A 57,671-nucleotide genomic window follows, 5' to 3' on the forward strand; every position below is an offset into this window, starting at 1 on the left:
CCCAGGGGTATTGCTGCGGCCCGGTCATCAGGTTACCGCCTGGGCCGCTGCCGGCCTGCACAGAATAGTTCAGGCGATTCAGTTGCTGCAGGATAATGTGACTATCCGGATCGACATCAAGGACCGGTCGAACAAAACGTTGTTGACTGATATTTTCAGCATAGAATTCAACTCGTTCAACACGCCTAACCTGCCCTGCAATGGACACAAATGCAGGGCTTTGCACGAGCTGGCTGATGGTCCATTGGCCCTGATCGGTTTGAGGGAGCAGAACATGGTTGGCAAGCCATTGTGCATCAGCAACCCAGGCTAATTTATTGGCGGGTGATATGGCTTTGGCAGCGGACCTGTCGCGTCGATTGGCTTGACGTTTTAGTGCCTGGCCAACCCCGTCTAGAACCTCGCCGTAGACCTGACTCACCTTACCGTCATCTGATAAGCGCACAGCAAGGATTGCAGCGGAAACGTCCACTCCGGCGAATACCTGCTGCAAATGGACAATATCTGGTGAAGTATAGGAGGGGGTTATGTTGCGAAACTGTACGTTTGAATCTACCCCAAGAATGTGGCGTACTTCTTGATGGAGAGTTATTTCTCCTAGAACGTCTCGGTCCGATGGGTAAATAGCTTCCGGATGGTTTTGGTATGGGCCAGTCTGATGGATCGGATTAAGGTTGGACCCGACCGTTATTGATACGAATACGAAATAAAGGACAAAGAGAAATATCCAGGGCCTTAAGTCAATAACATCGATAGATAGAAGACAGTTTTTGCCAGCAATAGGTTCCATCCTTTTTGTCCTTGATTTTCCATAATCAGTTCAATAAGAATATCTATCACTAAAATCAGATACTTTTTTGCTGGTCTTTGTGTTTTTTATAATTGTGAAATAATTCTAATACCAAGGGTTGTGAAAAAACGTGAAGTATATCTAAATATTTATTATTCTTTGGACACCCCTGCTCCAACCTAATATAGTTTATCCTTTTCCTTAAAACAGAATCAACTTAAAACGCGACAGTATAGGTGCAAAATAGGGTGAATAATTTTGCGTCGCGTTGATGCCCAACTTCTTCCGAAGCAGTTGGTCGTAAAAAAACTACAAACATCAAGACCTGATAGGCCAAGGCTGCCAATATTTTTTTGCCACCAGCGCCTTGAAATGTTTCACTCAGAAACAATTTTTGTTTACTCTGAAATTGCTACAGCAAATGCCCCACCTTAACAAAAATCAGCGCGCCTTCATCCTGGGTAAAAGGCGTATGTTGACTTAGGTGTGGTGACCGTATCCAAGAGCCGGCCGGATACCGTCCGTGTTCGTCATGGAACACTCCCGACAAGACAAATATCTCTTCCCCGCCCCAGTGTCGGTGGGTTTGAAATAGGGTATTGGGTGCCCACTTAACCAGCGCCACATGCTCACCTTCAAAGTCGTGCAGCGCCATTACGGTCAGACCCTCAACCAGACCTTGCCGCCATGGCACTGCATGGGTATCAATATGCTTTTGCTCGGTGTCACGCGCGTCAAATTGATTGAGCTTTACCAAGATGGTCGCGCCGGCTGCGCCGATGATCGGCGTGTGGGAGGTGCCGACGGGATTGCGCACATAGGATCCGGCCGGGTATTCGCCATACTCATCGGCAAAAACACCGTTGAGCACGAAGAACTCCTCACCGCCGCCATGGACATGCGCCGAAAATTGACTATTTGGTGCGTAACGCACCACCGTCGTGGCGCGCGCGATTTCGCCACCGACGCGATCCAGCATCATTCGATCAACACCCGGCAGCGGTGACGCTTGCCAGCGGTAGTCTTCAGGCCGAACAATGGCCGGCTGACTGAAGTCGCCGTGAATCAAGGTATCCTGTGCCATCGTATTCTGAGTTCCAGCTTTCAATTATAACCCCTGCATGCGAAGTAAACGTTGAGCAAATAGATTGCCGCCAAACAATGGGCCAATGGCTAGGCCGAATGGTTCGCCATATAATTTTCATCAAACACCTTGGCCTCAGTCTAGGCTTAGCAGGCGAATGTTCTGGCTTGATTACGAGCACGTCACTGCGCCGATCACTCGGCGGACTCAACCTTAGGCTCCGCCGGTCTCGCCAACATGCGTATTAGATCGCGCCATGTCACGATACCAACTGCCTTACCCGCATCGTTAACAATTGGCAGGCAGGATATAGGATGCTGGTTCAAGACATCGATAGCGTCGCGAATGCTAGCGTCTTGGTGCAAGGTGATCGGATTGCGGGTCATAATCTGGTGCACCATTTTTTTTAAGCAGGCTAGATCTCTGGACGTCGCATCAAGGCTGTCAACGTCTGGGCTGAGTACTCTTAACAGATCACGGTCTGACAGTACGCCGGATAAATTACCTCGATCCACCACCAACAAATGATGAAATTCGTGTTCATCGAACAGGTATTTTACATGACTAACTTTGTCATCCATGGTTACGGTGACGATATGTTTGGTCATAAAACTATTAACTTTCATACACATCTCCGGTGAGGGGGTCGATTAATCTGCTACCGCTGCCACAAAGGCCATCTCGACCAGATAGGCCGGATTGGCCAATTCGACTTTCAGGCAAGCCCGACTGGGTGCTGAGTCTGCCGGCAACCAGGCCGACCAGACGTCATTGAGGGCACCAACATTGGCAAAGTCAGTAATATAGATCGTCACTGAGATGAGCTGGGACTTATCGCTACCCACCTTGGCCAATGTTTGTTCGGCCTGGGCCAATAACTGTTGCATCTGGCCGGTCATATCTGCACTGGCATCATCGGCAACGTCGACAAAATAGGCTACGCCGTTAAACACCGTAATGTCAGACCAACGTGCGCTGGGGTTGATGCGTTGAATGGTCATATTAGCTTCCAATCGATTCAATAGTTAGGGATGGGCCTTTCGCCCTAAAATGAGGCATATAAAAAAACCGGGCCTAAGCCCGGATCAGTTTAGCATTTAGAGTACTTTGTACAATCGTCCAGTCTAAATTACATCCGCTCCAGGCTGCCATCGGGTTCGAAATCGGACACCGACAGCGGGCTGTTATTTTGAATGTATTCAACCAACATATCGGCATCCACAAAACCCGTGTTAACAAAGTTAGCGTGGTCGCTAATTTTCGGATAACCGTCACCGCCGGAGGCCATAAAGGAATTGACCGCGATGCGATAAGATTGGTTCATGTCGATGGCCTTACCGGCCACGGTCATGCGGGTGATTTTGCCTGCAACGGTACGGATCTCGGCCCCTGAAATCTGCGCAAACGCGCCGCTACCAGCGGCCATATTCACTGCGGCGGTCAGGTACTCGGTTAGTTCTTGACCGGAAAAATCCACATAGGTCAGGATATTCGCAAAGGGTTGAACCGTTAAGACGTCCTTATAGGTAATTTCACCCGCTTCCATGTCGGCGCGAATGCCACCGGAGTTCATAATACCCACATCGGCCTTGGTCTTGACCATCTGTGCCTTGGCAATCAACACGCCGAGATTGGTGGCACTGTTGCGCACGATATTGCGGTCACCGACAAAGAGTCCGTCGGATTGGCCAATCACAGTACCCAGTGCCGCACTGCCCTGCTTCTGATAGGAGGACAACATGGCCAACATGCCCAAATCTTGCGCAATTTCGGCTTCTTGCAGCACATAGCTGCTGTTGCCGGCATCGTCCTTGACCCTATCTTTTAGATTGACCGGGATCAGTTTGTAATCGTAACCGGTAATATCGCCATTCTTAATAACCAAATCGAGTCGACCAACATACTTGCCCCATTCATGGGCTTGCAGTATCAGGGTATTGTTTTGCACATCTGGCTTGAACAGCGGTACTTGACTGTGCCCGCCGACTATTACATCAATGCCCGAGACGGCCCGCGCGAGCGAGACATCGCCCGGTGCATTGCCACCGAAACTGGCGTCGTCGTAGTGGCCCATATGGGTCACGGCGATCACCAAATCGGCTTTCTTATTCAAAGCGGGAATCAGTTTTTCGGCCACTTCTATGGGCGTTTTAAATTCAAGGTCAGAGATAAACTCCGGATTACCGATCTTTTGCGTGTCTTCGGTCGTGAAACCTACCACGGCAATGCGGTTACCCTGCACTTCAAACATCTGATAGGCGGGGAATAGAGTCTTATTAGTGCCTTTTAAGTAGATATTGGCCGACAAAAACGGGAAGTCTGCCCATTCGGCCTGCTTCATCAAGACTTCACGTGAGTTATCAAATTCGTGATTACCAATGGCCATGGCGTCATAGCCGAGCATCGTCATACCCTTAAAGTCGGGCTCGGCATCGAGCAGGTCCGACTCCGGTACACCGGTATTAATATCACCGCCGGATAACATCAGTACGGACCCGCCTTGCGCTTCAACCTCCATGCGGATGCGTTCGACTAAGGTCATTCGTGCCGACATGCCATACTCGCCGCGGCTGTTTTGCCAAAAGCGACCGTGATTGTCATTGGTGTGTAATAGGGTTAAGCGGTATTCCTGATCGGTGACATATTGGGTCCCGGTGCTGGCACAGCCAACTAATATCAAGGAAGAGGCTAACAGGCTCAGGGGGGCTACAGTCCATCTTTTCATGCTGAATCTCCAGGTAAGGAATTTAGTGATATGGTCGCGCCATCCAACCTAACAAGGCCGAATAGGTCACGGGTCATTCAAAAAAATTATCTCGCGCTACGGCTCAATCAAAAAGTACTCATGAATTCCAACCCCGCATCACGCTGCCGTTCAGCATTGGATTGGGCTGAACGGCGGCGCAAAAACTCCGTTTACAACGGTTATTGTCCGCCGCACACAGGGAAGAGGCCCGACCAACTATTTAGCTGACCGTTTGTTCAGATTGCTTAACTTGAGCCAAGCATAGATTCATGTCAAGCCAGAAGGGTATTTTACCGAAAATTTGTGAAGAAATGATGAACGCTGCGCTTTGCCAGCGTTCAGGACATTCGCGGGACTAGGCCAGGGCGAGCTTCGCCGGCCGTTCTTGGATGGGCCAATGCAGGGCCGCGGCGACCAGACCCAATACAATACCTAAGTACCAGATGCCATCATAGTTACCGTAGTGTTCGTAGAGGTAGCCTCCCAGCCAGACGCCGCTAAAACTGCCGAGTTGATGGCTGAGGAAGACAAAACCATACAGAAAAGCCATATAGCGGGTTCCGAAGAAGGTAACGACCAGACCCGAGGTGGGGGGGACGGTAGCCAGCCATAGGAAGCCCATAGCAGCACTAAACATAAGAATACTAGTCAAGGACACCGGGATTAAGACAAAGGCCGATATGGCAACCACCCGTGCCAGGTAGATACCCGCCAAGATCAGATGTTTGGGTCGCTTACCACTTTGCACGCCGGCAATATAGGCGCCAAAAACGTTGAACAGGCCAATAAGGCTGATACTCCAGGCGCCCACCTTAGCTTCAAAGCCTAGATCGAGGAGATAGCTGGGCATATGGACGGTAATAAAGGCGATGTGAAAACCGCAGACAAAAAAACCGAACACCAACAGGGTGTAAGATCGAACCTTCAAGGCACTGATCAGGGTCGACCAGAGTGATGGCTCAGCAACCGAAGGCCCGCCCGCGGATGGCTTGACTTCCCGACTGCCACTGAACGGCGCCAGGGGAATGGCTAAAAGCGCCATCACAAAGGCTGAAGCGGCGAGAATTTTTAATGACGGATACATGCCGAAGGCTTCGATCAGACCCTGCATCAAGGGCACAATCAAAAATTGGCCAAAACTGCCCGCGGCAGTACCAACCCCCAGGGCCCAGCTACGCTTGTCTTCTGGAACGGCGCGCACAATGGCCGGTAACACGATACCAAAGGAGGTCCCGGCAATTCCGGCACCCACCAGAAACCCAGCCGTCAGGATGATCTGCCATTCGGTCTCAGCCACCGACATGCCCCACATGCCCGCGGCATAGAGCACCACGCCCGCGACAATAACCTTTAGGTTACCAAAGCGGTCGGCCAGTGCTCCGGCAAAAACGGCGACCACGCCCCAGGCGAGGTTTTGCGTGGCAAGGGCGAGTGATAGCACATCTCGCCCCCAGCCTCGGGCACTGCTCAACGGTTGTAAAAACAGTCCAAAGCCGGAGCGATAACCAATTGACAGCATCAGTAATAAACAGGCGGCCAAGAGCACTCGGCGGTATTCGGTTTTACTGAGATTCATCGTGGTTCTATCCAAAAAGATCGGGGGGAGGCAGCATACGCCGGTTTACACAAAGATGACACGAAAGGACAAGGTCTATAAGGAATTATCGGGCGTTATGCGGGGTTTACAGGGCGTCGACTCAAGGGCCCGTTACTGTAAAGAAGGAGTGGGTCGAGTCGTTACTGACTGGAGCTGCTAAACCGTCAGCTGGTCGACTCTTCCGACCAAACCCAGCGCACAGGTTCGCCGAAATCGTCGAAAATCCAGGTTTTCTTTGGTTTGCGATGCTTAACTAAGGGTTTTTTTTTTGACTGTTTCCGCGCATCAATCGCCGCCACGACATCGGGTAAGGGTGTGCGAGACAAGGCTTTTTCACCTTCGGACGTTTTGAACGGGTTGATCCAAGGCTTATCCGGAGAAAGTCCACTCTTCCCGCGTTCCACCTGGCTAATATTTCCACCATGGGTCAAGAAGGCTGCGACTTCGTCGGCCAAGTCGGATTGAATATCGTGTTTGCTGCGTGTGCTCTTCATATCGGGTCAATTTTGCCATCAAACGAAGCAATACTGTAACACTAATGGGGACCAATTTCGACTAGCAGGACACAAACTGAGAGATTTACCGCCCCTGCCCAAAGACCGCATAAAGCAGGGTAGGTTTTGCGACTCGAACAGGGTAGATTATCAACTGATTTTTGCGCTAACTCGGCCCTATGGCCCTATATGCCTCTATGGACCCCTTATGATTTTGAAGTTTCGAACAGGTTTTCGTGTTACCCCGGTATTGTTAAGCCTCAACCTGCTAATGTTTTTAGCAGTGGTGGTGCTCAATGGCAACTTTTCACAGTTTTCCGCGCAGAGCTTGCTGGCACTGGGCGCTAACTATTCCAATTTTGTCGTACAGGGCGAGTGGTGGCGATTTTTCAGCAGCATATTTTTGCATCTCGGCCTGATGCATTTGGTCTTCAACAGCGCCTCCCTGTTTGTCTTGGGCCGGTTTATTGAGCCCCTCCTCGGGTCAGCGCTTTTTCTGCTGGTGTATCTGGCATGCGGTTTGGCGGGCAGTTTCGCGAGCTATCTGTTTAATCCAGGCGTGATCAGTGCCGGTGCCTCTGGCGCCATCTTCGGTCTATTTGGTATTTTTGTCGCGGTGCTGCTGAGCAATATAGTGCGTCCGGACCTGCGCAAGGAATGGCTGAAGAGTATTGGCGCGGTGTTGGCGATCAACTTGGGCCTAGGCCTATTTCTGCCCATCGATAACTCGGCCCACCTGGGTGGCCTGGCCTGCGGTGTTCTAATGGGTTTGCTGCTGTTGCCGTGGATGCGCAGCCGCCTGCGCAGACTGCTCAATAACGATTTAACTCTACGCTAGGCGCTCGGGCGGCTTTTGAGTTCGGCTATTTGCGCGTCCTTGGCCAACCAAAGCTGGTGTAACCAAAGCTGGAACGCTTTTTTGTCATCGCGGTTATCAAGATAATCCATGCTGATAAAGGCAGCCGGTATCTCCACGTGCCGCATCCGGATCGACACCCTACCGACTCGACCGCAAGCCAGATCCCAAAAGCTGGGCGGCTGGTTTTGGTACACGATGGTGGTGTCGATCATCGATGAAAATCGCGCACCCAGAGCTTGGATCGCAAAGGCGATACCACCGGCCTTGGGCCGCAGCAAATGCTTGTAGGGGGACTTCTGACGTGCCTGTTTGTCCGGGCTAAAACGAGTCCCTTCGAGAAAGTTAACGATGCTGGTTGGGGTGTGGGAGAACTTCTCACAGGCTTTGCGGGTCGCGATCAGGTCATCATTGGCCTTTTCTGGATGTTTGGCTAGAAAAGCGCGCGAGTGGCGCTGCATAAAAGGATAGTCCATCGCCCACCAGGCTTGGCCGACGATCGGCACCTTGGCCAACTCTTTTTTGATAAAAAACTTTAATAGGGGAATTTTACCCTGGGTGACATGGAACAGCGCAAAGATATCGACCCAACTCTGATGATTTGAAACCACCATGTACCACTGGTCGAGTGACAGCTCCACTTCATTCTCGATGTCCCATTCAATCCGCTGGACGTTTCGCATCCACCAGAGGATCACCCCCAGCCAGACATTAGCAACACCGATAATGGCCGGGTTAACCAGCTTAACTCGCAAACGTTCTGACAACACCAGGCGCCAGAAGACACAGGTAAAGACAAAAATACCGATAATCAAGGTATGAACCACCAGCAACAGCATGGCAATCACACCCATAATATTATTAAACACTGCTTTCACGCGCACACTCCCCTTTGTGGGGGAAGGTTTTAACGATTTGTTTAGCAAGATGCAACCACTTTATCGTTTGCAGGGATGAACAACCGTTGTACCGGTTCGGGATCGAGGCTACCCTAGCTTTTTTTTCAGGCAGTGATCCCGATGTTCGATACCCTCTGGTGGCTAACCGCTGCTGCGTTATTTTTAGGCTGCGTGGTTCAAACGGCACTAGGCTTTGGCATGGCGGTGGTCGCGGCGCCCATTATTGTGCTTTATCGCCCCGAGTGGGTGCCGATCATTCTCACCATCGTCGCCTTGGTCCTGAGCCTGCAGAATGCTTGGAACCAACGCAGCGGCATCGAATGGCGCTTTATTAGCCCCGCGATGATCGGTCGGCTCCCAGGTACTTTTGCTGGTGCCTGGATCCTGACCCTACTACCAGTGCAATTGCTGCAAATTTTAGTTGCCGGCATGGTCTTTGTAGCGATATTTGTGACCGCCTTTGCCAAGCCGTTCCCGGCCACCATGAGCAACCTCTCCATTGCCGGCTTTATTTCCGGCATTACCGGCACCACCACCTCGATCGGCGGCCCGCCGATCGCATTGGTGATGCAACACGGCAAGGGCCATAACACCCGGGCCAACTTGTCGATCTACTTCGCCTACAGCTGCATCACATCGTTGGTCAGTTACCAAATGCTGGGCCTGATGACAGCCAATCTGTGGCTCACGGGCCTGTCTTTTATACCCGCTGCCGGACTGGGTTATCTGTTGGGTAAGTCGGCCCGGCCTTGGGTCGATCGTCATTACCGGCCAATGCTACTAATGATATGCTCATTTTCGGCGTTGATCGCGTTCTATGGCGCGGTGTTTCACTGAGGGTAGAGGCACAGCCGGGGGTACTTGCAGGGCATCGATATCAATCGAAGAGCAGCGACTGATCAGTGTGCCTGGCCGTGCCACTGCACGGCGGCCGCTTTAAATTCGGCAAACACCGTCTGCCCCACAACCAATTCCAGGCGCTGCCGGGACCAGAGTGAGATGGTCGCGCTAAAGCGCTGTTGGTCCAGCCGCAAGCCAACCACAACGCGCTCACCGTCGATTGACACCAGACTGTCCACCGTTGCCTTGAGCCGATTGACCATTGAGGTCTGATGTTGATCGCCTAAGGCGATACTGATTTCAGATGCCTCAAGACTGATACGGGCATTGCCCGGCTGCCAGCACTCGGGCACGGCCAAATACAGCGATTGCCTATCGACCAGAACGGCCAGAAAACCCTTAGTAAGCTGCTCTGCTGTGCCCGACAGGGTGGTCATGCCGCCCTCGCTGCTAACCCGATTGAGTTGATCGAATAGATTCGGCTGATAACTGCCGGTTAGCTGATCCACTGAGTAGGCACTGTCGCACAAGATCCGTTGCGGGCTGTCATGATGGCTGGCGAGTAGCAGGCCCGCACCGGTGCGTCGACAGTAGTCGGCAACCACGTCACAGGCTCTTACTCTGCTCAGGGCATCGAGCGCGGCAAAGGATTCGTCCAATAAGAGCCAAGCCGGTTGACTCATCAGGGTGCGCAAGAGCGCAACCCGCTGCTGTTGACCGCCGGACAGCGCAGCACAGGATTGTTGCCACAGATCGGTCAGATCCAAGGCCTCGGCCCATTCCCGCATCGGTAAGGCTTGGCTATTGGGTCGAAACCGAGCGCCGAAGTGCACCGTCTGCTCGACCCGATGGTGGGCAAACATCACCGGCTGCTGATGCACCAGGCTGCAGGGCGACTGCCAGGCTCGGCCGAGCGTTTTTCCGGCGATATCGATCTGCGCTTCGGGCATGTGATCTAGGCCCGCTAGCAGACGCAACAATGTGGTCTTGCCGGCGCCACTGGCACCGAGCAAGGCAACCCGTTCACCGGGTGCAAATTGGCCTTGGAGGTCGAGTTGTTGGCCACGCCAATGGCCCTGAATGGAAAACTTCATCCGCCAATCCTCACGACACTCTGATGATTCCAGCGATAGAGGCAGAACAATACCAGCAACGAGCTCAGTACCAGACCAGCGGCCAACTGATGGGCCAGCGCATAGTTCAGGCTTTCAACCTGATCGAACAGCAAAATAGACAGCACCTGGGTCTGACCCGGTATATTGCCACCGATCATCAGCACCACACCGAATTCGCCCACCGTATGGGTAAAACCCAACACCGAGGCGGCGATGAGGCCCGGCATCGCCAGCGGCAGGCGAATAGCCCAGAAGGTTTGCCAAGGATGAGCGCCCAGGGTGTGCGCCGCCTCGGCGATAAGCGGCCCCTGGCCTTCAAAGGTCCGTTGCAGCGGCTGGACCACGAACGGCAAGGAATAGGCCATCGAACCGATTACCAGCCCCCAGAAACTAAAGGCCAGACTCTGACCAAATAACTCAACCCAAGCGGCCCCGATGCGACTGTTGGGCGACATAATCAGCAGCAGATAAAACCCCAACACCGTCGGCGGTAACACCAATGGCAAGGCCACTAAGGATTCTATCCAGGGTTTAGCGCGCGAGCGCGTTGAGGCCAGCCAAGCCGCCAGCGGCAGACAAATAAGGAGCAACAACAGGGTTGTGGTGCCGGCCAGGCGCAGGGTGAGTCCGATCGCATCCAGAATCATGGCTCAACTGGCTCCCCATTGCCCGGTTCACGATAACCCATGTCGCGCAGCATCTGGATCGCTTCGGTGCTTTGTAAAAAGGCGAGGAGCCGCCGAGTTTGCTCGGAGGCGCGCAGCACTATGACCTGTTGTTCCAATACCGGATAGAGCGTTGGATCGATGGCCTGCGCCCCGGGCAGATCTTGGGCCACTGAGGCCGCGGTTAGACCCACCGTGGCTAAATTAAGACTGAGATATTGGCGGGCTTGGCTAACATTATTGGCCCGTACCCGGGTACCGCTAAAGCCCAACCGATCCAATAGCTGATCGGCGGCGGCACCATAGGGCGCTTGCAGCGGATTGGCGATAATCACTCGGCCGGCGTAGTCATGCAGATCGTCTAATGTCTGGACCGCAGGGTCCTGGGTGACCAGCACCAGAGCACCCAGGGCATAGGTTGTGACACGGTCCGCAGGCAGGTTCAGTGCATCGCGCAAGTGTTGTGGATGGGCTCGATCCGCGGCAAAGAAAACATCAAAGGGCGCGCCCGCCAAGATCTGCTGAGACAGCACTCCGGTTGAGGCCGAAACCAGTCGCATCGACTGGCCCGTAGCGGTGCTAAAGGGGTCGCTCAGAGCCGACAATACCGGCTTAAAACTCGCGGTCACCGCCACGGTCAGGGGCGCCTCGGCCCAGACCCCAGCACTCAACAGCCAGCCACAAAATAGCAGGCGCACTACCATTGGTCGGCCTTGTCGGCGTCGCTGAGCTTGGCCTCGAGCCAATGTTCGCCCCGTTCGGTGTTCTCTTTCTTCCAGATCGGCGCTCGGGTCTTGAGCCAATCCATAATAAATTGTGCACCGGCAAAAGCGGCGTCCCGATGAGGACTGGCCGTGGCGACAAAGACGATCTGCTCGCCCGGAGTCAGTTGCCCGACCCGATGAATCACCCGCACCCGGCTAAGCGGCCAGCGCGTTTGCGCCTCGCTGACAATAGCCATCAGGCTCTGTTCGGTCATCCCGGGATAGTGTTCCAGGGTCATGGCATAGACCGCCTCACCCTCGTTGAGATCGCGCACCCGGCCGACAAAAAACACCACGCCACCGTCGGCGCTGTTGTGCGCACAGATACGGTCGTATTCATCTTGCACCGAAAAATCGGCCGTCTGCACGGCGATATGAATCATCCGCCGGTCACCGGTGGAAACAGCGCCACCTCATCACCGACCTGCAAGGTCAGGTCGCCATTGACCAGGTTCTGATTGACCGCAAGCAACAGGTTGCGTTCCAAAGCCGTCTGCCAATGCGGATATTGGCCAATGAGAAAGGGCTTGAGTTGGGCCAGGGTCGTGACATCGGCGAGCGCAACCTGCACCTCGGCGGTGGCCAATTCTTCCCGCAGACGGGCAAAAAATTTCACTGTAAAGGTCATCTTAGGATTCCTATGCGAGCCATCGCCCCGATTTTCCGCCGGTTTTTTCCAGTACCCGCAAACCGTCGATGCGCATCGCCGGGTCGACCGCCTTGCACATATCGAACAGGGTCAGCGCTGCCACGGATGCCGCTGTCAGGGCCTCCATCTCAACACCGGTCTTGCCGTCGAGCTTGCACAGGCTGGTGATCCGTACGCGCTGTTGATCGGCCTGCAACTCCAGATCGACGGTGACCTTGGTCAACATCAGTGGATGACAGAGCGGGATCAGATCGCTGGTGCGTTTGGCGGCCATAATACCGGCCACTCGAGACACCCCGAAAATATCGCCCTTATGATGATCGCCGCGCTGAATCAGGCCTATGGCTTGGCTGTTGAGCAGCACATAGACCTCGGCTCGGGCCTCACGCAGGTTGCTGCTTTTGCTGGAGACATCGACCATATTGGCTTCACCAGCGGCATTGATGTGACTGAACTCAGTCATGCTCGCGTCTCACATAGGTCGCTGTCGGTCTGCTTTAAATGCATGACAAAGTTACAGGGTTTGTGGCTGGCATCGAGTTGACTGGCCAAGATGCCATCCCAGCCGGTGCGGCAGGCGCCGGTCGAACCGGGCAGACAGACCACCAGGGTGCCATTGGCCAACCCGGCTAAGGCCCGACTCTGAACGGTCGAGGTGCCGATATCTTGATAAGACAGTTGACGAAACAACTCGCCAAACCCATCAACCTGCTTTTCCAACAACACGGACACCGCCTCCGGGGTTGAATCGCGACCGGTAAAACCGGTCCCGCCGGTGATGATTACCACCTGGGTGTCGCGCGATGCGATCCACTTGGAAACCTGATAGCGAATCTGAAAAATATCATCCTTTTCGATGCGCTGTTCGCTCAGCTTATGGCCGGCCGCCAGGGCGCGTTCAACCAGAAGAGCACCGGAGGTGTCATTGCTCGCGTCACGAGTATCGGACACCGTAAGGACGGCAATAGACAGGGGTTCGAAGGACTTGGCTGCATGACTCATGGGTGTAACTCTCCTGCCAGAAAATGGCGCCATTGATCGGGCGTATTGATGTTGGTTAGTTCGTTTTGATAGGGCTCCGGTGCAAGCCATTGACCGTCCTGATGCTCGATCAGGGCGGTAACCGAACGCGGCCCCTCCGGATCTGCCAGCCAGCGCGCCAGCAGCTGGGCGATAGCCGGCGAGTTGGGCACATAGAGCGGCATCGGATGCCCGACAAAGGCGCTAAGCCGCTGTTTTTCAGCGCCCTGGCGCGCCAAATACTGCACTGCTGCGCTACTTAAAGACGGCATATCAACCGGCACCACCACAAAGCCCTCAAGGTCCGGACACGCGGCACAGGCCGAATCGATCCCGGCCAACGGGCCCGGGTAATCGGCAAAACGATCGCTCAGACCGCACAGCACTCGAGAGCCGGCCCGTTCGAACCGATGGCGCTGCCAGCTGAGCAAGCTTTGGCCGGCCCAAGCCAGGGTCGCCTTATCCTGTCCCATCCGGGTGCTGCGGCCACCGCTGAGTAATAGGATCGCCGCGCTCATCTAACCGCCTATCTGACTCAGGTTGGCCATGGCCCCGCTATTATGGTCGATCAGCGAGTGGCCGGCACTTTTATCGCCCAAATGGTGAGTCACCGCCTCGACCAGCCCTGAGAGCGGAACGCCCGGCTGCAATAGGGGCCGCAGATCGATGCCCTGCTCCGAAAACAGACACAGATGCAGTTTACCCAGACTGGAGACACGCAACCTGTTACAGGTGGCGCAGAAATCTTTGCTGTACGGCATGATCAGACCAATACGACCGACAAAGGCCGGATGCCAAAACTCTTGAGCGGGTCCGTCTGCCAACTTACGGGCCACCGGCTGCCAACCATCGACCAATAGGCGTTCTTTAATGGTCGCGCCGCTGATATGGTGTTGGCGGAAAAAAACTTGCTGGTCAGCGGTTTCCATCACTTCAATAAAGCGTAAGGTGACCGGGTTGGTGCGCAACCAATGCAGCACCGCACTCATGTCGTCATTGATGTCTTTCATCAACACCGAATTCACCTTGACCGCCAAACCCAAGGCCTTGGCTTCGGTAATGCCGGCGAGTATTTCCGGCAGTCGGTCATGACCGGTAATACGTTGAAATTCGTTCGGATCGAGTGAGTCGATCGACACATTGAGCTGGGTCAAACCCGCATCGGCCCAGGTCTTAATCCGCTGAGGCAACTTATAGCCATTGGTGGTCAAGGCCACCGTTTGGATGCCTTCAATTGTATGAATACGCTCAATAATCTCCGGCAAGTCATTGCGCAGGCTGGGCTCACCGCCGGTAAGGCGGATCTTTTGCGTGCCCATGGCGGCAAAACCACGGGCCACCTGGGTGAGCTCATTGGGTGACAAAAACGCCTCGTCCGGCCGGCCCTGATAGCCGTCGGGCAAGCAGTAGTCGCAACTGAAGTTGCAGACATCGGTCACCGACAGGCGCAGATAATAAAATCGACGCCCAAACGTATCTTGTAACATTGTTCACCTTTCCAAAGTCGGGAGGCCCTGCCGTTTCCAGCTCGAACCCTGTCGCTCTATGCGAGGTGGCCGTGACATATAAGATTGGCGGGGCCAACCGAACGTAGTACAGGGTCACTCGGTGTAAATGCAGTTAAGTGCGTCGTCAACGGCTTAAGTTAGGCACCCCTAAGCGGCAAAGGACTTGAGCCTCATCATACCCATTGCCGGTCTTGCTGGCCAGTAAAGCCCCCTCTCGGGGAGGACTCTTGGCAGGCGTATTAGGCGAGTTTAGACATATTTGAGGTTTTCCTGGTTAACGCCTGCGTCATCAACCGGTTTGGCCGGCACATGCAAGCTGGCTTTAAGCTGCGCCCCGGCGTAGGAGTTAAGATGCACATCAAAGCCCCAGAGACGATGGACATGTTTGAGCACCTCTTCGCAGTCCTTGTTCAAGGGGATGTTATTATGCCGGGTGTGCTTTAACGTCAGTGAGCGATCACCGCGCAGGTCAACCGCCACAACCTGAATATCGGGCTCGCGCGAACTCAAATTGTATTGCTCGGCCAACGCGGCGCGCACGGTGCGATAACCTGGATCGTCGTGAATGGCACGGATCTCGTATTCCGCCTGGTCCTCGTCGTCGAATACGCAAAACAGCCGCATATCGCGCATTACCTTGGGCGACAAATACTGCTGGATGAAGCTTTCGTCCTTAAAGTTCTCCATCGCAAAGTGCAGTGTCTGAAGCCAGTCTTTCCCGGCGATATCGGGAAACCATTCATAGTCCTCCGCCGTCGGTGCCTCGCACATCCGCCGCAAGTCGTTAAAGATATTGATGCCCAGCGTATAGGGGTTGATGCCAGAGTAATATTTGGAGTCATAGGGTGGCTGGTAGACCACGGCGGCATGACTGCTGAGAAACTCGAACATAAAGCCTTCGTTAACATAGCCCCGGTCGTATAGAGTGTTCATCAGGGTGTAATGCCAAAAACTGGCCCAGCCCTCGTTCATCACCTGAGTTTGCCGTTGTGGGTAAAAATACTGGGCAATTTTGCGTACGATGCGGATCAGCTCACGCTGCCAAGGCTCCAGCAAGGGGGCATTTTTTTCGATGAAATAAAGTAGATTCTCTTGCGGTTCGGCCGGGAAGTGACTCGTTTGGCCAGTTTCATCCTCGTCTCGATGCACCGGGATGGTCCGCCACAGCAGATTCACCTGCTGCTGCATATGGGCCTCGCGCTCGGTTTGCCGTGACGCCTCTGCCGCGGCCGAAATTTGCGAGGGTCGCTTGTAGCGATCGACGCCATAGTTCTGCAAGGCATGACAGGAGTCGAGTATCGCCTCGACCGTGCCGACGCCATACCGGTTTTCGCACTGAGCGACGTACTCCTTGGCAAACACCAAATAATCGATAATGGCCGTGGCATCGGTCCAGGTTTTAAACAGGTAGTTGTTCTTAAAAAAGGAATTATGGCCGTAGCAGGCATGGGCAATCACCAGGGCCTGCATCGCCATGGTGTTCTCTTCCATCAGATAGGCAATACAGGGGCTGGAGTTGATGACAATCTCATAAGCCAGGCCCATAAAACCCCTATTGTAGTGGTTCTGAGTCTGGAGGAACTGCTTACCATAGGACCAATGATGGTAGCCGACCGGCATGCCCACCGATGAATAGGCGTCCATCATCTGCTCAGAACTGATAATCTCAATCTGATTGGGGTAGGTATCGAGCCGATATTCCCGGGCCACCTGGCCAATGATAGCGTCGAACTCACGCACCAATTCAAAGGTCCACTCACTGGAGCTGGTAATGGGTTCATGGCGCGATTCATGCGCCGGGGGCGAGGGTTTGGTCATAGCACCTTCCTTTGAAACAGGTGGCGAAACACCGGATAGATATCGCTCTGATCCACGATCTGCTCCATCGCAAAGCTATTCGGATTAGCGGCCTTAACTTGGGCGTAGGCGTGCCACAGGGCCTGGTGATCGCGCGGGGTGATTTCGATATAGGAAAAATACTGCACCTTGGCGATCAATTCTTTCTCCAGTATGCGCTGACAGGTGGGTGAGTCGTCGTTCCAGTTATCACCATCTGAGGCTTGAGCGGCGTAGATATTCCAGGCATTGGCTGGGTAACGCTCGGCAATAATCTGCTGCATTAGGCGCAAGGCAGAGGATACGATGGTGCCACCGGTTTCTCGACTGTAGAAGAATTCTTCTTCGTCTACCTCCTTGGCATTGGTGTGATGTCGGATAAAGACGACCTCAATTTTTTCGTAGTTTCGGCGCAAAAACATATAAAGCAACAGATAGAACTTTTTCGCGATATCTTTGGTGGCCTGGGTCATCGACCCGGACACGTCCATCAGACAAAACATCACCGCCGCACTGCTCGGCATCGCCTCCTTGGCGCTCAGGTTATAGCGCAGATCAAAATCATCGATAAAGGGCAAACGCCCTATCTTGGCTTGCAGGCGCTCTTTCTCCAAGATCAGTTCGGCTATTCGTTTGGGGTTCTTCAGCGCGGTCTCTTGTTGTTCTTCGAGGTCAATCAGCCTGAGCGTCTCTTTGAGCAGTCGGCGCGACTTACCACTAAGCGCGATCCGGCGGGCATGGGCATTTTTGAGCGAGCGCACCACATTGATCTTGGCCGGCACCCCAGTATTAGTAAAACCGGCGTGACGGTAAACAAAGTCGTCCAACGATTTAAGTTCTTTACGGACCAGGTTGGGTAACTCCAGATCCTCGAAGAGAAATTCGAGAAATTCCTCCTGGGTAATATTAAAGGTGAACTCGTCGAGCCCCTCACCACTATCGGATGCCTGCCCGGTGCCCCCCTGCCCTGCCCCGCCACGTGGTTTGGCAATGCGGTCACCGGAGACAAACTCCTTGTTACCCGGATTCACAATCGACCGCTGGCCACCCGGGCCATGACCGAATACCGGCTCATGAATATCCTGACCCGGAATGGAGATAGACTCGCCATGCTCCATATCGGTGATAGAGCGGCTGTTGACCGCCTCATTAACCGCGCGCTTGATATGCTTTTTATAGCGTTCCAAAAACCGCTTTCGGTTTACCGCACTCTTGTTCTTACCATTTAAGCGACGATCGACAACATAGGAGTTGACCATAGACCCTCCCGATTCAAGATGATTTACGAACCCGCAAATACCATTCACTCAACAGTCGAACCTGTTTCTCGGTATAGCCCCGCTCGACCATACGGCGTACGAAATCGGCGTGCTTTTTCTCATCGCCTTTGGACGACTTGGCGGTATAGGAAATCACCGGCAGTAGATCCTCGGTGTTGGAAAACATTTTTTTCTCTATTACCGCGCGTAACTTTTCATAACTTTGCCAGCTCGGATTGCGGCCCTCGTGATTGGCACGGGCACGCAAGACAAAGTTGACAATCTCGTTACGGAAATCCTTGGGATTGGAGATACCAGCCGGTTTCTCAATCTTCTCTAACTCGTCATTAAGCGAGCCTCTGTTGAGTATCTCTCCGGTCTCCGGATCACGATACTCCTGGTCCTGAATCCAGAAATCGGCATAGGTCACATAGCGATCAAAAATATTTTGGCCGTATTCGGAATAGGATTCTAGGTATGCCGTCTGTATTTCCTTACCGATAAAATCGACGTAGCGTGGCGCCAAAAATTCTTTCAAATGAGCCAGATAACGATCGTGAATCTCCTGCGGAAACTGCTGCTGCTCGATCTGCTCTTCTAGCACGTAAAGCAGATGAACCGGATTGGCGGCTACTTCGATCGGATCGAAGTTAAAAACTTTGGACAAAATCTTAAAGGCGAAGCGGGTCGACAGTCCGTCCATGCCCTCGTTGACACCGGCGGCATCCTTGTACTCCTGAATAGTCTTGGCTTTCGGATCGGTGTCTTTGAGATTGTCGCCATCGTAGACGCGCATCTTAGAGTAGAGATTGGAATTCTCTGGCACAGCGACCCGCGACAGGACGACAAACTGTGCCAACATCTTCAAGGTATCCGGAGCACAGGGCGATTGGCGCAGCGAGCTGTGTTCAAGCAGCTTTTTATATATATTTATTTCTTCTTGTACCCTTAAGCAATAAGGCACTTTGACAATATAGACCCGATCAAGAAAGGCCTCATTATTGCGATTATTGCGGAATTTTTGCCACTCGGATTCATTCGAGTGCGCCAAAATAGTACCACTGAAGGGTATAGCACTCATGCCTTCGGTGGCATTGTAGTTGCCTTCCTGAGTCGCGGTCAGCAAGGGGTGCAGCACCTTGATCGGTGCTTTGAACATTTCCACAAACTCCATCAGGCCCTGATTGGCTTTGCACAAAGCACCTGAGAAGGAATAGGCGTCGGGATCGTTTTGCGGGAAGTCTTCGAGCGCTCGGATATCGACTTTACCAACCAAGGCCGAAATATCCTGATTGTTTTCATCCCCCGGCTCGGTCTTCGCAACGGCGATCTGATCGGTAATCGAGGGATAGAGTTTAACCACTCGAAACTGGCTAATATCCCCACCGAACTCGTGCAAACGCTTAACCGCCCAAGGCGACATGATATGGCCTAGGTAGCGATTTGGAATCGCATACTTTTCTTGTAACACCTCGGCATCTTCGGCTGGGTCGAACAGCCCCAGGGGCGATTCAAACACCGGGGAACCTTTAATCGCATAGAACGGAATTTGCTGAATCAAGACCTTGAGTCGCTCGGCCAAGGATGACTTACCACCGCCCACCGGCCCTAGCAGATAGAGAATTTGTTTACGCTCTTCGAGCGATTGAGCCGCGTGCCGGAAATAGGCCACAATCTGTTCGATCGGCTCTTCCATGCCGTAAAATTCAGCAAAGGCCGGATAGCGGCGAATGACCTTATTGGAAAAAATTCGACTCAGTTGGCTATCGCGCGCGGTGTCGACCACCTCCGGCTCGCCAATCGCCGCCAGCATACGCTGCGGCGCGGTGGCGTAAGTCATTGGGTCGGCTTTACACAGATTAAGATATTCTTCGAGTGAGAATTCTTCGTGCCGCTTGGTTTCGTAACGCTGCTGGTAATGCTTAAATAGATCCATGTGACTCTCCTGACCGTGCATAAGTGACACCCGCTCGACGCTATAAAAACGCTCCCTTGGTGCCACGAATCCTAAATAAGAATATTCTCAAGCTTTTGTGTACTGATGAACCGACGGGTCATCCGGTGCTCAAATCCGAAAAAATTAGGCGATCAGAATGCCGTTAATGCTTTGCCATTATGAGCGTTCACGACCGAGCGGCCGGATCCTTAATCATCGGTTGATATTTACCTGCTGTTTTTCAATCTTAGTTCAGGCACGGCACAGCTGCAGAGTATTTACATTATTTTATCTGGGTTGCGCTCGGGTCGTGGCGACCTACCAAAGAGACTGTTGGGGCGAGGCTTCGGTATGCCAATCGATCGCGGCATAGCCCTGTTGTTGCAGATAGAGGTTGGCTTGGGAAAAATGCCGACACCCAAACCAACCCCGATAGGCCGACAAAGGCGAGGGGTGCGGCGCACTGAGAATTAGGTGTTTCGAGGCATCGATGAGCTGTTGTTTTTTTTCTGCGTAGGCGCCCCAGAGCATAAAGACTGTGGGCGTGGGGCCATCGCTTAGGGCCCGGATAACCGCATCGGTTAGCGCCTCCCAGCCCTGCTTGGCGTGACTGCCGGCCTGGCCCGCACTAACGGTTAAGACCGCATTGAGCAACAGCACGCCCTGCCCGGTCCACCTCGATAGATCACCCGACTCGTTGTGGATGCCCAAATCCGCCTGCTGCTCCTTAAAGATATTGCGCAAGCTCGGCGGGAGTTTTGCGCCCGGGGGCACGGAAAAACTTAAGCCCTGAGCCTGGTTAGGGCCGTGGTAGGGATCCTGGCCCAGAATCACCACCCGTACCTGTTGCGGTGCAACGCTGTCGAGCGCACGAAACCAATTCGACTTGGCCGGATAGAGGATCTGGCCGGCGCGTTCCTGCTCAAGCAGAAAGGTGGCCAGATCGTTCAATTGGGCATCGTCGACACGCGCCTCAATCAACTGTCGCCAGGCGGCGGACTGGAGCAGATCGAGCAGTGCCATCAGGCTTGCCCAAAGGGGTTGTTGGTGGCATTGACCGCCAGAGTCCTATCTGCGCTAGGGCACATGGCACGGCTCTTAAGCCTGAAGGCGATAACGCGAGGCATTGACTAACTCCATGGCAGCGGTAAGGGTCCACCCTAAGATCGAATCTAGAGATCGCCAACTATGCTACTAGAAAAACGCGGCGCCGATAAGTGCTACCAGGGTGAACCCGATCTTGAGCAGTGTCCGAGCGTCGGTGTGCAACCGTGGAATGCCTGGGCCGTGCTCCTGGCGCCGGTGGTGGACCTGATCACCGGCGTCGAGCGACTCCGGTGACAATCCTGCCAATTAGGGAGGGGTTAATTTCAGCGTCGTTAGGGTGTACTCGCGGACTCGCTTCAGCAGCTCTATATCGTCTACTAACACCTGACCGTATGAGGGCACCATGGCGTGTAACTTTTCCAGCCAAGCCTCACTGGCCATCTGTGTCGGAAAACTCGTCTCGAGAATACCGATCATCGTGTCCACTGCCGTAGAGGCGCCGGGCGAGGCACCAAGCAGCGCGACCAGGCTACCATCGGCCGAACTGATCACCTCGGTGCCGAATTCCAACTTACCGCCCAACTTCTTGTCTTTCTTAATGATCTGCACCCTCTGCCCGGCGATGGCCAATTGCCAGTCTTCGAGTTTGGCCTGCGGGTAATAGCCACGCAACGACTCGAGGCGGTCTTCGGTAGACAGCATGACCTCACTGATCAGATAACGGGTCAGGTCGGTATGGCGCAGGCCAACCCGCATCATAGGCACTAGGTTGTTCGGCCGAATCGACTTGAACAGATCGAGGAACGAGCCCTGCTTAAGGAACTTGGTGGTAAAGCCGGCAAAGGGCCCAAACAGCAAGGCTTTCTCGCCATCGATCACGCGCGTATCCAGATGCGGCACGGACATCGGTGGCGCGCCGAGCGGCGCCTTACCGTAGACCTTGGCACTGTGGCGAGCCACCACTTCCGGCTTCTTACAAACCAGCCATTGGCCGCTGACCGGGAAGCCACCGTATCCAGCGCCCTCCTCAATACCGGCGGCCTGGAGCAAGGGCAACGAGCCCCCGCCAGCGCCCAAAAAGATGAACTTGCTGTGGATCTGCTCAACCTTACCTTGAATACATTCACGCATAGAGACTGACCAAGTCTGATCAGCGAGTCGTTTGAAGCTTTTCACTTCGTGACTGACTAACAGTTCAAAACCGGGCTGTTTCGCCAGATTATAAATTAGGTCGCGGGTAATCGAACCAAAGTCGACATCGGCACCGTGCAACACACGCGTGCCGGCGACCTTGTCGGTCGGGTCCCGACCATCCATGATCAATGGCATCCAGTTGGCCAACACCGCGGGATCTTCGCTGTATTCCATACCGGCAAAGAGAGGGTGTTGACTCATGGCGGCAAAGCGCTTACGTAAAAAATCGACGTTTTTCTCGCCCCAGACGAAGCTCTGGTGGGGAGCGCGATTGATAAAGTGCTGAGGATCGGGAAAGAAGCCCTTATTGACTAAGTAGGACCAGAATTGCAGTGATATTTCGAAGGCGCTGTTAATCGACACGGCCTTATCAATATCAATACTGCCATCGGACCGTTCGGGCGTGTAGTTCAGCTCGCAATAGGCAGCGTGGCCAGTGCCGGCATTGTTCCAGCCATCGGAACTTTCCAGCGCCACCTTTTCATTGCGTTCGATCATCAGAATATTGATCGAAGGTTCGAGCTGCTTCAGCAGGACTCCCAGCGTTGCGCTCATCACGCCACCACCAACCAGCAATACATCGACTGATTTCACCGCCATACAGTTCTTCCCTCTGTTATGTTTAATGATCCTAACGGACACTCTACGCCATGCCGTTCAAAACGGATTGGTACCAGTGAGGTGGCCGATTATACGGATTGAATAGTAAATGTCTTGACCCGCGGGGCAGATACCCATCATCCATTTGGTGTATGGGGCGGGGCTAGACGGCCTGAGAGGAGGCTATACGGAGCCGTCGCCGGGACGACGGCGCGAGGGCGCGAGGGCGCGAGGGCTGCGATGGCACGAAGAACCGAATTAGACGCGCTCGACCCGCGCGGTCACCCGAGTGAGCAACTCATAGCCGATGGTGCCGATGGCGCGCGCGACCTCATCAACGCTTAAACGCTTGCCCCACAGTTCGGTCATATCGCCGACCGACACCCGATCCAGATCGGTGACATCGATCATCAGCATGTCCATCGATACCCGGCCCGCCAAGGGCACCGTTTGACCGTTAAGCCAGATCGGCGTGCCATTGGGTGCCTGACGCGGATAGCCATCGCCATAACCGATCGCCACGGTGGCGATACGCGAATCCCGTTCGGCTCGCCAAACATGGCCATAGCCTATGGCCTCGCCCGCCAGGACCGTACGCACAGCCAGCACCGGCGCGGTCAGAGTCATCACCGGGCGCAACCCCAGATCTACGCCGTTGCGCTCGGCAAAGGGCGAGGAACCGTAGAGCATAATGCCAGGCCGGACCCAGTCATTATGGGTTTGCGGCCATCCGATTACGGCGGCGGAGTTAGCAATGCTTAAGCGATCGCCGGGTCGCACACAGGCGTCGAATAGAGCCAGTTGCTGGAGGGTTGGTTCCGGTTGGTCCAGAGCATCGGCACAGGCCAGATGGGTCATCACGCCCTCGAGCTGCACACCCGGGCAATTCGCTAAGAGCGAACGGGCCGACTCCAGGTCTGACGGCGCAAAACCCAATCGATGCATCCCGGTATCGACCTTGAGCCAGACCACCAAGGGATGGGGGTCTAGGCGCTGCGCAGTGCTTTGGCGTATCTGATCGAGCTGGGTCTGGCAGTGCACCACGGTCTGTAACTGGCAGGCCACTACATCGGCCAGTTGCTCTGCCCGATTAACACCTTCGAGCAATAGGATCGGATGGTGCGGCTGTAACCGACGTAATTCGATCGCCTCACCGAGCGTGGCCACGGCATAGCCATCGGCCGAACTCAAGGCCTGCGCTGCCCGCTCAACCCCGTGACCGTAGGCATTGGCCTTGACCACGGCCCAGACCCGCGCCTGGGGCGCCCACTGGCGGACGCACTGCACATTATGCTGCCACGCGGTCGGATCGATCTGTGCCTGGGTGCCTCGATTCATCAGCTGTTGTACTCACCCATATAGTCCGGTGCCAAATCGGAAAACTTCGAGTATTGGCCCTGAAAGGAGAGCCGGACCGTATTGGTTGGACCGTTTCGATTCTTGCCGATAATAATTTCACCGGTGCCCTTCTCGGGTGAATCGGGATTGTAGATTTCATCGCGGTAGATAAACATAATCAGATCGGCATCCTGCTCGATCGCGCCCGATTCACGCAAATCCGAGGCAATAGGCCGCTTATTGGGGCGCTGCTCGAGTGAACGGTTAAGCTGCGATAGGGCAATTACCGGGCAGTCGAATTCTTTGGCGATGGCTTTCAGGGTGCGCGATATTTCCGAGATCTCGTTGGTACGGCCTTCGGTGAAACCCTTGATGCTCATCAATTGCAGATAATCGATCATGATCATGCCGATGCTGCCGTGTTCGCGGATCAGTCGGCGGATCCGCGAGCGCATCTCCGACGGTGACAGGCCGGCAGTATCGTCTATATAGAGTTTCTTATCCTTGAGCAGATTGACCGCCTTGACCAGCTTGGGGTAATCGTCATCGGCCAACTTGCCGGTAATCACCCGGCCCAACTCGATCCGCCCGAGCGAGGCAAAGGCACGATTGAGCAACTGATCGGCGGGCATTTCCAAGCTGAACACCACGACGACCTTATCCTGATTGAGGATGGCCTCCTCGACCAGGTTCATGGCGAAAGTGGTTTTGCCCATAGCCGGTCGCGCCGCGACAATAATCAATTCGCCGCCCTTAAAACCCTTGGTGGTCTTATCGAGGTCGCTGAAACCGGACGATATCCCGACTATATCGGAATCTTGTTTGGACAACTCATCAATCCGCGCCAAGGCCCGATCGGCCAGGGGATTGACGTGAATAAGGCCACCCTGATTGGGTCGATCCTCGGCAATCTTATAGACCGCTCGTTCGGCCTCATCGAGAATGGTTTGGGCATCCAGACCGCGCGGGTCGTAAGCCTTACCGGCGATATCGCCGGCGACACTGATTAACTGCCGCAAGACGCTGCGCTCGTGGACGATCTTGGCATAGGCCACGACATTGCTGATCGATGGCGTGTTTTCGGCCAATTCGGTCAGATAGGTCATGCCGCCGGTCGACTCCAGTAAGCGCTCCTTTTCCAGGGTCTCGCCCAGGGTAATAACATCCATCGGCGAATTGGCCGAGGCCAACTTCATCATCATACGGAAGATTTGACGGTGTTCATTGCGAAAGAAATCGTCCGGCATCAGAATTTCGGAGACATTGTCCCATTGCGAGTTATCGACCATCAAGGCACCCAGAACCGACTGTTCGGCTTCCAAAGAATGGGGTGGGGTCTTAATTTGACGGATCTCAGGGTCGCTCGAGGAGAGCAAATCGTCATCGTAATTATCGGACATCCAGAAACTTCCACAACCTAAATAGAGGAGCAGTTTACCGAGATACAGTGCCAGAGGCACGGGGTATTTGACCTAGCTCGAGCGGTGTCGCGCCCAAGACAGCAAAAGCCAGGGTGAAATCGGCGTTGACCGGCTGTTGATAAAAGCCGAACAAAAAAAAACGCACCGAGGTGCGCTTCTTAGATAGCGGTTGCCATTCCGGCAACCGCTGTCAATCGAGTCTGCATCGCCTAGGCGCTACAGACCTGAATTGACCTTAGGCTTCTGCAACAACGATCAAATGCACAGTACCCTTGACATCGCTGTGTAACTGGACAGCAATGTCGTATTCACCAACGGTACGAATCGGACCTAAAGGCATCTTCACTTCGGATTTCTCAATCTCAACGCCTGTTGCAGACACAAGGTCAGCCACGTCACGAGGACCGATAGAACCGAACAACTTGCCTTCTTCGCCGGCGTGCGCCGTAACGGTTAACTCAAGCTCAGCCAGTTGATCGGCACGTGCTTGGGCAGAAGCCAATTTAGCGGCTTCAGCCTTAACCAGTTCGCCACGACGAACTTCGAAATGCTTTAAATTTTCTGCAGTCGCAGGGACTGCCTTGCCTGTTGGTACCAGGAAATTGCGCGCATAACCGCTTTTTACATTTACGGTGTCGCCCAAAACGCCCATCTTACCAACTTTTTCAAGCAGGATAACTTCCATCTCGCTTACCTCAATAACTTACTTGTGTGAGTCGGTGTAGGACAACAGAGCCAAATACCGTGCGCGTTTGATGGCAGTCGCCAATTGACGCTGATATCTCGCACTGGTACCGGTGATACGACTCGGTACAATCTTGCCTGTTTCGGTAATGTAGCCCTTTAATAGGTCAACATCTTTGTAATCTATCTCAACAATGCCTTCTGCAGTGAAGCGGCAGAACTTACGACGGCGAAAGAAACGTGCCATAGTGTATGCTCCTATTATTCTTCAGATGCTGAATCGTCATCAGCATCGTCAGTGGTGGCTTCGTCTTCAGAGCGCGGAGTACGTGCAGCGGCCTGGGCTTCATCTTTCGCTTTCTTGGCTTCAACAGATTTCATCATAGGCGAGGCCTCGATGACTGCATCTTTACGACGCAGAACAATGCTGCGTAAAATCGCATCGTTAAAACGGAAAGTGGTTTTCAAGTCTTCGATAGAGGCATCCGTCACTTCGATGTTTAACAACACGTAGTGAGCCTTATGGAGATCCTGAATTGGGAAACCTAATTGACGACGGCCCCAATCTTCGTAACGGTGGATAGCACCGCCGGCTTCGGTTACAACAGACGTGTAACGCTCTACCATGGCAGGCACTTGTTCAGACTGGTCAGGATGGACCAGTAGAACGATTTCGTAATGGCGCATAAATGCTCCTTCCGGGTTAACAACCTCCTGTAACACTCACAGTAAGGTAAGGAGTTAAGTACTTTACCCCAAGGGCAAAGCACAACTGTCTCTACTCGGTTCGAGCAGAGGGGCGGCAGTTTACGCAATGCAGCAGGCGGAATCAAGGGATATGAGGGCCGTTGCGTTAATAAAGCGGTAATTTCGCCAGTCACTCGGCCAAGGCGGTGCAAAGCCCAGGTTGCAAGGGCTGGCATTGGGACAAACCGGTCGCTCTGGCAGACCAATTTAGCTCGCAGGCTGCACCGAACCGGTATCAAAGTTCATATCCTGCAGTGCCACAGGCGCGCCCAGATAAAAACCCTGGGCGTAGTTCAGGCCCATTTCCTTGAGCTTTTCCAATACCAACTCACTTTCCACGTATTCTGCAATGATTTGCTTGCCCATCACTTGACCAATTTCACTGATCGACTTAACCATCGCCAAGTCAATCGGGTCATCGAGTATGTCACGGATAAACATACCGTCGATCTTGAGGTATTCCACCGGCAGGGTCTTCAGATATTGAAAAGAGGACAAGCCAGTCCCGAAATCGTCGAGCGCAAAGACGCAACCAAGTTGTTTTAACGAGTGCATAAATCGATTGGCGCTAAACAGATTGCTAATCACGGCCGTTTCGGTAATTTCAAAACAAATCTTGTTGCCGGGAATCTTGTGGTCTTCGAATAGCGTCATCAGGGTGGCCAAAAAGTCGTTGTCGCCCAGGGTCCTGCCCGATAAATTGATATTTAAAAGACTCACCTTGGCAAATTCGCTTGGATGGCTATCGATCCAGGCCACGATGCTGTGCACCACCCAGGTATCCAGTTTGGTGACCAGATTGTAGCGTTCGGCCGCGCCCAAAAAGGTTTCTGGCATAATGAGCTCGCCATCCAAGCCCTCCATGCGCAATAGCACTTCATAGGACTGGGCGTCGGCGCTGTTGTCAGCCAAGGCCATAATCGGTTGCACGGCCAATTGAAAACGGCCTGCTAAGAGCGCACTGTTGATGTGCTCAACCCATTGCATCTCCCCTTGGCGGTTGGACAGTTCGGCATCATTGGGGTGGTAGACGTGAATTCGATTACGCCCGCCTTCTTTAGCGACGTAGCAGGCCGCGTCAGCCGCCTTTAGGACATCGGTGATATCGCCAACATCATCGACGATCGATACCACTCCGATACTCACCCCAACTGTGTGCGCCTTACCCTCCCAGACAAATCGGTATTCGGCGACGGCATCGCGCAAATTATTACCGACCCGGCGTCCCTCGTAGAGATCACAATGCTCCATCAACAGGCCAAATTCATCCCCACCCAAACGGGCCAGGGTATCGCGCTTACGAATATGGCTTTCGAGCAGCCCGGCAATTTGGCGCAACAGCTCATCGCCGGCCAAGTGCCCACAGGTGTCGTTGACCACCTTGAACTGGTCTAAATCGAGATAGCAGAGAACGTGTTCGGTCTTTTCCTGCCGGGCACTGTCGAGCACTCGAGTCAGGCGATCCTCAAATTCACGCCGATTGACCAAGCCCGTAAGGGTGTCGTGTCGGGCGAGGTGATCGAGCTTGTTGGAGGCGGCGCGCTCCTCGGTGCGATCGCGAAAGGTCACCATGGCACCGGTCAACTCGCCATTTTCTTTGATCGGTTCTACCGTGTAGAGAATTGGAAAGGAGGTACCATCCTCGCGCCAGGCAATATTATGCCCGCCCTGGTGGCCCTTTTTGTTGGTCAGACACTTATACACAAAGGATTCCTTCCAATGGAAGACTGAGCCATCTTCGTGGGTATGGTGAATCAGCGCATGGATATCGCTGCCGAGCAGCTCGTCCGAGTTGAAGCCCAATTGCTGCGCTAGGCGATTATTGGCAAAGATACAGCGTCCCTGTCTATCGACACCGTAGATCGCCTCTCCGGTCGATTGCAGCAGCAGCTCGACCCTGCGCTTGGCGTTCACCAGGTTTTCCTGTGATTTTTTTAAATGGCTAATGTCGACATAGGTTGCCACGATGCCATCGATCACGTTGGCTTCGGTGCGAAAAGGTTTGATAATCTGGATAAAGAACTGATCGTTATTGGTGGCAACCTCACGCTCAATGGTGGTCAAGTTTTGCATTACCATCTGGGCATCCTCGAGCAGGGTTAAATCCCTGATTCGGTGGGAGATATCTCCTATCGGACGACCGATATCGGATGCAATCAGATTGAATACCTTGCGTGTCGCTGGAGTAAAACGCCTGATGACAAAGTTACGATCGAGAAACAGCGCCGCTATATCGGTGTTGGCCAACAGATTGGCCAAGTCATCATTGGCCCCGGCCAGTTCTTGCACCTTGTCCTGCAGCTGGTTATTAACCGTCGACAACTCCTCATTGAGCGACTGCAGCTCTTCTTTTGAGGTTTCCAGCTCTTCGTTGGTCGACTGCAGCTCTTCATTGATCGACAAAACCTCTTCGTTGGACGTCCGTAGCTTCTCATTAGCTTCTGCCATCGCCGTTAGGTGATGGCGCGAATCCTCTCTGGCTTCGCGCAATTCCGCTTCCAAGGTCTTGAGTTGCCACTCTGCGTGAGTATCCAGCTCGCCGACTTCAGTGCTGGCCGGGGCAACAACGATCTGTTTCGCTTCGGCAAAAGTGAGCAAGAGCAGCTTCGCATTAGCGCGATAGGCGCTGACCGGAATGGCGGTCACGGTCACGTGGTGGTAGTGACCCTCGCGCTTAACCCGCCCAGGTACCGAAAACTCCTCATCCGTTTGGCCGGCCTTTTCTAAGGCCATGCGCACCTTGCTGCGCAAGCCTTCTCGGACCATGGTGATGAGGTCCTTGCTGGGCACGCCTGTGGTCATTTCTAAATATAAGCCCGACGGCCCCGCCAGATACAATACCTGGTATTGGGGATCGACCAGCACGGCAAAAGGCGCAAACCGTTCAAGTAACAGATATTGGGTTAGTTTGGCAAAATTAAGCGGTTCCAGACAGGTCTCTGGGACATCCACACGGGCACTGCTAAAGCGTTCCAAGCCGCTAACATAAGACATCTGCAGGCCATCGCGCTGCGCTGCGCCGACCCGCTGAAACAGTCGCGCCTTTTTGCTAATGGGTTGAAAGAGCGTGGTTTGGCTGCCGATGGTTTCAGAACTGCCCAAAAAAAGATAACGCCCTGCCTTCAGTATTAGATGGAAAAGGGGCACGATCTTGCGCTGCAGTTCCGGCTCCATGTAGATCATCAAGTTGCGACAGCTGATTAGGTCAAGGCGGGAAAAGGGCGGATCGCTGATCAGATTGTGCTCTGCAAAGATGATCGCTTCGCGCAGGGTTTTTGTTACCTGATAAGACTGATCCTGCTGGATGAAAAATTTCTGCAGCCGAGGGGCCGATACATCGGTGGCAATATTGAGAGGGTATCGGCCCAACCGGGCGATAGACAGGGCCTGCTCATCGATATCGGAGGCAAAAATCTGCACCGGACAGCATTTGTTCGCCACTGCCAATTGTTCGAGGATCACCATGGCGATGGAGTAGGCTTCTTCACCGGTAGCGCAACCGGCCACCCAAACTCGGATTGGCTGATCAGGCGCCGCCTCGGCCACCAGCGTTTCGATCACCTCTAACTGGAGTTCCTGGTAAGCTTCCAGATCGCGAAAAAAACCGGTCACACTAATGAGGAGGTCCTTGAAGAGGCGCTTGGCTTCACCCTCGTCCGTCTGCACCAGGTGCACATATTCCTTTATATCAGACAGATGGTTCAAGCCCATGCGTCGATGAATGCGCCGTAATAGGGTGCCCTTCTTATAGAACCTGAAGTCGTATTTGGTCCGCATTCGAACCGCATTAATAAGCAGGTCGAGTTGATCGTCGGGCACCGTCTTATGCGCATCGGACATCGCCAAGCCCTGCAGCTGGGCCTGGTAGTGAATTAACAGCTCAGGTAGCGCCTCGACATCGGCCACGCAATCGACCAAGTCGGTCTGAATGGCACTGCGCGGCATGCCATCGAACTGGGCGGTTTCCGGCGTTTGCACCAGCACCAAGCCGCCGCCGGCCTTGATCGCGGCAACGCCCAGCGTACCGTCCGAGCCCGAGCCAGATAGAATAATGGCCTGGGCCTGCTCGCCCTGGTCTTGGGCCAGTGACCGTAAAAATAGATCGACTGGCAAATGCGGGCCCTGACGCGGCGGCAAGGCATTGAGCAGCAGGCAGCCATTGACTAGGAGCAGATCCTTGTTCGGCGGTATCACATAAACATGATTGGCTTGCACGGCGGTGGCGTGTTCAACCTGCTCCACCGTCATCAACGTGTGCTTGCCGAGCAGTTGGGCAGTCATGCTGCTGTGCTTCGGGTCGAGATGCTGCACCAATACAAAGGCCAAACCACTGTTGCTCGGCATCGCGCTGAAAAACCGCTTATAAGCGTCCAAGCCGCCGGCGGACGCGCCCAGCCCGACGACCGGAACCGACGGTCGCTGATTGCCAGTCGAAGGGGCGACTGGCTTGTCGTTAGTGCCTGTTTTTTGCTGTACCGCGTTGATAGTTAATACCTCGTTCACCTAGGTGCGACGGGGGCTGCAGGACAATCATTCCACTCGGAAACGCCCCTTATTGGCTCGGGCGACCACTACCTCGAAAAAAACGCCGAACGGCCCTAGATTGTTATTATTCAGCTACCGGAACCCCATCAAGTCTCAATTGCTGCTAATAAGAGTCCTCACCGCTTAGCATGCCCAGCGCGCATGAACGCTAGGAAGCAGGTTATTGATGGTTGTCAAATTTGCTTGTAGCAGCTAATCAACCTGCGTCGATCGCTACCCGCCAGTGAGCCACCGATCGGCGGATGGTTCTGTTAAATCGGTCACAACGATTGGCGAGCTGGGCAGGCGATTTAACGAATACTGGTATTTACTGGGATGGGCCGAAGGGGTGGCATAGGGCACGCTAGGCACTGAGCCATTATGCGGAGTATTTCATATTCACGGAATTCAACTCGGCCATCGGCTTGAATAATATCGGCAAAGGCTTGCAACAAGGTTTTGCGCCAAACAAAATTTACCTGCTGCAATGCCATTAGGGCTGAACCCAGCCCCTGGTAACCGATGGACTGCAGCGTCTGGCTAGGCCGATAGGCTATGTCCATTTGGCGGCAAATGGCTTGATGGGCCTTTTCCGCCGCCACCTTGTCGCGGCTCAGCTCCACTAAGATATTGAAGATGGTGCTCAGGGCGCGCTGATAGTGCCGGATGTTGCCATCGAGCTTTCGCTTGGCTGCTGCGAGCGTGGGTCGCAGGCGCAGCTGAATCAGGGTCAGGGTGACCCACTCAATAAAGTCGACACGGCCGTCGAGGGCGACCAAACGCTCGAGCCGATCGAGGAAGACCAGCCGCTCAGCTTCGGATAGTTTCTTGAGCGTCGGAATCAGTAAGTCCACTATCGGCAGGCGTAACTGTTCGTCCATTTTCTGACAATAGGGCCAGATCTTTTGCAGCAGGTCGATCAGGGTGCTGTCTTCCTGCTTGATCAGGTCGAGCACGGCTTGCCGAGCCGACGCGCTACCGAGCAGTATCTGGCAGTACAGGTAGGCCTTGGCGCCATCTGATTGATGCAGCCAGGTTTTAACCTGCTCCGGTATATGGCGATACAGGTCGCGCGCATAGTTCAACTGATCCGGCGTGACCTGGCCGACTAGGGCGCTAATGCCCACCAGGGTAAGGGCGCTGTCAAAGGCCTGAGGCTGGGATCGACTCACGCTGTCGTCCGCCGACTCAGTGCGTCGCCGTCGACTGCGCTCTTGCGCGACAAAGTGCGGTGCAATGGCTCGGATGCGCTCGACAATCGGCGGATGGGTGGCCAGGCGATCCGATAGGGCGACCGACTCGCCAAAGCAGAAGTGCGACATGTCCTCGGCATGGCGATGGGTCAACTGAGAGCCGCCAGCATGTCCTTTGATAGCGTACAGTGCGCCGGCCAAACCATCCGGCAAGCGGGTAAATTGCACCGCGCTGGCATCGGCCAGGAACTCCCGCTGGCGTGACACAGCGGCCTTAATTATGCGCCCGACCAGAACACCGATATAGCCGACCAAGACAAATACCAGGCCCAGGCCAATCATCAGCAAGGCACTTCGACCGTCATTGCGATGGCTGCGTCTTGAGCCGTGCCAGAAATTGGCCTCCAGCAAAAATCGACCGATTTGACCAATCATTACCAGCCCAGCCAAGCAAGCCATCAAACGAATATTGAGCCGCATATCCCCATTGAGGATATGTGAATACTCATGCCCGACCACACCCTGTAATTGGTCGCGACTGAGCTGATCCAAAGCGCCCTGGGTCACCACCAGCACCGCATCCTGGGGCGAGTAACCGGCTACAAAGGCATTGATACCCGGTTCGTGTTCCATCAAGTAAAGCTCTGGCACCGGCATACCGGCGGCAATGGCCATCTCCTCGCAGATATTGATCAGTTGCTTGATGGCCGGATAGCTGGTGCCCATTTGAATGGGCTTCGCACCGGCCCAATCGGCCACCTTGCGCCCTCCTCCAGCCAGTTCGAGAAAGCGGAACAGCGTGCCAATAATCACTGCACCAATCACACCGAGGCTTATTTGCCAATTTAGATTGGAGTGCCACCAGCCGGACCAGGCCAGGGCCAGAGTGGCACTCGGCTCGCCTGATGCGCCCGGCGAGACTTGAAACCACTCGCCGAGTAGACCGGGCAAGGCTGATACAGGGGGGCTGCCGTCCAGCTCGACCGGACTGTAAAAAAACCAATAAGCGAGAAAACATACCAGGTTGATGGCAACCAGGGTGGCCAGCAGGCCGAGAAAAAATAACAGCACCAATTGCCCGGTTTTTTGCCGTGCCCGATCTTGTTGTTCAAAAAAGTCCATGCCCACCCCTTGCCAACCTCACGGCAGTACTGAGCGCCATCCCAGCTCGACTGCCCTTTGCACCTAGGCCCCTTTGCACCTAAGCACCTAAACACCGCTTAGAACGCGACCGTCGGTGCGCGCTTGACCTCAGGGCGATCGACTTCGAACAGGGCGGCGTCCTTAAAGCCGGCCATATTCGCCACCAGGTTGGTCGGGAAGGATTCCTTGAGCGTTTGGTAATGCATCACGCTATCGTTATAGGCTTGGCGGGCAAAGGAGACCTTGTTTTCGGTACTGTCCAGGCTTTCCATCAGGTCGCGCATGGTGCCGTCGGCTTTCAAATCGGGATAGTCTTCGGAGACGGCAAACAGCCGCCCGAGCGCGCCTGAAAGCATACCTTCAGCTTGTGACAGCTTGCCGACCAGGGCTCCGTCCGCAGGGTTTGCCGCCGCCGACCGCTGTGCCGACACCGCCTGATTGCGCGCTGCGGTTACGCTTTCCAAGGTGTCCTGCTCATGCTTTAAGTAGGTTTTGGCGGTTTCAACCAAGTTGGGGATCAGATCGTGACGGCGTTGCAATTGCACATCGATTTGGGCAAAGGCGTTTTTAAAGCGATTTCGATACGCCACTAGCCTGTTGTAAAGGGTAACCAGAAATATAACCAAGACCAGTGGCACGCCCCAGGTGATGATAGTACTGAATGAAAAATCCATATCGAGCTCCCTAAGAAATGAAAACAGTCCTTAAAGTGTATCAATAGATTTTAAATTCGCCTGATTTTTGGCCACTCGATCGGCTTCTCAACCGATGGGCATGAGCGCGCCGTTGCCCGCGGCTTGCCGGTCGGCAATGTTTGCACCTCGGCATAACGGCGTTCGAAGATCGGCCGTTTATGAATCGTTTTGGCTATTAAACAGGTCCAAAGGATGGTTTTTAAGGCATATATGGCTGTTTTTCAAAGACTTGGCTTGAATTTGCTTTAGCGGACGGCCGACATTCCTAAGGTGGATCCGCACTGTGGCCCGGATAATTCGCTAACTCTTTGAAACTATTTAAAAAAAAAGATTAGAGACGGTTGACAGAGAAACAAATAAAGGGATAATACGGCCCCGTTATAGAGGCTATATAGCTCAGTTGGTTAGAGCACAGCATTCATAATGCTGGGGTCGCTAGTTCAAGTCTAGCTATAGCCACCATTACTGGTCCGTCGCCAAGCGGTAAGGCAACAGGTTTTGATCCTGTCATGCGCTGGTTCGAATCCAGCCGGACCAGCCAGTTCTTCTGTAACGCTCGTTTAGCAGTTTTAGCACACATTTATACTGGTCCGTCGCCAAGCGGTAAGGCAACAGGTTTTGATCCTGTCATGCGCTGGTTCGAATCCAGCCGGACCAGCCAGCTTTTCGCCCCGCACAACTTTCCCAAGCAAATCCCCAAAGCCCCCTATACTTAAGATACCTGCTCACGCTATCGGATCTCTGGTTTGAAATTTAGCCTTGTGCGTAAAAAACGCCTTAAACAGCTGACCTTCGGCGTCGCCATTACCCTAACGCTGATCGCAATCATGCAGGTCATCTATGGCTTTTGGCTTGAAGCGATCATGCTGGCTTGTGCCCTATTGGCGATGGTCGGGGTCGACCAATTGACTCGGCGCGATCGCCTAGACGGGGCGGCCAACGTCCTGGTCGGCGTGCTCTTTGTCACTATCCTGATTTTGATGCTCACCGGAGCCGGCCTACGAGACCTGTCGCTTTTTGGTCTGCCGGGGCTGATTATCTTTTCAACCATGATCGGCCGCGCACACCTAACCTACACAGTGGTCGCGCTGATCATCTTCATCTGCCTGGCCTTGGGTCTGGCCTACAGCCTAGACTACCTGTCTGTACCGCCAATGGTGGCCTCATTTGAAACCGGCTTTTCCTCTGCGATGATCTTCGCGGTTACCGCCTATGCCATTCAGGTACTGCACAAGGACCTAGTCGATGCGGGCCAGGTTATTATGGCGGAAAACGAGCGCTTCAAAGCCTCGCAAAAACACATAGTCTATATCGCGCAACATGACGCGCTCACTAACCTGCCCAATCGCTTGCTGGCCAAAGACCGGTTCGAGCACGCCCTACTCAAAAGCCGGCGCGACAATCGGCAACTGGCCGTGTTGTATTTGGACTTGGACGACTTTAAATCGATTAACGATTCACTCGGTCATCTGCTGGGCGATAATCTGCTGATTCAGGTTGCCGAGCGTTTGCGTCAGACCGTACGAAAATCCGACACCATCTGTCGCCTTGGCGGCGATGAGTTTCTCATTCTGGCCGAAGGCCTAGCCGATATCGCATCCATTTCAAACCTAGCTACCACCGTGATGATCGCATTGGCAAAAGAATACCAATTGGCCAGCTCGCTGGTGCACTGCTCGGCATCAATCGGCATCGCACTGGCCCCGAATGATGCAGACAACTTTGAAGGCATTTTGAAGAATGCCGATCTGGCCATGTATCAGGCCAAAGACTTGGGCCGCAATACCTTTTGCTTTTTCAATAACGAACAACAGCAGAAAGTACAGTATCGACTCGACCTGACCGCACAAATGCGTATGGCCATCCAAAATAACGAACTGACCTTGCTGTACCAGCCCAAAATCGACCTGTGTAGCGAAAAAATTGTCGGCGCCGAAGCGCTCTTGCGTTGGCAAAACAGTCGCTTCGGGGCCATCGGCCCGGATCATTTTATTCCCATGGCCGAACAAAACGGACTCATCGCAGAGATTGGCCGTTGGGTCCTGGACACCGCCTGTCGAGACACCCAAACCTTTATCAAAACGCTGCCGAGCTTTCATATCAGTGTGAATGTCTCGGTGGCACAATTTAAGAACACCGACTTGGCGTCTGAAATCGCTGAAATCCTGGATTTTTACCGGCTCAAGCCCGCCGTGATGGATATTGAAATCACCGAGTCCATATTGGCCGACCAGGTCAGCGATATCCGCAATAATTTAGCCGGTTTACGCCGACTGGGCGTGAGCCTGTCGATCGACGACTTTGGCACCGGCTACAGTAATTTGGGCTACCTCAAGCACTTTGATGTCCAGACGCTGAAAATCGATCGCTCCTTTATCCAAGACCTGACCCAGAGCGAATACAATCAAACGATTGTCCGGGCGATCTTGCAAATATGTAAGGGCCTCGACTTAACGGCGGTCGCCGAGGGGGTCGAAGATCGGCAAACCTTGGACCTACTGAAGAGCTGGCAGTGTAAAACGGCACAAGGCTTTTACTGGGCCAAACCGATTAGCAAGGCGGCCCTGGTGGAGCTATTGGTGGCTCAAATGACCCCGGATGGTTCGGTTGAAAGCTTGATTGAATAGGGTACCATGGGCGTACTTTTCATCGAATGAATGGCTACTTTGTCATGTCTGAACTGATCCAAGTTGAACAGCTTTTTACCCGGACCGATCTTCCTGGGCAGGTTATTCTCGACTGCCGTTTCGATTTACAGGCGCCCAACAAGGGCCTCGAGCAATACCGTGAGGGCCATATACCCGGCGCGCTATACGCCGATCTGGCAGAGCAGTTATCGGGCCCGTGCGTGCCCGGCCAAACCGGTCGTCACCCCCTGCCGAGTGTCGAGCAGTGGCAGGCGACCTTGCGTCAATGGGGCATCGAACCCCAGTCCCAGGTGGTGGTGTACGATCAAGGCAACGGCATGTTTGCCGCACGGGCCTGGTGGCTGTTGAAATGGGCCGGGATCGACAAGGTCCAGCTATTGGATGGCGGTCTGGCACGCTGGCAACAGTTGGGCGGCGATTGCACCCGCTTAGTGCCGGTGCCGCAGCCATCCGAGATTCAGATCACGCCCCGTGCCGACTGGACCATCAGCGCCCAAGAACTGGCCGACCGAGATGCCTCGACCCTGGTCTTAGATGCCCGAGCCTTGGCGCGCTACCGGGGAGATATTGAACCACTCGATACCCAGGCCGGCCATATTCCGGGGGCGATGAATGCCGATTTCAGTAAAAACCTGGCCGCCGATGGCCGCTTTTTAAGCTCGGCTGAATTGGCGCAGCGCTTTGCCGGTTTGCCCAATGCTGCGCTGGTCTGCTACTGCGGTTCTGGGGTCACCGCCTGCCATAATCTATTGGCCTTATGTGAAAGCGGCCGACTCATGCCGACGCTGTACCCGGGCAGCTGGAGTGAATGGATCACCGATCCGCAGCGGGCAATTGGCCTGGGCACAGAAGGTCCGGTCTGGTGAAAAGACTGCTCTGGGTCTGCGTGCTGGCCGGATGGCTCGACTTGGCCGCTGCAGCCGATCATTTTAATATCCTGGTCTATCACCACGTCTCGACAGACAGTCCGGCGAGCACCTCTGTCACGCCACAAGTTTTCCGCGAACATCTGCAGTTTTTTCAAGATCAGCAGATCCATGTCATGCCGCTTGCGGAAGCCCTTGCGGCCGTTACAAATGGCTCGCCCTTACCGGACAAGACCATCGCGATCACCTTTGACGATGGCTATCGCGATATCTATGACAATGCCTTGCCACTGCTTGAGGAGTTTGGCTATCCCTTCACCATCTTTGTCGCCACCGACCCGATCGACAAGGGCTATGGCGATATGCTCAGTTGGGCGCAATTGCGCACCCTGGCGCAGCGCGGCGTGACCATTGCCAACCACAGCACCGATCACGCCTATCTGGTGCGCCAACAGGCCGGCGGCGCGCTGGGGCGGGCCGGTCTCAGAGCAAATATCGAACAGGCACAGCAGCGTCTGGTAGACGAGCTCGGCGACGCTGTGCCGCGTTGGCTGGCGTACCCCTATGGCGAGTTCAGCACACAGCTGCAGGACTTACTGAAGGACATGGGCTACCTCGGTTTCGGTCAACATTCTGGCGGCGTCTGGGCGGGCACCCATGCCCAAGCCATCCCTCGCTTTGCCGCGGCCGGCATATATGCCAATACGGCCACCTTGGCGACCAAGATTGGCTCCCATCCGATGCCGATCGATGAGGCCAACCTACCCAACATGCTCACGACCGATCGAAGCCCGAGCGTCACCGTCGATTTCACCGATAACCTCGTGCCAACGCTGCCCCTGAATTGTTTTCTCGATGGTGATCCGCTGCCGGCTAGCCGTCCCACGGCCAGCTCCTTTCGGCTAAGTAGCCCGGCACCCTTAACACTCGGCCGGCATCGCTTCAACTGCACCGCACGCAGCGCCTCGGGAGCGTTTTATTATTGGTTTTCCAAGCCGTGGTTGGTATCCGACGGGACGCAATAGCGCCGCAAGGGGCACCTTAGAGGTACAGAATAAAAACTCAGCAGAAGTGCCCGCAGAGCGTGACCGCGCGCGGTCCTTGGCCTATCAGGCTAGGCGGGGATGTCGTAATCGTGCACCGGTACCCAATCGTTGGTGTTGGGCAAGCGTTCCCAAACGCTACCGACTTGCGACCGGCGCACCAATTCGGTGATGCTTGGGTCTAAACGCTCGAGGCAGTCCAATGGCGCGACACACGCGGCATTTTCCTCGAGTAAGAATTCGTCGGTCTCCTGACCGCTGTAAAAACGAAAGCCGGTATCATTTGCGTGCTGGGGATCTTCCTTGTAAAAAAAACGAATTGGCAACGGACGCTCATTTAAAATCAGACTAGAGGCAAGACACAGGTGGCCCAGTTCAGTTGCGGTGTAAAGCTCATTTCTCATACAGTCGGTAACCTCGGGTATAACCCGGCATCAAAGGGCGGCGGATTATAAGCAAACCGATCTAAAATGCACCCGTAAATACCAGCTTTTTTGCACTGATTTTTAGGCCTCTTTGCAAATCAACAAGTTATGAGTGTAATTTTTTGTAACGAAATTAACGACTGGGTTATTTTTAAGCTGAATGCGCGCTGGCCGTCTGGAGACGACCATGCCGGGTCGGGCGCTTTACTTGCACCCGATGTGGCCATCAGGCCGGTGCGGAAGGTCGATAGGCCGATTTTAACAGTTCGAAGTCGTCTACCACCCTGCCCATCAGTTCTGCGTCATAAGGCTGTAATCCACTGACGATGAGTTTTTTATCGCCCTTACCAATCACTTCATCACCATCTCGAATTTCAAAGATGAAATGCGCATCGCCGCGCTTACCGTTGACATCCAGTGTCGAGTTGACGAGAGCCAATTCAGGTTGAGCAATGGCGACTCGGTCGAGCTCAAACGACATGCTCTCATAGATTACCAGAGGGCGCCTTGGATTAAACATGACCTGATGCTTTTCCAGCAGGGGCACTAATATATAGGGGAAATTCTGACCGGAAAAGGCGACGTAGCTGCGAATAACGGCTTCGATAAGTGCGCGGTCGTGCGATACCTCACCATGGTGTTCAACATGGGTATAAACCTTGCCAGCATCATCGGTTATCTCAATAACACCCTGATGATTGTCGGGTAGGTTGAGCGGCTTGTCTTTGCCGACCATACCGGAAAAGGACACCGACATGCGTTGGCCTAGGCCGTATTTCGACATAGCCAGTGCGAACAGCAGATCACCTGGCACCACAAAACGTTTGGCCTCGGGATCGTGGATTGGGTTGAAGTCGCCCGCCACCTCTTTGGCAAAACGACTCGCCTGTGCCGCGGACACCACAATGCGGCCGTCAATTACCGTATGAAATTCATCCAAAAACACCGCCGAACCTCCTAAACAAGACGCTTTCGCATCACTTTTCACTGATTGAACCTGAGCGTTGCTGACAAGCCTGTTAGTCGAGCAACCCCTGGATAGGGTACATTTGTGCGCTAGAGTATCAAAAAGCACAAAATTTGACACATAAGTCGCCAAAAAAGAACTAATAGCTACCGACAGATATGCAGGGCAACATCACTGTCGTTCATCAAACCGAGGATATCAGTAGGCGGGGCTTGGTCAGTAAAGAGTCGATCCGCTTGGGCTAAGTTACCCAAGCGCACCATCGCTTTGCGGCCAAACTTGCTGTGATCGGCGGCCAAAAAAACCTGCCGACTGTGCTCGATAATCGCTTGTGCCACCTTCACTTCACGGTAGTCAAAATCCAACAGGGTGCCTTCATTGTCGATGGCACTGATGCCAATAAGGCCGTAATCCAGTTTGAATTGTTGAATAAAATCGAGGGTGGCTTCGCCCATAATGCCACCATCTGTCGCCCTCACCTCGCCACTGGTAACGATGACGCGGAAATCGGTCTTCTGGCTCATTAGGGCTGCGACATGCAAATTGTTGGTGATTATCTGCAGCCCGCGATGGTTCATGAGCGCATGGGCGATGGTTTCGGTCGTGGTGCCGATATTGATAAACAGGCTGGCATTGTCGGGGATTAGGGCGGCAATGGCGGCAGCGATTTTCTGTTTCGCCCGGTGATGCAGTATTTGCCGATCGCTGTAGGCAATATTTTCGGTCGAATTCAAGGGCTTGGCGGCGCCGTGCAGGCGGGTAATCAGGCGCTGCTGCGCCAGCCAGGTCAGATCGCGTCGAATGGTTTGTTCGGTGACCTGATAGCGCCGCACCATATGCTCGACCCGGACTAAACCGTCCGATTCCAGCCATTTCAGAATGGCCTTATGGCGCGCATTCAGGGACTTGTTTTTATCGGTCACTATTATCGGTCACTGTTATCGGTCACTGCGGTTCAACCCCAAAATGAACATTGCGGCCTTTGGCCTGTCAATGCCCGAAAAGCATATCCAGTGCTGCCCCCGGCCTAACCGACCACAGCAACCCTTTTGCATCCAACGTACCCTAGCAGTGCAGCGCCGTCGGTCCTTGATAGGCGCTGACCAGGCCCAATCAGGGCTATTGCCCAGTCAGCGCTATCACCTTAGCACTAACGGTATCGAGCTGGCCGGACAAGGCGGTTAAGCGCTTATTGGTTGCCAGTCGACCTGCATCGACGGCCTCAATCGCACCCAAAAGCTCGGTTATGTTGGCCGTATTGATCTCTTGCTTAGCACTGATTTCATCCTGATCGGCGATGATTTTCCCTTGCTCGGCACTGATTTGATCGCGCTGCGCGGCCGCCAGCTCTTGGGTTAGCGTTAGAGTCAAAATTTGCTCGCCGTAGTTGGCATCGACAATACTGCCCAGGGTGCTGGACGCCGCGGCAAGGTCGACTGTTATAAGGCCTAACTCTTGCACAAGCTGCTGTTCAACAGCCGTAAATTGCTCGAACTGTTGCTCGATTTGCACTAATGCTTGCTCGAATTTCTGTTCAGACTCGCCGCGCTGTGTTTTTTCGACACTCAATTGCTCGCTCAGGCTCGCTAGCTTCTTAACGTCCTCAGCCTGACCGGACTGCACAGTCGCTAAACTGGTGTTGATCAGGCTGACGCTTTCAAGCTGCTCAGCCAAGGCGGTCTGGTTGGCCACAATCCAGGCGCGATTTCTAACATTGGCGACATCCCATAATTTCCGGATCTCATCCATCTGCATATCGGTTTCTACCTTGATCGCCTTAAATTGGGCGTTGATGGCCGTACCATTCATCGATACCGACTCATCGGTCTGGGTCAAGGACTGCTCCAGTCTGACAATGCGCTCATCGGCCAATATCAAACGTTCTTCATAGGAATTCAACAGCTGTACGGCGGAATACTGTTGCAGGGCTAGATATCCAATGGCGACGCCGGCAACAATTAAAAATAGCGCCACGACCCATGAGGTATGAGATTTAGATTGACCGGCACTGGTCTTTTTTTCCGCTGCGGGCTTGCGTTCGGGATTAGCCCGAACATTCCGGGTGCGAATATCATCTCGATCGGGCACCATTCGAGGTAAATCACCCGCTGGAGTTTTTTCAGCCATCATGTAACCCTGTTTGTTTTTTTTACGAGCCTCATTATCTGGGGTTATGCGGCAGAGGGCAACCGGCATCCAACCCTCTTTTGGGCAAAAGGCTGAATATTGGTCTACGTGCACCATTAGGCCGATGAGATAGGCCCTAATTGGCCCCGCCCCGTGACCCAGTAATCAATGTCGGGGGCCATAAATTAGAGATCTGCAGCGACCGAGCGGATCGTCGAACTACGGCACGGGTGGTCGATCGATCTGCTAAAACACAGGTTTGCAAGACATAAAACTTGAAAGTGCGCCGATCAGCCCCGATGATATAGAGTGTTAAATTAACCAACCTAAATCCGACGGAGACGACCATGACTTTTGAAGTACCTACTTTACCCTACGCAATCGATGCCTTAGCGCCCCATATTTCCGCTGAAACACTTGAGTTTCATCATGGCAAACATCATGCAACCTATGTTGCCAAGCTCAATGGCTTGCTTCCGGGGAGCGAGTTTGAAGGTAAGAGTCTAGAAGACATTATCAAATCCTCATCCGGCGGTGTGTTCAACAATGCCGCTCAGATTTGGAACCACAGCTTTTATTGGAACAGCCTAAGCCCGAATGGCGGCGGCCAACCGACGGGTGCCTTGGCCGATGCCATTAACGCCAAATGGGGTTCTTTTGAAGCCTTCCAAGCCGCGCTTGACGATAAGGCCGTGAACAACTTCGGCTCTAGTTGGACTTGGCTGGTTAAAAACACTGACGGCACCCTGGATATCGTCAATACCAGCAATGCCGGCACCCCGATCACGGGCGATCAAACTCCGATCATCACCGTTGACCTCTGGGAACACGCCTATTACATCGATTACCGCAATGTTCGTCCAAACTACTTGGCGGCTTTCTGGCAATTGGTTAATTGGGAATTCGGCGCGGCAAACTTCGCTAAGTAGACCCAATTAAGCGTCACGCCTAAGACCCTAGGCGCAGACAAAAAAAGACCCCAATGGGGTCTTTTTTTTGGCCTTATAATCAGGCAGCGGCCAGGCTGTTCCGCCGGTGCGTCCCAGCACCAAACTACAGGCCCTAGAGTGCGGTGAGCCAGACCCAAGCCCATATCGGCATCACTGCAAAGGCGACGAGCGTCTGCAGGGTGATAATTGAGGCCATGGCCTCCAGGTCGCCGCCCAATTGCCGGGCCAGAATATAGGCTGATGACGCCGTCGGGGTGATAAACACAATCAGCAAGGCCCCTGCGGCGACGCCCGTCAGACCGAAGGCGGCACACAGCGCGAGCGTCACAGCCGGTTTAATCAGGAACTGTGCCACTGAGGCCTCCAGAATAGCTGGTGCATGCCCCCTGATCAGGCCGGGACGCAAGGCAGCACCGACCGCCAATAAACCGAGCGGCAGCGCAGCCCGTCCGATGATTTCAAAGATCTCCGAACTGACCCAAGGCAGACCGACGCCGGACAAACTGAGCACCCAGCCGATCGCACAACCGATCACTAACGGATTCAGCACCAACTGCTTGGCAAAGGTCTTAACCGTACGCGCTTCCGCCTTACCGTAAAGCACGAAAACGCCAATACAGAGAATGTTGGCCACAACAATCATCGAACCCAAGGCCACCGAGATCAGCGCCAAGCCCTCTTGGCCAAAGTAGGCGCCAGAAACCGAGAGCGCGATATAGGTATTAAAGCGCACGCCACCCTGAAAGATGGAGGTAAAGGTCGCCGCGGAGGTCCTATGAGTCAGTGCGAAATAGAGCCATAAGGCTAGAGCTGAGATCAACAACACCAGGGTGCTGATCAGAAACAACCGGGACCACGGCTGACCGGCCAAGTCTTGGCTGGCTAGGGTGTGGATCAAGAGCGCCGGAAACATCAGATAATAGGTGATCTTCTCGATACCCGCCCAAACCTCAGCGGATAAGAACTCAAGCCGTTTTAGGCCATAGCCGAGAACAATAAGGGCCAGTACCGGAATTAATGCATTTACAAAGTAACTCATCTGGGACGGGCTTCCTGCATAGGCTAGATCCCCAGCAAGCAAGCTCTGGGACGAAGAAACGCTACGGTACAGGCCGCGGCGGGTGCTGTCGAGGCCTATGCCGGAAGCATTAAACAGCCCGCTGACTGGGCCCTGCCGGGCGTTACCTCCAGCCGGTTATATTCGACCAATGGACCCTTCGCGCGCGCTTAGGCTAGGTTTGAAAAACTTCTTCGCAGCAAATTGACCTTAATCCAATGTCCTCCTACGCTTCACCTAGGCCATAAAAGAGGCTCAAGGTAAAAGCCTATCAGCGCCTACTGCCGGAACACGCCGCTAAGTCTATATAACTCAAGAGGATCGAACGGATAGCTATGTCAAATTTAGCCTTACGGCCCGAGATTAGGATTGATAGTCGTACCGTTGCAGCGGCGCAGGCTGCCGAAGCCGGCACCTATTCGATACATTGGTTCGACCAACGAGATCGGGCCAAAAGGATAGAGCATTATGTCGACCTGACTCTCTTGAAGATTGACTACATCGACCTACTGGTACCCCTACAAGGGCATGTCAACGAACACCTATTGGCTCATCCTCAGGTGGCCTGTGAATGCCGGACCCTCAGGCAAAAGATAGCGGAAAATAGCTATAAATTTGATATCAATCGGTTCGATACCGCCGGTAAGCTAACGACGCGAAGCGCTTGCATTGAAGATACCCAAGGGCTTCGAATTACCGAAACGACCTTTACCGCTGATGGCGCTTTTGTCGTGCGGTCCAATTACCACTATGCGCCCAACATGACCTTGGTATCGGTCCAGCACTATGACAGTTTCGGCAATGTCGTTTCATCCTAACCGGCAACAAACCACCCGATTGAATCGGGTGGCTTGGGTTTAATAGGACGCCCTACTGCGTGAAACAGGCCCAAAGTGCGACGGATCAGGGATAGAGTTGATAAATTAGGGCTCCGTTCTGATTGCGTTTAAAGACATTGGTCTTACCACACTGGGCAAAGTGATTGTTCGACACGTAAGGTGTGTTGGCTTGCTGGATATCACCTTCCCATCCAAGACCATCACCATTGTAGGATTTCAATTCAAACCAATGTTGGCCCAGTTCGTCGACCACTGCAACACCGTTGCAATAGACCTCGGCATCCAACAGCCAGTAATTATCACCCCAAAGATTCAGCGGAGTATAGCCATAGCCGTCGTCGATAACCGTTTTGCCAAAGTCGGCATCGTTGGTTGTCCAGATCATCGGGCTGCCAATCACTTCGCCCTGTTGGTCCTCAGCGCCGTGCCAGTCGAGGTACCAATCGTTGCTGCGCGCTGGATCGTCCCGTCCCAGTCGATGGCGCATCGGAATGGCGCAGTCCCACTTGGCTGCCTCACTGGCGCCACAGTCGACCCCTCGAACAGTTTGGGAATAGCCCCAGTCAATGCCGCCGCGCAAAAAGGTCGGCTCATCATCGGGATTTTCGGCCTGAATAAAGACTAACGTTCGCGCGGCGGGAAAGGGTCCAAAACTGAGTTTCTCGACCTGATAGGCATGACTGTCATCATAGAAGCTCACCCGATAATAACCGGGTCCGCCCAAGATTTTAATATCGCCACCGTCGGGTTCGGCAATGCCCTGCCAGTTGCGACCGTCATTATCAGAATCGCCGTAGTTCCACAGCCAGGGATTATCGACCGGATCGATATCGAACTTAAACCGCTCGCTTGGAGAGTGGCCGCTGAATTCAATGGTGTTTTGCCAGTAAGAGTCGCCTGCGTAATTGGTGAATTTCTGCATGGACTGATAGCCGCTCTCGACATTCCAGTCGTTGTGGGTGCCGCGAAGATAGACTGCGGGAAAGTCGGGTATGCCCAGACGATAATTCTGGGCATAATTATTGTCTACCGCCACCGGTCCGCCAAAATCATATTTAACAAAGTACTTTAGATCGTCGGCATTTGCTGGCAAGCCAAGAATTGAAAAGCGCCACAATTCACCGCCCTGGACACCTGGATTGGTGAAGCGGCTTAACGGGTGAGACCCAGTGGTATCGATAAATTCAGCAGAGACCTGCGCCGTAGTTTGCCAGTCGTCCAGGGAGTAAACCAAGGTGACGGTCTTCAGGGGTGCCAAATTTTGCAGTAGGATACGACCGCCGGACAGATCACAACGATCCATCTGGGTATCGCAACGAATCTCGCCCTTATCGTTAATCAACACCTGATAATTGGGTGCGAGCATATAGCCATCGTTCATCCCCAAGTGGAAATTTTGTTGCTGGTTATTGTCCCAAAATATTTGGTCGTTGGCCTCTACCCGCACGGCAAAGTTCAGGTCGGTTGCGGTAATTTCATCGCAGCGCCAACTGTCGACTACGGTGCATAGGGTCATCGACGCTTGCCAAACCTCCCGGCCGTCGCCGGCCACACCGAGATAGTTAGCCAGCAAGTCGCGCCACTGCCCGTCGTGCGCCTGATAATAAAGGTTAACGGTCTTATTCGGTGCGAGGTTGTCGACCTTGATAACAAAGCGCGCTTCCTGACCACCTAAACCACGATAGGAATAGACTCGACTCATGGCACTGACCAAGTTCACTTCGGCGTCGGCCCAGGCCATCGATGTCGAGAACAGGCCGGTTAAAAAAGCCAAGATTAAAAGAAAATTTTTCATGCTAACACCCCCAAGGCGTCAATGATGGGTGACACGTCAGGGACCATTTATCACTACGGGGATTGCCAAACCTTCCGTCAGCTTGCAAGGCTACTATTTAACAATCAACAAACCATAACGGCCCTCTAGTCCAGTTAATGTTGCTGTTGCCCAGCTGCGGCGAACGGACTTCAGAGCATGGGCCTTAGGGTTAGGCACACACAAACTCCGCCTATCCTTTGCCTAGCGTCTATTCACGTTCGCCTAAAGCTCGGCGCACAGACGTCAACTCGACAACCTAGGACGGCACCCTGCTGACTCAGGGCCGTCCCGATTCATTACCGTTTGACGTCAGCAAGCATATTAGGCGCCCGACACAGGGGCCACAACGGGCAAAAATAGCCTAATATGAAGCCTGTTGGATTTCAGGGCGCTGACCAACGAGACCTCATTGGTGGCATGGCGCGGTTAGGACAGGGTGAGGTCTGTCCACTCGCCCGGCGTTAATGAGTGCGTTGGTCAATAAGCCAACTCACCGAGGTTGACCGTCCAAGGATCGTTGTAGAGACTCCAGGCATTGGCATTGGCCGTCGGGCTCCAGGCATCATTCCAGGGTATGAAGTATGATGTCTTAGGGAAGTTACTGTGTAGGGCATTGATAAATTGTTCGAAATCATACTTTCCGTGCGCGTCAAAAACAGCCTGGCTCGGCCCGATCTCAGCAAACACAAAGGGCTTGTTCACCTCTGACAGCTCGTCATATCCGCGTTGCACCTTGGCATCCCAAATGCTCAGGTTATAGGCATCTAGGCCGACCACATCGACATAGTCATCCCCCGGATAAAAGCTCATCTTATAGTCGCGATTGGCATCGGGTGAGTAGACCCAGATGAGGTTATTTAAACCTCTATCCTGGGTAAAGTAATGGTACATTTCGATCCATAATCTTTTATAGAGCGCATGACGCACAGCATCATTAGTGTTGTAGCCGCTTGCGCCCCACCAGAACCATTCACCCGTCATTTCGTGCAAGGGCCGATAGATGACCGTGACGCCAGAATTCTGCAGGTCCTCTAGACCATCGGCAACCTTGTTCAGTATTTGAAACCATCGCTTACGAATATCATGACCCTGTTGAAATATTTTCGCATACTGCCAATTAGCGATAGGGTTCTTTAACCCACCGCCATTGGTGGGAATCGGGCTCGGCAAGTGGTTGCTGATTTGCACCAATCCGCCTTGATTGTTAAATAAATTTTTCAGCGTCGCGTTGCAGTCATAGTTAATCAGATCGGCGACCCGGTTGGCACGATCCCAGCCTCGGGCATAATCGCAAGCGTAAATCGCCGGTCGTTGACCGGTCCACGCCTTAATCTTATCGGACTCTGCCAGGCTAAAGGCACTGCCACCGGATATACCCGAATAACCGCCAAATGCGCCAGAAAGAACGCGATTGGTACTCTTGTTGGGGAGGTTTTGCAGGTAGCGATAAATATCCTGTGTGGTTTGGTTGGCAGACCCGTTGGCCAGTCCACTGGCAGCCCCGCTGCTGTTGGCTGAGCAGGTGGTGTTATCTTCCCAGCCCCAGCCGTCACCGTCCGGATCGGCCGATTGTGCGCTGCAACTGTGATGCATCACACATACATTGGCATCTTGCCAGCCCCAGCCATCACCGTCAGGATCGGCCGAAGCGTTGCTGCAGTCGGGGTAGCGGAAGCAGGATTGGTTGTTTTGCCAACCATAGCCGGTGCCGTCTAAGGCGGTTCCATTGCTGCAGTCGGGGTAGGATTGAGCGTTTGCGGTTGCGCCGAGGGCGCATGAAACTAGCAGGGTCGCCTGGATAATGCTTCTAAATACGTCCATGTTTCACCTAATATTTTATAGAAAAAATTAATTATCCTTAATAATAACGGATACATATCACACTGATTGCGATTAATAATGGCAATTCATTGCGCGTAACCGGAGGATAGAACGGTTGCTCGTGCACAGGCAGCGAGCAAAGCCATCAACCTATCCTTCCGGTTATTAGGATCAAACGATAACAAGCTGTCTGGATGTTAAAAGAAGGATTTAGCGGGTAATGGAGAACTATAGATTTGGGACTATATTGCGGGTAACGCCTAGGCTTGGCCGCCGTGGCCGGACAGGGCTGCGATATCGATGCCGAGTAGGGTCAGAGCCCGTTGGTATTTGCTCGCGTCCTCGGCGGCAAAAATAATATCGTTGTCCGCGGCGACCGTCAGCCAAGCATTCTGTTTGAGTTCTTCCTCCAATTGGCCTTCGGACCAACCGGAGTAACCTAGGCAAAAAATATAATCGCTCGGTCCTTCTCCTTGGGCCAGAGCTTGCAGTATATCCGTACTGGTCGTGAGACCCAGATTGCCGTTATCCACTGAACCCTGCCAGACTCGTTCCGACAGTCGATGCAAGACGAAGCCCTGTTCGGAACTCACCGGTCCGCCAAGATGCACACCATGTTCGCCGGTGAGCGCATCGACCGGGCTAATGCTTGCAGACTCGCAAATTTCGGCCAGACGATAGGAGCTAGGGCGATTGATAATAACCCCCATGGCGCCCTGCGCATCGTGCTGCAGAATATAGCTGACGGTGCCAGCAAACTCCGGATCGGCCATCGAGGGCATCGCGATTAAAAAATGATGACTCAAATTCATATCGGTCACAAACTTACTCCTTTAAATAGCTTCGCCGGGCAATGGTCGAATTCGCGTTCGGGTTGTCTCGTAACCCGGTTGCGGCAGGTTGGGTATCCATTGGCTGCAGATCAGCGAAACCAGGGCCAGACCGGCACCCACGTAAAATACCAACTCCGGGGATACTAACCAGACCAGGCCCAACATGGCCGGCAAGGCCACGGCAGCTATATGGTTGATGGTGAATGACACACCGGCACTGGAGGCCATATCCTTAGGGTCGGCTATCTTTTGAAAATAGGTTTTGATGGCAATGGCCATAGCGAAAAACAAATGGTCGACAATATACAGGCTCGCGGCGAACCAAGGATTTTCGACCAGCGCATAGCCGCAAAACACCAGCGTCAAACCGAGGTATTCTAAGGTTAGGGCCTTGCGCTCGCCAATCCGACCGATCCAGGCACCGATTTTACGCGCAAAAAACATATTGAAAAAATAATTTATTAGCAGCAGCAGGGCAATCTGCCCGGCACTGTAACCAAATTTCTCCACCATCAGGAAGCCGGCAAAAACCACAAAGATTTGCCGACGTGCCCCGCTCAAAAAAGTAAGCAGATAAAAGAGCCAATAGCGTTTGCGCAGTACCAAATGTTTATTCTGGGGCGTCTTGGCGGGGAACAAGGGGAATCGCAACGCCATATAGAGCACAAGAATTAACGTTAGTCCGCCAAACAGACCATAAACATAGCGATACGGCAAGGCAAAATATTCGATGCTCAGCCAGATACCGCCAAAGGCGGCCACAGCGGCCACAGCCTTAACCGACAGGGCCCGACCCATAAATTCGGCGGCCCGTTCCTTGGGCAACCATTGCAGGGTGAGCGATTGATTGAGGGTTTCCAAATAATGGAAGCCAATCGACATCAGCACCGTGGTCAAATAGAGCCCGAGTGTGGACGGAAAAAATCCGGTCAAGAAGACACCAATGGCGAGCGTAAATAGAGCCATTACGGCAAAGCGCTGCTCGTGGATATACCAGAGAATGAACACGGCCGTGAAGGCGAGAAAACCAGGCACCTCACGCAGGCTCTGCAAAACGCCAATTTCCTTACCGGTAAATTGGGCCATCTCGATGGTGAAATTATTGAGCAGGGCCATCCACGCCGAAAACGCGATAGGCATGGCAAAGGCAATCAATAACAAGAAGTTTTCGCGTTGGTTTTGATCCGAACTCATACCGGGGTCTCATGACAGCTTGGGCAATCAATTGCCCGAGTGAAGTTAAAGGTCTGCCAATCCATCTCGCGAGCGTCCCAGCTCAACAGCCGGCCAAACAACGGGCGACCAAGGTTGAGGAGGATTTTTATGGTCTCCAGCGCCATAATAGAGCCGATGGTACCCACGACCGGCCCTAGTACGCCGGCACTGGCGCAGCTCAGGTGCTCATCTTGGCCTTGGGGGTAGAGGCACTCAAAACAGGGGCTGGCGTGGCGGGCAAAGTCGAAACTGCTCACCTGACCGCTGGTACCGATGGCAGCACCACTTATCAGGGGGATCTGCTCGCGTTGGCAAAAGGCATTAACCAGATAACGACTGGCAAAGTTATCGGTCCCGATAACCACTAGATCGACGTTCGCTAGCATAGCAGCACAGTTGACCGCTGTTAGGCGCTCAGCGTAGGCGGTTACTCGAACCTCCGGGTTGAGGCGATGAATATAATCCTCGGCGCTGGTGACCTTGGCGACTCCGAGCTGAGTCGTATCATGAATAATTTGCCGCTGCAGGTTGGTCACCTCAACAAGATCGTCGTCAACCAAGGATAGCTGACCGATACCGGCGGCGGCCAAATATTGAACCACCGGGCTGCCGAGGCCGCCGACGCCGATTACCGCGACATGACTGGCCAATAGGCGGGCCTGTCCGGCGACGTCGACCTCGGGCAAGAGTATGTTGCGGGCATAACGTAACAGCTGGTCATCGCTTAGGCTTATCATAGAGGCTTTACACCACCGTTCGGAATGAACCGACCGCCATAGCGTCGGCTGTTATGGGCGACAAAAACTAAAAAACCCTTTGCAGACTGCTCGGCAAAGGGTTTGCTTAATCAATCTATTGAGCGGGTCAGGACCTGCCTTTACTCGGCAGGGGCCGACGACGCTTTGATCAAAGTCTCAAGTTCGCCGCTTTCGGACATTTCGGTCACTATATCGCACCCGCCAATTAATTCGCCCTTGACCCACAGCTGAGGAAAGGTCGGCCAGTTGGCAAATTTCGGCAATTCAGCCCGAATATCGGGATGCTGCAAAATGTCGATATAGGCAAATCGTTCGCCGCAAGACATGACAGCTTGCACCGTTTTAGCCGAAAAACCGCACATCGGCTGATTGGGATTGCCCTTCATATAGAGAAGCACTGCATTGCTACTAATTTGTTCTTTGATGTTTTCTAAGGTGTCGCTCATATAACCTACCAATCTAGTCAGATATCTGCGCCCCATTGTACCGATTTAAGTTCAGACCACCAGCCCTGCCCTAACGGTTATCGACAAATAGGCCTCAGGTCGATTTGGCCACGAAACACTCTCCAGGCCACGCGATTCTGAGGGCAGCCCCGGTGTTGCGGATACTGCCAGCCAGTGTCGCCAAAATCGCAGCAAACCAGCATTGATGCGGCTCAAAAGCCATGATAGCCTATCGAATTCCCCGCTCATATTGGAGCCAGCTACCATGTCAGTCCGTCACTTCCTCACCCTGAATGATTTAAGCCAGAGCGAAGCACTGCAAATCATCGCACGCGCCTCTGAATTAAAGCAGATGCACAAAAACCGGACTGTCTATGAGCCTCTTAAGGGCCGGGTATTGGCGATGATTTTCGAAAAATCGTCAACTCGGACTCGAGTTTCATTTGAAGCCGGCATGAATCAACTGGGCGGCACGGCCATTTTCCTGTCGCCGCGCGACACCCAGTTGGGTCGGGGCGAACCGATTGAAGACAGCGCGCGCGTTCTGTCCGAAATGGTCGATGCGGTCATGGTGCGGACCTTTGAACACTCTAAGATCGCCACCTTTGCGCAATACAGCTCGGTGCCGGTGATCAATGCCCTGACCGACGATTACCATCCCTGTCAGTTGCTCGCCGATATGCAAGCCTATATAGAGGCACGAGGCTCTATTGCGGGCAAAACCGTAACCTGGATTGGCGACGGCAATAATATGTGCAACAGCTACATTAACGCGGCGATGTTGTTTGATTTTAAGCTCAACATAGCATGCCCGGAGGGTTACGAGCCGATGGCGGCCTTGCTTGCCCAAGCCGGTCAGCGCGTCACCCTGTATCGCTCCGCCAGTGAGGCGTGCCGAGGTGCCCACCTGGTTACCACCGATGTTTGGGCCAGCATGGGCCAGGAAGAAGAAACCAAACTCAGACGCCAAGCCTTCGCCGATTATCAGGTGTCCCCTGCCCTGCTCGACACGGCCGATGCCGAGGCGATATTTCTACACTGCCTGCCGGCTCACCGCGGTGAAGAGGTAAGTGAAGATATGCTCGATGACCCGCGCTCTAGGGTGTTTGAACAGGCCGGCAATCGACTGCATGCGCAGAAGGCCTTGCTGGAATTTTTGCTCTTAAACAACGCCTAACGGCGACGCGTTCAACATGGCCAGCTCTTAGCCGAGCGATTGGCCCCTTAGGGGCCAATCGACATCGCGAGCACCGTGCTGACCGCTGACAGAGGTAAACCGGACTGTTCCTGCAGGTCGTTAAAGTATGCCTGCACTCGGTGCAAATCACGTAACCCGGTCGGCTTGGCTGACACCACGCCCTCGTTCACTAAAACCCGAACCACATCGTTGCTCAGCACGAAGGTGTCTTTGCCAAACATTCGCAGCACCCGAGCGCCGCCATCGCCACCGAGAAAAGCGCCGCGCTTCTTGAACAGTAGCCATAAACTGACTATATCGTCACTCGGCCATTGCGCAATAAAGTCTCCGAAGGAGCCGAACTCACGACTGATGTCGCTGACCATCTGGGCATTGATGGGTATGGTTTTCATCTTGCGCCAGTGACGAATCAACGCTGCGTTTAGCATCAGTTGCTCAAAACGGGCGTCATCGATTAATTGACAGGCGCGCGGATCGAAGCCCCAAAAGTGTTCCTCGAAGGCCGGCCAGCGGCTATCAACCACCGAATGGCGCATACCGGCGCGAAACACTCGTTGGCTGATGGCACTCAAATAGCGATCGTCAGTGACGCTACGCAGCTCTGCGGCAGTGCGCAAACGCGGAAATCGAGCGCGAATATGCGCCTCGTTTTGGTAATGGTTGAGTGCTTGGTGCCAGTAATCTTCGAAGGTCATAGCGTCTCTTTCGCCAAATCCAATGAGGCCGAGTTAATGCAGTAGCGCAAACCACTGGGCTCGGGACCGTCATCAAACAGGTGCCCCAGGTGCGCATCGCACTGGGCGCATACTACTTCGGTGCGGACCATGCCATGGCTGATATCGCGTTTCTCGAGCACGGCAGCCTTATCAACTGACGCGTAAAAACTCGGCCAGCCACAGCCTGCGTCAAACTTGGTCTCTGAACTAAAGAGAGGCGTTTTACAACAGATACAGCGGTAGCTGCCGGCACTGGTTTCATCCCAATAAATACCGGTGAACGGTCGTTCGGTGTGGGCCTGCCGGGTTACTCGAAATTGCTCGTCGGTTAGACTTTGCTGCCATTGCTCCGGCGTTTTGATTATTTTGTCGGTCACTGAACATCTCCCATAGGATTTAAATCACCGAGTCTTTATACTCGGGGGGAGACTATCTGGATTGGGCTCAGGTGCCAATTGTTTTCCCTTTCTGGCATCGACCTATCCGGTCGGGAGTCCACTGCAATCGAGGTTCGCTGTGCGGACCGGACAACCGATACACCGATCAACCCTGGCGAAGAGTAATCTATGAAGGAAATTAAAAAATCGGACAAGCTGGCGAATATCTTCTATGAAATTCGTGGCCCAGTTCTCGATGAAGCCTCCCGCATGGAAGACGAGGGCCAGCGCATTCTTAAGTTGAATATCGGCAACCCGAAGCCGTTTGGCTTTGATGCGCCCGATGAGATCATTCAGGATGTGATCAAAAATCTGCCGCATTCTGAGGGTTACTCTGAGTCAAAGGGCATCTATTCGGCCCGTAAAGCCGTTATGCAATATTATCAGCAACAGCGGGTTCACAATGTTGAGGTCGATGACGTCTATTTGGGTAACGGTGCCAGTGAATTGATTCACCTAGCCTGTACCGCGATCGTTAACACCGGCGATGAGGTGCTCGTACCAGCACCCGATTACCCGCTCTGGACCGGCGCTGTGACCCTAGGCGGCGGCAAGGCGGTGCACTATCGCTGTGACGAACAGGCCGACTGGTTTCCCGATATAGAGGATATCAAAGCCAAGATTAACAGCCGCACCCGGGCTATCGTGGTGATCAACCCGAACAACCCAACCGGAGCGGTCTACTCCAAGGCCCTATTACTTGAGATCGTTGAACTGGCTCGCCAACACGACCTGATCATTCTGGCCGACGAAATCTATGACAAGATTCTCTATGATGGCGCCGTGCACCATTGCCTCGCCGCGCTCTCGCATGATGTCCTGACGCTGACCTTCAATGGCCTGTCAAAGGCCTATCGTTTGTGTGGTTGGCGCTCCGGCTGGATGCTGATCTCCGGACCCAAACACATGGCCAAGGATCTTATCCAAGGCTTCAATATGCTTTCCAGCATGCGTTTATGCCCTAATGTTCCGGCGCAATACGCCATCCAGACCTCACTCGGGGGTTATCAAACAATCAACGACTTGACCGCGCCCGGTGGCCGAATGTATGAACAGCGCAATCAATCGGTTGCTGCGATCAATGCCATTCCTGGCTTATCGGTGGTCAACCCTAAGGGCGCGCTCTATCTCTTTGTGAAAATGGACAAACGCAAATTTGGTTTGTCCAATGACGAACAGATGGCCTTAGATCTGTTACGCCAGGAAAAAATTCTGGTGGTGCACGGGCGCGGTTTTAACTATCCCGATGTCGATCACTTCCGTATGGTATTTTTGCCGCCGAAAGACGTATTGATGGAAGCGACCGAACGTATGGCGCGTTTTTTCAGTGCCTATCGCCAAGACTGAGCCCTGCTTAATTTGCCTGTTAGCACAGGTCTCAATGATCTGACCTAAACAGTGCCGTGCACACGGCAGCAAGACTGGAAGGCCAGGGCACTTCGCTGCAAAGGCGGGGCTCAAATGAAGTCGTTAAAGCCCAAGCAGACGAGCCAATCCCGCAACTGCGGCGGTGCCTGGGCAATGGGTACCGAGGCCAGCTCGCGCCGAGTCGGATACGCCTTACGTAAGCGATCAAACATCTGCCCATCAAGGTGATCGTTCACGACAGAACAGGCCATGGTCACGCTATCGCGTGCCGGGTCATAGACCGCCAAAACCAATGCGCTGGCCCACTGCCGGATATCCTCATGATAGTAGAGATCGGCATTTAGGGGCGCCACCGGCGGTCTGGGCACCTCGTCGGACAGACTCAAACCGGCCCACTGGGCTAGCTGATGGGCGATCATCGCGGTCCCATTTGCCCGCCCCTCCAGGCTGTAACCGGCTACGTGCGGCGATGCAAGGGCGACCTCAGAAAGCAGGCTTTGCGCCACTTGGGGTTCGTTCGGCCAGACATCGAGGACAGCGTTGAGCTGACCCGCAGACAACCGCTCCAATAAGGCGTCTTCGACTACTACGGGCCCGCGTCCGGCATTGATCAGCCAAGCACCCGGCCGCATCTGAGCCAACAGGGCTTGGTCGAACAGCTGGTGTGTCGGATTCGGGCCCGAGCGGGTATGGGGGGTATGCAGACAAACAATATCGCACGCCGCGAGCAGTTCGGGCAATTCCAGATGGTCAGGCAGCAGGCCCTGTTGGTGCTTGGCCGGGTCGCAGACCCGCACCGAAACACCCAGTTGGCGCAAACGGTCGACCACCACGCTGCCGACATTGCCAACACCCACCACACCGATGGTGTGTTGCCACCAGCAGAGCTCACGGTCCAGATGCAAACGAGACAATATACTCAGCAACCAATCGGCGACCGATTGAGCGTTACAGCCTGGAGCAAAGGCAAAGGGGATCTGGTGTTGGTGCAGATAGTCGAGATCGATATGGTCGGTGCCGATGGTGGCACTGCCGACAAAACGGATGGGGGTATTCTGGAGCAGGGCTTGGTTGACCTGGGTGACCGAGCGCACTAACAGTACGTCGGCCCCGAGCAGGTCGGCCGAACCTAGCGTTCGGCCTGCTTGACGGACAATGGTTTGCACCCTGCCCGCCAGCCAGGCCTCGACATTGGGCATATTTTCATCTGCCACAATACGCAAGGTCGGCATAGTTTAGCTCTTTGGCGCGTCGGCTTCGATGGCAACATTGCCGATGTTATCACCGTCAAAGTCATCTTCGTCATCCGGATCATTGAAGTCGACATCGACGGTAATTTCCGGGCCCGCCTCAGTCTGATCAACATTCACCGCAGTTACTTCACCAACCGGCTTGTGGCTGTCGTCGTCGTCTTCGTCGTCTAGGTCTTCAACCTTGGTCTGCACCGGCGTGACACTTGGCGAATCTTCTTCAAGCGCGCTGTCGACGCTGCTATCT

General features: G+C 53.9%; 55 protein-coding genes, 3 tRNA genes and 1 riboswitch (1 of these 59 cut by a window edge). Of the genes, 13 read left to right on the top strand and 45 right to left on the bottom strand.

The annotated features are described in order from the left end of the window. The 7 genes from AC4FIC_RS01365 to AC4FIC_RS01395 all read right to left on the bottom strand — a co-directional run. A partial coding sequence (locus tag AC4FIC_RS01365; protein ID WP_490359366.1) for a hypothetical protein occupies nt 1-790 on the bottom strand: 790 nt, incomplete at its 3' end. Nucleotides 791-1,202: 412 nt separating this feature from the next. Next, nucleotides 1,203-1,874, bottom strand: coding sequence for a cupin domain-containing protein (locus tag AC4FIC_RS01370; protein ID WP_100256615.1), 672 nt, complete (start codon nt 1,872-1,874; stop codon nt 1,203-1,205). A gap of 194 nt (nt 1,875-2,068) precedes the next feature. Further along, on the bottom strand, nt 2,069-2,500 hold the full coding sequence (locus AC4FIC_RS01375; protein ID WP_100256614.1) for a CBS domain-containing protein: 432 nt from the start codon (nt 2,498-2,500) through the stop codon (nt 2,069-2,071). Nucleotides 2,501-2,524: 24 nt separating this feature from the next. After that, on the bottom strand, nt 2,525-2,875 hold the full coding sequence (locus AC4FIC_RS01380) for a RidA family protein (RefSeq protein WP_476194231.1): 351 nt from the start codon (nt 2,873-2,875) through the stop codon (nt 2,525-2,527). 128 nt (nt 2,876-3,003) lie between these two features. Then, nucleotides 3,004-4,599 (bottom strand): bifunctional UDP-sugar hydrolase/5'-nucleotidase UshA, encoded by a 1,596-nt coding sequence (ushA, locus tag AC4FIC_RS01385; protein WP_100256612.1) that lies wholly within the window; start codon nt 4,597-4,599, stop codon nt 3,004-3,006. Nucleotides 4,600-4,975: 376 nt separating this feature from the next. Then, nucleotides 4,976-6,196: an MFS transporter gene (locus AC4FIC_RS01390; protein ID WP_100256611.1), complete on the bottom strand. Its 1,221-nt coding sequence runs from the start codon at nt 6,194-6,196 to the stop codon at nt 4,976-4,978. Nucleotides 6,197-6,381: 185 nt separating this feature from the next. After that, the gene (locus AC4FIC_RS01395) at nt 6,382-6,711 is read right to left on the bottom strand and encodes a hypothetical protein (RefSeq protein ID WP_100256610.1); all 330 of its coding nucleotides are present in this window, start codon (nt 6,709-6,711) and stop codon (nt 6,382-6,384) included. A gap of 214 nt (nt 6,712-6,925) precedes the next feature. Between AC4FIC_RS01395 and AC4FIC_RS01400 the strand changes: the two genes are divergently transcribed. Then, the gene (locus tag AC4FIC_RS01400) at nt 6,926-7,549 is read left to right on the top strand and encodes a rhomboid family intramembrane serine protease (RefSeq protein ID WP_273284127.1); all 624 of its coding nucleotides are present in this window, start codon (nt 6,926-6,928) and stop codon (nt 7,547-7,549) included. Here the strand turns inward: AC4FIC_RS01400 and yihG are convergent. Continuing rightward, on the bottom strand, nt 7,546-8,445 hold the full coding sequence (gene yihG / locus AC4FIC_RS01405) for a 1-acylglycerol-3-phosphate O-acyltransferase, YihG family (protein WP_273284124.1): 900 nt from the start codon (nt 8,443-8,445) through the stop codon (nt 7,546-7,548). The genes AC4FIC_RS01400 and yihG overlap by 4 nt on opposite strands. A 141-nt stretch (nt 8,446-8,586) precedes the next feature. On the opposite strand from yihG, the gene AC4FIC_RS01410 reads away from it, so the two are divergent. Beyond that, entirely contained in the window at nt 8,587-9,303 is a 717-nt protein-coding gene (locus tag AC4FIC_RS01410) for a sulfite exporter TauE/SafE family protein (protein ID WP_100256608.1), read from the top strand. Nucleotides 9,304-9,365: 62 nt separating this feature from the next. Here AC4FIC_RS01410 and AC4FIC_RS01415 read toward each other — a convergent pair whose 3' ends face one another. The 13 genes from AC4FIC_RS01415 to ung form a co-directional block, all read right to left on the bottom strand. Continuing rightward, a complete protein-coding gene (locus AC4FIC_RS01415; protein ID WP_273284120.1) occupies nt 9,366-10,400 on the bottom strand; it encodes an ATP-binding cassette domain-containing protein in 1,035 nt (344 codons plus the stop codon). Then, nucleotides 10,397-11,068: a molybdate ABC transporter permease subunit gene (gene modB, locus AC4FIC_RS01420; RefSeq protein WP_100256606.1), complete on the bottom strand. Its 672-nt coding sequence runs from the start codon at nt 11,066-11,068 to the stop codon at nt 10,397-10,399. The genes AC4FIC_RS01415 and modB overlap by 4 nt, the downstream gene beginning before the upstream one ends. Beyond that, nucleotides 11,065-11,790, bottom strand: a complete 726-nt coding sequence (gene modA / locus AC4FIC_RS01425) for a molybdate ABC transporter substrate-binding protein (protein ID WP_273284117.1) — start codon at nt 11,788-11,790, stop codon at nt 11,065-11,067. The genes modB and modA overlap by 4 nt, the downstream gene beginning before the upstream one ends. Further along, nucleotides 11,784-12,233 carry a molybdopterin synthase catalytic subunit MoaE gene (gene moaE, locus AC4FIC_RS01430; protein WP_100256604.1) on the bottom strand — a complete coding sequence of 150 codons (450 nt, stop codon included), beginning with the start codon at nt 12,231-12,233 and terminating at the stop codon, nt 11,784-11,786. The genes modA and moaE overlap by 7 nt, the downstream gene beginning before the upstream one ends. Continuing rightward, a complete protein-coding gene (gene moaD / locus AC4FIC_RS01435) occupies nt 12,230-12,478 on the bottom strand; it encodes a molybdopterin converting factor subunit 1 (RefSeq protein ID WP_100256603.1) in 249 nt (82 codons plus the stop codon). The genes moaE and moaD overlap by 4 nt, the downstream gene beginning before the upstream one ends. Nucleotides 12,479-12,488: 10 nt before the next feature. Further along, nucleotides 12,489-12,962 (bottom strand): cyclic pyranopterin monophosphate synthase MoaC, encoded by a 474-nt coding sequence (gene moaC, locus AC4FIC_RS01440; protein WP_100256602.1) that lies wholly within the window; start codon nt 12,960-12,962, stop codon nt 12,489-12,491. Beyond that, nucleotides 12,959-13,501 (bottom strand): molybdenum cofactor biosynthesis protein B, encoded by a 543-nt coding sequence (moaB, locus tag AC4FIC_RS01445; protein ID WP_100256601.1) that lies wholly within the window; start codon nt 13,499-13,501, stop codon nt 12,959-12,961. Before moaB ends, moaC begins: the two co-directional genes overlap by 4 nt. Continuing rightward, nucleotides 13,498-14,037 (bottom strand): molybdenum cofactor guanylyltransferase, encoded by a 540-nt coding sequence (mobA, locus tag AC4FIC_RS01450; protein ID WP_100256600.1) that lies wholly within the window; start codon nt 14,035-14,037, stop codon nt 13,498-13,500. Before mobA ends, moaB begins: the two co-directional genes overlap by 4 nt. Then, nucleotides 14,038-15,006 carry a GTP 3',8-cyclase MoaA gene (gene moaA / locus AC4FIC_RS01455; RefSeq protein ID WP_100256599.1) on the bottom strand — a complete coding sequence of 323 codons (969 nt, stop codon included), beginning with the start codon at nt 15,004-15,006 and terminating at the stop codon, nt 14,038-14,040. Next, a riboswitch (molybdenum cofactor riboswitch) is annotated at nt 14,995-15,142 on the bottom strand. (Overlaps the previous gene by 12 nt.) A 134-nt stretch (nt 15,143-15,276) precedes the next feature. Then, nucleotides 15,277-16,845, bottom strand: coding sequence for a SpoVR family protein (locus AC4FIC_RS01460; RefSeq protein WP_100256598.1), 1,569 nt, complete (start codon nt 16,843-16,845; stop codon nt 15,277-15,279). Beyond that, complete coding sequence (locus AC4FIC_RS01465; RefSeq protein ID WP_100256597.1) at nt 16,842-18,122, bottom strand: YeaH/YhbH family protein; 1,281 nt, start codon at nt 18,120-18,122, stop codon at nt 16,842-16,844. Before AC4FIC_RS01465 ends, AC4FIC_RS01460 begins: the two co-directional genes overlap by 4 nt. Before the next feature lie 13 nt (nt 18,123-18,135). Next, a complete protein-coding gene (locus AC4FIC_RS01470) occupies nt 18,136-20,058 on the bottom strand; it encodes a PrkA family serine protein kinase (protein ID WP_100256596.1) in 1,923 nt (640 codons plus the stop codon). 318 nt (nt 20,059-20,376) lie between these two features. Next, nucleotides 20,377-21,081 carry a uracil-DNA glycosylase gene (gene ung, locus AC4FIC_RS01475; RefSeq protein ID WP_100256595.1) on the bottom strand — a complete coding sequence of 235 codons (705 nt, stop codon included), beginning with the start codon at nt 21,079-21,081 and terminating at the stop codon, nt 20,377-20,379. Nucleotides 21,082-21,246: 165 nt separating this feature from the next. Between ung and AC4FIC_RS01480 the strand changes: the two genes are divergently transcribed. Beyond that, nucleotides 21,247-21,399 carry a hypothetical protein gene (locus tag AC4FIC_RS01480; RefSeq protein WP_158524297.1) on the top strand — a complete coding sequence of 51 codons (153 nt, stop codon included), beginning with the start codon at nt 21,247-21,249 and terminating at the stop codon, nt 21,397-21,399. A 12-nt stretch (nt 21,400-21,411) separates the two neighbouring features. Here AC4FIC_RS01480 and mqo read toward each other — a convergent pair whose 3' ends face one another. From mqo to AC4FIC_RS01525, 9 genes are all read right to left on the bottom strand, one after another. After that, nucleotides 21,412-22,941, bottom strand: a complete 1,530-nt coding sequence (gene mqo / locus AC4FIC_RS01485) for a malate dehydrogenase (quinone) (protein WP_227003770.1) — start codon at nt 22,939-22,941, stop codon at nt 21,412-21,414. Nucleotides 22,942-23,157: 216 nt separating this feature from the next. Further along, on the bottom strand, nt 23,158-24,237 hold the full coding sequence (gene alr, locus AC4FIC_RS01490; protein WP_490359367.1) for an alanine racemase: 1,080 nt from the start codon (nt 24,235-24,237) through the stop codon (nt 23,158-23,160). Then, nucleotides 24,237-25,637, bottom strand: coding sequence for a replicative DNA helicase (gene dnaB / locus AC4FIC_RS01495; RefSeq protein ID WP_100256592.1), 1,401 nt, complete (start codon nt 25,635-25,637; stop codon nt 24,237-24,239). The genes alr and dnaB overlap by 1 nt, the downstream gene beginning before the upstream one ends. A 256-nt stretch (nt 25,638-25,893) precedes the next feature. Then, a complete protein-coding gene (rplI, locus tag AC4FIC_RS01500; protein WP_100256591.1) occupies nt 25,894-26,343 on the bottom strand; it encodes a 50S ribosomal protein L9 in 450 nt (149 codons plus the stop codon). Nucleotides 26,344-26,361: 18 nt separating this feature from the next. Continuing rightward, nucleotides 26,362-26,589, bottom strand: a complete 228-nt coding sequence (rpsR, locus tag AC4FIC_RS01505) for a 30S ribosomal protein S18 (protein WP_100256590.1) — start codon at nt 26,587-26,589, stop codon at nt 26,362-26,364. A gap of 14 nt (nt 26,590-26,603) precedes the next feature. After that, the gene (gene rpsF / locus AC4FIC_RS01510; protein ID WP_100256589.1) at nt 26,604-27,029 is read right to left on the bottom strand and encodes a 30S ribosomal protein S6; all 426 of its coding nucleotides are present in this window, start codon (nt 27,027-27,029) and stop codon (nt 26,604-26,606) included. Between the two features lie 267 nt (nt 27,030-27,296). Further along, complete coding sequence (locus AC4FIC_RS01515; protein WP_100256588.1) at nt 27,297-31,592, bottom strand: EAL domain-containing protein; 4,296 nt, start codon at nt 31,590-31,592, stop codon at nt 27,297-27,299. A gap of 332 nt (nt 31,593-31,924) precedes the next feature. Continuing rightward, a complete protein-coding gene (locus AC4FIC_RS01520) occupies nt 31,925-33,928 on the bottom strand; it encodes a M48 family metallopeptidase (RefSeq protein WP_100256587.1) in 2,004 nt (667 codons plus the stop codon). Between the two features lie 98 nt (nt 33,929-34,026). Then, nucleotides 34,027-34,623 (bottom strand): LemA family protein, encoded by a 597-nt coding sequence (locus AC4FIC_RS01525; protein WP_100256586.1) that lies wholly within the window; start codon nt 34,621-34,623, stop codon nt 34,027-34,029. A 406-nt stretch (nt 34,624-35,029) separates the two neighbouring features. Here AC4FIC_RS01525 and AC4FIC_RS01530 point away from each other — a divergent pair. The 6 genes from AC4FIC_RS01530 to AC4FIC_RS01555 all read left to right on the top strand — a co-directional run bounded on the left by AC4FIC_RS01530 (nt 35,030) and on the right by AC4FIC_RS01555 (nt 39,183). After that, nucleotides 35,030-35,106: transfer RNA gene (locus tag AC4FIC_RS01530), tRNA-Met, on the top strand. Nucleotides 35,107-35,110: 4 nt separating this feature from the next. Further along, nucleotides 35,111-35,185: transfer RNA gene (locus AC4FIC_RS01535), tRNA-Gln, on the top strand. Between the two features lie 45 nt (nt 35,186-35,230). Then, nucleotides 35,231-35,305 (top strand) — tRNA-Gln (locus AC4FIC_RS01540). An 85-nt stretch (nt 35,306-35,390) separates the two neighbouring features. Then, entirely contained in the window at nt 35,391-37,271 is a 1,881-nt protein-coding gene (locus tag AC4FIC_RS01545; RefSeq protein WP_100256585.1) for a putative bifunctional diguanylate cyclase/phosphodiesterase, read from the top strand. 44 nt (nt 37,272-37,315) lie between these two features. Continuing rightward, on the top strand, nt 37,316-38,158 hold the full coding sequence (locus tag AC4FIC_RS01550) for a sulfurtransferase (RefSeq protein ID WP_100258707.1): 843 nt from the start codon (nt 37,316-37,318) through the stop codon (nt 38,156-38,158). Further along, complete coding sequence (locus AC4FIC_RS01555; protein ID WP_158524296.1) at nt 38,155-39,183, top strand: polysaccharide deacetylase family protein; 1,029 nt, start codon at nt 38,155-38,157, stop codon at nt 39,181-39,183. Before AC4FIC_RS01550 ends, AC4FIC_RS01555 begins: the two co-directional genes overlap by 4 nt. Before the next feature lie 89 nt (nt 39,184-39,272). On the opposite strand, the gene AC4FIC_RS01560 is transcribed toward AC4FIC_RS01555, so the two are convergent. The 4 genes from AC4FIC_RS01560 to AC4FIC_RS01575 all read right to left on the bottom strand — a co-directional run bounded on the left by AC4FIC_RS01560 (nt 39,273) and on the right by AC4FIC_RS01575 (nt 42,720). Further along, entirely contained in the window at nt 39,273-39,605 is a 333-nt protein-coding gene (locus AC4FIC_RS01560) for a DUF2185 domain-containing protein (protein WP_100256583.1), read from the bottom strand. A 247-nt stretch (nt 39,606-39,852) separates the two neighbouring features. Beyond that, nucleotides 39,853-40,572: a DUF3581 family protein gene (locus AC4FIC_RS01565; RefSeq protein ID WP_100256582.1), complete on the bottom strand. Its 720-nt coding sequence runs from the start codon at nt 40,570-40,572 to the stop codon at nt 39,853-39,855. Nucleotides 40,573-40,739: 167 nt separating this feature from the next. Beyond that, nucleotides 40,740-41,516, bottom strand: coding sequence for a DeoR family transcriptional regulator (locus tag AC4FIC_RS01570; RefSeq protein ID WP_227003769.1), 777 nt, complete (start codon nt 41,514-41,516; stop codon nt 40,740-40,742). A 196-nt stretch (nt 41,517-41,712) separates the two neighbouring features. Next, nucleotides 41,713-42,720, bottom strand: coding sequence for a coiled-coil domain-containing protein (locus AC4FIC_RS01575; RefSeq protein WP_273286047.1), 1,008 nt, complete (start codon nt 42,718-42,720; stop codon nt 41,713-41,715). 347 nt (nt 42,721-43,067) lie between these two features. Between AC4FIC_RS01575 and AC4FIC_RS01580 the strand changes: the two genes are divergently transcribed. Continuing rightward, nucleotides 43,068-43,649, top strand: coding sequence for a Fe-Mn family superoxide dismutase (locus AC4FIC_RS01580; RefSeq protein WP_100256580.1), 582 nt, complete (start codon nt 43,068-43,070; stop codon nt 43,647-43,649). A gap of 133 nt (nt 43,650-43,782) precedes the next feature. Here the strand turns inward: AC4FIC_RS01580 and AC4FIC_RS01585 are convergent, their stop codons facing one another. After that, nucleotides 43,783-44,709: an AEC family transporter gene (locus tag AC4FIC_RS01585; RefSeq protein ID WP_100256579.1), complete on the bottom strand. Its 927-nt coding sequence runs from the start codon at nt 44,707-44,709 to the stop codon at nt 43,783-43,785. A gap of 353 nt (nt 44,710-45,062) precedes the next feature. On the opposite strand from AC4FIC_RS01585, the gene AC4FIC_RS01590 reads away from it, so the two are divergent. Next, on the top strand, nt 45,063-45,545 hold the full coding sequence (locus tag AC4FIC_RS01590; protein WP_475843351.1) for a hypothetical protein: 483 nt from the start codon (nt 45,063-45,065) through the stop codon (nt 45,543-45,545). An 85-nt stretch (nt 45,546-45,630) separates the two neighbouring features. Here the strand turns inward: AC4FIC_RS01590 and AC4FIC_RS01595 are convergent, their stop codons facing one another. The 6 genes from AC4FIC_RS01595 to grxD form a co-directional block, all read right to left on the bottom strand. Next, nucleotides 45,631-47,361: a hypothetical protein gene (locus AC4FIC_RS01595; protein ID WP_273286052.1), complete on the bottom strand. Its 1,731-nt coding sequence runs from the start codon at nt 47,359-47,361 to the stop codon at nt 45,631-45,633. 498 nt (nt 47,362-47,859) lie between these two features. Next, on the bottom strand, nt 47,860-49,203 hold the full coding sequence (locus AC4FIC_RS01600; RefSeq protein ID WP_100256576.1) for a glycosyl hydrolase: 1,344 nt from the start codon (nt 49,201-49,203) through the stop codon (nt 47,860-47,862). A 260-nt stretch (nt 49,204-49,463) separates the two neighbouring features. Next, on the bottom strand, nt 49,464-50,015 hold the full coding sequence (locus AC4FIC_RS01605) for a YqgE/AlgH family protein (protein WP_100258706.1): 552 nt from the start codon (nt 50,013-50,015) through the stop codon (nt 49,464-49,466). Between the two features lie 21 nt (nt 50,016-50,036). Next, nucleotides 50,037-51,230, bottom strand: coding sequence for an MFS transporter (locus AC4FIC_RS01610; RefSeq protein WP_476194233.1), 1,194 nt, complete (start codon nt 51,228-51,230; stop codon nt 50,037-50,039). Further along, nucleotides 51,227-51,988 carry a HesA/MoeB/ThiF family protein gene (locus AC4FIC_RS01615; protein WP_476194234.1) on the bottom strand — a complete coding sequence of 254 codons (762 nt, stop codon included), beginning with the start codon at nt 51,986-51,988 and terminating at the stop codon, nt 51,227-51,229. Before AC4FIC_RS01615 ends, AC4FIC_RS01610 begins: the two co-directional genes overlap by 4 nt. A 140-nt stretch (nt 51,989-52,128) precedes the next feature. Continuing rightward, nucleotides 52,129-52,455 (bottom strand): Grx4 family monothiol glutaredoxin, encoded by a 327-nt coding sequence (gene grxD / locus AC4FIC_RS01620; protein WP_100256573.1) that lies wholly within the window; start codon nt 52,453-52,455, stop codon nt 52,129-52,131. A gap of 265 nt (nt 52,456-52,720) precedes the next feature. Here grxD and argF point away from each other — a divergent pair, with 265 nt between their 5' ends. Beyond that, the gene (gene argF, locus AC4FIC_RS01625) at nt 52,721-53,632 is read left to right on the top strand and encodes an ornithine carbamoyltransferase (RefSeq protein WP_476194715.1); all 912 of its coding nucleotides are present in this window, start codon (nt 52,721-52,723) and stop codon (nt 53,630-53,632) included. A 47-nt stretch (nt 53,633-53,679) separates the two neighbouring features. Here argF and AC4FIC_RS01630 read toward each other — a convergent pair whose 3' ends face one another. Both AC4FIC_RS01630 and msrB read right to left on the bottom strand, forming a co-directional pair. Further along, the gene (locus AC4FIC_RS01630; RefSeq protein ID WP_100256571.1) at nt 53,680-54,348 is read right to left on the bottom strand and encodes a DNA-3-methyladenine glycosylase I; all 669 of its coding nucleotides are present in this window, start codon (nt 54,346-54,348) and stop codon (nt 53,680-53,682) included. Then, nucleotides 54,345-54,746 (bottom strand): peptide-methionine (R)-S-oxide reductase MsrB, encoded by a 402-nt coding sequence (gene msrB, locus AC4FIC_RS01635; RefSeq protein ID WP_100256570.1) that lies wholly within the window; start codon nt 54,744-54,746, stop codon nt 54,345-54,347. Before msrB ends, AC4FIC_RS01630 begins: the two co-directional genes overlap by 4 nt. 189 nt (nt 54,747-54,935) lie before the next feature. Between msrB and AC4FIC_RS01640 the strand changes: the two genes are divergently transcribed. Continuing rightward, the gene (locus AC4FIC_RS01640; RefSeq protein WP_100256569.1) at nt 54,936-56,153 is read left to right on the top strand and encodes a pyridoxal phosphate-dependent aminotransferase; all 1,218 of its coding nucleotides are present in this window, start codon (nt 54,936-54,938) and stop codon (nt 56,151-56,153) included. Nucleotides 56,154-56,263: 110 nt separating this feature from the next. Here the strand turns inward: AC4FIC_RS01640 and AC4FIC_RS01645 are convergent, their stop codons facing one another. Next, the gene (locus AC4FIC_RS01645; protein WP_100256568.1) at nt 56,264-57,406 is read right to left on the bottom strand and encodes a 4-phosphoerythronate dehydrogenase; all 1,143 of its coding nucleotides are present in this window, start codon (nt 57,404-57,406) and stop codon (nt 56,264-56,266) included. 3 nt (nt 57,407-57,409) lie between these two features. Next, nucleotides 57,410-57,671, bottom strand: the end of a protein-coding gene (gene rhlB / locus AC4FIC_RS01650) for an ATP-dependent RNA helicase RhlB (protein ID WP_287418578.1). 1,253 nt of this gene lie beyond the right edge of the window; 262 of the gene's 1,515 nt are visible here — the last part of the coding sequence; the start codon falls outside the window, past its right edge; the stop codon is at nt 57,410-57,412.

The organism is Reinekea sp. (genome assembly GCF_982785585.1).

Excerpts from the sequence above, each read along its gene's own strand:
- AC4FIC_RS01560 (WP_100256583.1), bottom strand. The coding sequence starts at position 39,605 with ATGAGAAATGAGCTTTACACCGCAACTGAACTGGGCCACCTGTGTCTT.
- AC4FIC_RS01605 (WP_100258706.1), bottom strand. The coding sequence starts at position 50,015 with ATGAATTTGAGTCATCATTTTTTAATCGCGATGCCCTCGATGGCCGAT.
- AC4FIC_RS01465 (WP_100256597.1), bottom strand. The coding sequence starts at position 18,122 with ATGGTCAACTCCTATGTTGTCGATCGTCGCTTAAATGGTAAGAACAAG.
- rplI (WP_100256591.1), bottom strand. The coding sequence starts at position 26,343 with ATGGAAGTTATCCTGCTTGAAAAAGTTGGTAAGATGGGCGTTTTGGGC.
- AC4FIC_RS01370 (WP_100256615.1), bottom strand. The coding sequence starts at position 1,874 with ATGGCACAGGATACCTTGATTCACGGCGACTTCAGTCAGCCGGCCATT.
- rpsR (WP_100256590.1), bottom strand. The coding sequence starts at position 26,589 with ATGGCACGTTTCTTTCGCCGTCGTAAGTTCTGCCGCTTCACTGCAGAA.
- moaD (WP_100256603.1), bottom strand. The coding sequence starts at position 12,478 with ATGACCTTTACAGTGAAATTTTTTGCCCGTCTGCGGGAAGAATTGGCC.
- AC4FIC_RS01575 (WP_273286047.1), bottom strand. The coding sequence starts at position 42,720 with ATGGCTGAAAAAACTCCAGCGGGTGATTTACCTCGAATGGTGCCCGAT.
- AC4FIC_RS01380 (WP_476194231.1), bottom strand. The coding sequence starts at position 2,875 with ATGACCATTCAACGCATCAACCCCAGCGCACGTTGGTCTGACATTACG.
- AC4FIC_RS01580 (WP_100256580.1), top strand. The coding sequence starts at position 43,068 with ATGACTTTTGAAGTACCTACTTTACCCTACGCAATCGATGCCTTAGCG.
- AC4FIC_RS01585 (WP_100256579.1), bottom strand. The coding sequence starts at position 44,709 with ATGAGTTACTTTGTAAATGCATTAATTCCGGTACTGGCCCTTATTGTT.
- AC4FIC_RS01550 (WP_100258707.1), top strand. The coding sequence starts at position 37,316 with ATGTCTGAACTGATCCAAGTTGAACAGCTTTTTACCCGGACCGATCTT.
- AC4FIC_RS01600 (WP_100256576.1), bottom strand. The coding sequence starts at position 49,203 with ATGGACGTATTTAGAAGCATTATCCAGGCGACCCTGCTAGTTTCATGC.
- AC4FIC_RS01595 (WP_273286052.1), bottom strand. The coding sequence starts at position 47,361 with ATGAAAAATTTTCTTTTAATCTTGGCTTTTTTAACCGGCCTGTTCTCG.
- AC4FIC_RS01395 (WP_100256610.1), bottom strand. The coding sequence starts at position 6,711 with ATGAAGAGCACACGCAGCAAACACGATATTCAATCCGACTTGGCCGAC.
- AC4FIC_RS01590 (WP_475843351.1), top strand. The coding sequence starts at position 45,063 with ATGTCAAATTTAGCCTTACGGCCCGAGATTAGGATTGATAGTCGTACC.
- AC4FIC_RS01640 (WP_100256569.1), top strand. The coding sequence starts at position 54,936 with ATGAAGGAAATTAAAAAATCGGACAAGCTGGCGAATATCTTCTATGAA.
- AC4FIC_RS01520 (WP_100256587.1), bottom strand. The coding sequence starts at position 33,928 with ATGGACTTTTTTGAACAACAAGATCGGGCACGGCAAAAAACCGGGCAA.
- mobA (WP_100256600.1), bottom strand. The coding sequence starts at position 14,037 with ATGAGCGCGGCGATCCTATTACTCAGCGGTGGCCGCAGCACCCGGATG.
- AC4FIC_RS01525 (WP_100256586.1), bottom strand. The coding sequence starts at position 34,623 with ATGGATTTTTCATTCAGTACTATCATCACCTGGGGCGTGCCACTGGTC.
- AC4FIC_RS01460 (WP_100256598.1), bottom strand. The coding sequence starts at position 16,845 with ATGACCAAACCCTCGCCCCCGGCGCATGAATCGCGCCATGAACCCATT.
- grxD (WP_100256573.1), bottom strand. The coding sequence starts at position 52,455 with ATGAGCGACACCTTAGAAAACATCAAAGAACAAATTAGTAGCAATGCA.
- argF (WP_476194715.1), top strand. The coding sequence starts at position 52,721 with ATGTCAGTCCGTCACTTCCTCACCCTGAATGATTTAAGCCAGAGCGAA.
- moaE (WP_100256604.1), bottom strand. The coding sequence starts at position 12,233 with ATGATTCATATCGCCGTGCAGACGGCCGATTTTTCGGTGCAAGATGAA.
- AC4FIC_RS01630 (WP_100256571.1), bottom strand. The coding sequence starts at position 54,348 with ATGACCTTCGAAGATTACTGGCACCAAGCACTCAACCATTACCAAAAC.
- modA (WP_273284117.1), bottom strand. The coding sequence starts at position 11,790 with ATGGTAGTGCGCCTGCTATTTTGTGGCTGGCTGTTGAGTGCTGGGGTC.
- AC4FIC_RS01480 (WP_158524297.1), top strand. The coding sequence starts at position 21,247 with ATGCTACTAGAAAAACGCGGCGCCGATAAGTGCTACCAGGGTGAACCC.
- AC4FIC_RS01375 (WP_100256614.1), bottom strand. The coding sequence starts at position 2,500 with ATGAAAGTTAATAGTTTTATGACCAAACATATCGTCACCGTAACCATG.
- AC4FIC_RS01415 (WP_273284120.1), bottom strand. The coding sequence starts at position 10,400 with ATGAAGTTTTCCATTCAGGGCCATTGGCGTGGCCAACAACTCGACCTC.
- rpsF (WP_100256589.1), bottom strand. The coding sequence starts at position 27,029 with ATGCGCCATTACGAAATCGTTCTACTGGTCCATCCTGACCAGTCTGAA.
- dnaB (WP_100256592.1), bottom strand. The coding sequence starts at position 25,637 with ATGTCCGATAATTACGATGACGATTTGCTCTCCTCGAGCGACCCTGAG.
- AC4FIC_RS01470 (WP_100256596.1), bottom strand. The coding sequence starts at position 20,058 with ATGGATCTATTTAAGCATTACCAGCAGCGTTACGAAACCAAGCGGCAC.
- AC4FIC_RS01410 (WP_100256608.1), top strand. The coding sequence starts at position 8,587 with ATGTTCGATACCCTCTGGTGGCTAACCGCTGCTGCGTTATTTTTAGGC.
- moaC (WP_100256602.1), bottom strand. The coding sequence starts at position 12,962 with ATGACTGAGTTCAGTCACATCAATGCCGCTGGTGAAGCCAATATGGTC.
- moaA (WP_100256599.1), bottom strand. The coding sequence starts at position 15,006 with ATGTTACAAGATACGTTTGGGCGTCGATTTTATTATCTGCGCCTGTCG.
- ushA (WP_100256612.1), bottom strand. The coding sequence starts at position 4,599 with ATGAAAAGATGGACTGTAGCCCCCCTGAGCCTGTTAGCCTCTTCCTTG.
- AC4FIC_RS01645 (WP_100256568.1), bottom strand. The coding sequence starts at position 57,406 with ATGCCGACCTTGCGTATTGTGGCAGATGAAAATATGCCCAATGTCGAG.
- AC4FIC_RS01390 (WP_100256611.1), bottom strand. The coding sequence starts at position 6,196 with ATGAATCTCAGTAAAACCGAATACCGCCGAGTGCTCTTGGCCGCCTGT.
- modB (WP_100256606.1), bottom strand. The coding sequence starts at position 11,068 with ATGATTCTGGATGCGATCGGACTCACCCTGCGCCTGGCCGGCACCACA.
- alr (WP_490359367.1), bottom strand. The coding sequence starts at position 24,237 with ATGAATCGAGGCACCCAGGCACAGATCGATCCGACCGCGTGGCAGCAT.
- AC4FIC_RS01610 (WP_476194233.1), bottom strand. The coding sequence starts at position 51,230 with ATGAGTTCGGATCAAAACCAACGCGAAAACTTCTTGTTATTGATTGCC.
- AC4FIC_RS01615 (WP_476194234.1), bottom strand. The coding sequence starts at position 51,988 with ATGATAAGCCTAAGCGATGACCAGCTGTTACGTTATGCCCGCAACATA.
- ung (WP_100256595.1), bottom strand. The coding sequence starts at position 21,081 with ATGGCACTGCTCGATCTGCTCCAGTCCGCCGCCTGGCGACAGTTGATT.
- moaB (WP_100256601.1), bottom strand. The coding sequence starts at position 13,501 with ATGAGTCATGCAGCCAAGTCCTTCGAACCCCTGTCTATTGCCGTCCTT.